49 protein-coding genes, 3 rRNA genes and 1 pseudogene (1 of these 53 running past the window's edge) are annotated in these 57671 nt (G+C 70.2%); 22 read left to right on the top strand and 31 right to left on the bottom strand.

Annotation, left to right across the window (positions count from 1 at the left end):
- Positions 1-405 precede the first annotated feature (405 nt).
- The 3 genes from OG897_RS11775 to OG897_RS11765 all read right to left on the bottom strand — a co-directional run bounded on the left by OG897_RS11775 (position 406) and on the right by OG897_RS11765 (position 2474).
- Positions 406-1311, bottom strand: a complete 906-nt coding sequence (locus tag OG897_RS11775; RefSeq protein WP_266656764.1) for an NAD kinase — start codon at positions 1309-1311, stop codon at positions 406-408.
- A 104-nt stretch (positions 1312-1415) separates the two neighbouring features.
- Positions 1416-2231: a TlyA family RNA methyltransferase gene (locus OG897_RS11770; protein ID WP_266655511.1), complete on the bottom strand. Its 816-nt coding sequence runs from the start codon at positions 2229-2231 to the stop codon at positions 1416-1418.
- Between the two features lie 6 nt (positions 2232-2237).
- Positions 2238-2474, bottom strand: a complete 237-nt coding sequence (locus OG897_RS11765) for a hypothetical protein (RefSeq protein WP_266656762.1) — start codon at positions 2472-2474, stop codon at positions 2238-2240.
- Between the two features lie 100 nt (positions 2475-2574).
- Here OG897_RS11765 and OG897_RS11760 point away from each other — a divergent pair, with 100 nt between their 5' ends.
- Entirely contained in the window at positions 2575-2925 is a 351-nt protein-coding gene (locus tag OG897_RS11760) for an SCP2 sterol-binding domain-containing protein (RefSeq protein WP_266655509.1), read from the top strand.
- Here OG897_RS11760 and OG897_RS11755 read toward each other — a convergent pair.
- From OG897_RS11755 to OG897_RS11740, 4 genes are all read right to left on the bottom strand, one after another.
- The gene (locus OG897_RS11755; RefSeq protein ID WP_266656760.1) at positions 2909-3715 is read right to left on the bottom strand and encodes an ABC transporter ATP-binding protein; all 807 of its coding nucleotides are present in this window, start codon (positions 3713-3715) and stop codon (positions 2909-2911) included. The two genes, OG897_RS11760 and OG897_RS11755, sit on opposite strands and share 17 nt — an antisense overlap.
- A 76-nt stretch (positions 3716-3791) precedes the next feature.
- Entirely contained in the window at positions 3792-4850 is a 1059-nt protein-coding gene (locus OG897_RS11750) for an iron chelate uptake ABC transporter family permease subunit (RefSeq protein WP_266655507.1), read from the bottom strand.
- Positions 4851-4870: 20 nt separating this feature from the next.
- Positions 4871-5803: an iron ABC transporter permease gene (locus tag OG897_RS11745; RefSeq protein WP_266656758.1), complete on the bottom strand. Its 933-nt coding sequence runs from the start codon at positions 5801-5803 to the stop codon at positions 4871-4873.
- Positions 5804-5993: 190 nt separating this feature from the next.
- The gene (locus OG897_RS11740) at positions 5994-7034 is read right to left on the bottom strand and encodes an HAD-IIA family hydrolase (protein ID WP_266655505.1); all 1041 of its coding nucleotides are present in this window, start codon (positions 7032-7034) and stop codon (positions 5994-5996) included.
- Positions 7035-7107: 73 nt separating this feature from the next.
- On the opposite strand from OG897_RS11740, the gene OG897_RS11735 reads away from it, so the two are divergent.
- Positions 7108-8391 (top strand): DUF1015 domain-containing protein, encoded by a 1284-nt coding sequence (locus OG897_RS11735; protein WP_266655502.1) that lies wholly within the window; start codon positions 7108-7110, stop codon positions 8389-8391.
- 75 nt (positions 8392-8466) lie between these two features.
- On the opposite strand, the gene OG897_RS11730 is transcribed toward OG897_RS11735, so the two are convergent.
- The 5 genes and pseudogenes from OG897_RS11730 to OG897_RS11710 form a co-directional block, all read right to left on the bottom strand.
- Positions 8467-9267 (bottom strand): tetratricopeptide repeat protein, encoded by an 801-nt coding sequence (locus OG897_RS11730; protein WP_266656756.1) that lies wholly within the window; start codon positions 9265-9267, stop codon positions 8467-8469.
- A 693-nt stretch (positions 9268-9960) separates the two neighbouring features.
- Positions 9961-10623 (bottom strand): annotated as a pseudogene (locus OG897_RS11725) (hypothetical protein); the annotation flags it as partial.
- 240 nt (positions 10624-10863) lie between these two features.
- A 5S ribosomal RNA gene (gene rrf, locus OG897_RS11720) occupies positions 10864-10980 on the bottom strand.
- A gap of 107 nt (positions 10981-11087) precedes the next feature.
- Positions 11088-14212 (bottom strand): 23S ribosomal RNA (locus tag OG897_RS11715).
- A 293-nt stretch (positions 14213-14505) separates the two neighbouring features.
- Positions 14506-16031 (bottom strand): 16S ribosomal RNA (locus OG897_RS11710).
- Together the 16S, 23S and 5S rRNA genes form the textbook arrangement of a ribosomal RNA operon.
- A 135-nt stretch (positions 16032-16166) precedes the next feature.
- Here OG897_RS11710 and OG897_RS11705 point away from each other — a divergent pair.
- Complete coding sequence (locus OG897_RS11705; protein WP_266655501.1) at positions 16167-16361, top strand: hypothetical protein; 195 nt, start codon at positions 16167-16169, stop codon at positions 16359-16361.
- 226 nt (positions 16362-16587) lie between these two features.
- Here OG897_RS11705 and OG897_RS11700 read toward each other — a convergent pair whose 3' ends face one another.
- Positions 16588-17232 (bottom strand): DNA-3-methyladenine glycosylase, encoded by a 645-nt coding sequence (locus tag OG897_RS11700; protein ID WP_266655500.1) that lies wholly within the window; start codon positions 17230-17232, stop codon positions 16588-16590.
- A gap of 118 nt (positions 17233-17350) precedes the next feature.
- On the opposite strand from OG897_RS11700, the gene OG897_RS11695 reads away from it, so the two are divergent.
- From OG897_RS11695 to OG897_RS11685, 3 genes are all read left to right on the top strand, one after another.
- Positions 17351-18133: a sporulation protein gene (locus OG897_RS11695; RefSeq protein WP_266655499.1), complete on the top strand. Its 783-nt coding sequence runs from the start codon at positions 17351-17353 to the stop codon at positions 18131-18133.
- Between the two features lie 64 nt (positions 18134-18197).
- Positions 18198-18734 carry a YbhB/YbcL family Raf kinase inhibitor-like protein gene (locus OG897_RS11690; protein WP_266655498.1) on the top strand — a complete coding sequence of 179 codons (537 nt, stop codon included), beginning with the start codon at positions 18198-18200 and terminating at the stop codon, positions 18732-18734.
- A 194-nt stretch (positions 18735-18928) separates the two neighbouring features.
- Positions 18929-19435: an HNH endonuclease gene (locus OG897_RS11685; RefSeq protein WP_266655496.1), complete on the top strand. Its 507-nt coding sequence runs from the start codon at positions 18929-18931 to the stop codon at positions 19433-19435.
- Between the two features lie 72 nt (positions 19436-19507).
- Here the strand turns inward: OG897_RS11685 and OG897_RS11680 are convergent, their stop codons facing one another.
- The 4 genes from OG897_RS11680 to OG897_RS11665 form a co-directional block, all read right to left on the bottom strand.
- Positions 19508-20284: a sulfite exporter TauE/SafE family protein gene (locus OG897_RS11680; protein WP_266655494.1), complete on the bottom strand. Its 777-nt coding sequence runs from the start codon at positions 20282-20284 to the stop codon at positions 19508-19510.
- Positions 20285-20359: 75 nt separating this feature from the next.
- Positions 20360-21298: an SPFH domain-containing protein gene (locus OG897_RS11675; protein WP_266655492.1), complete on the bottom strand. Its 939-nt coding sequence runs from the start codon at positions 21296-21298 to the stop codon at positions 20360-20362.
- A 156-nt stretch (positions 21299-21454) separates the two neighbouring features.
- Complete coding sequence (locus OG897_RS11670; protein WP_266655490.1) at positions 21455-21895, bottom strand: NfeD family protein; 441 nt, start codon at positions 21893-21895, stop codon at positions 21455-21457.
- 77 nt (positions 21896-21972) lie between these two features.
- Positions 21973-22764, bottom strand: a complete 792-nt coding sequence (locus OG897_RS11665) for an ABC transporter ATP-binding protein (protein WP_266655488.1) — start codon at positions 22762-22764, stop codon at positions 21973-21975.
- Between the two features lie 134 nt (positions 22765-22898).
- On the opposite strand from OG897_RS11665, the gene OG897_RS11660 reads away from it, so the two are divergent.
- Positions 22899-23675: a hypothetical protein gene (locus OG897_RS11660; RefSeq protein WP_266655486.1), complete on the top strand. Its 777-nt coding sequence runs from the start codon at positions 22899-22901 to the stop codon at positions 23673-23675.
- An 80-nt stretch (positions 23676-23755) separates the two neighbouring features.
- On the opposite strand, the gene OG897_RS11655 is transcribed toward OG897_RS11660, so the two are convergent.
- From OG897_RS11655 to OG897_RS11640, 4 genes are all read right to left on the bottom strand, one after another.
- On the bottom strand, positions 23756-23995 hold the full coding sequence (locus OG897_RS11655; protein ID WP_266655484.1) for a chaplin family protein: 240 nt from the start codon (positions 23993-23995) through the stop codon (positions 23756-23758).
- A 225-nt stretch (positions 23996-24220) separates the two neighbouring features.
- Positions 24221-24490 (bottom strand): chaplin family protein, encoded by a 270-nt coding sequence (locus tag OG897_RS11650; RefSeq protein WP_266655482.1) that lies wholly within the window; start codon positions 24488-24490, stop codon positions 24221-24223.
- Positions 24491-24638: 148 nt separating this feature from the next.
- A complete protein-coding gene (locus tag OG897_RS11645; RefSeq protein ID WP_266655480.1) occupies positions 24639-25310 on the bottom strand; it encodes a response regulator transcription factor in 672 nt (223 codons plus the stop codon).
- On the bottom strand, positions 25303-26469 hold the full coding sequence (locus OG897_RS11640) for a GAF domain-containing sensor histidine kinase (RefSeq protein WP_266655478.1): 1167 nt from the start codon (positions 26467-26469) through the stop codon (positions 25303-25305). The genes OG897_RS11645 and OG897_RS11640 overlap by 8 nt, the downstream gene beginning before the upstream one ends.
- Positions 26470-26869: 400 nt before the next feature.
- On the opposite strand from OG897_RS11640, the gene OG897_RS11635 reads away from it, so the two are divergent.
- Positions 26870-27568: a transglycosylase SLT domain-containing protein gene (locus OG897_RS11635; RefSeq protein WP_266655476.1), complete on the top strand. Its 699-nt coding sequence runs from the start codon at positions 26870-26872 to the stop codon at positions 27566-27568.
- Between the two features lie 89 nt (positions 27569-27657).
- Here OG897_RS11635 and OG897_RS11630 read toward each other — a convergent pair whose 3' ends face one another.
- The gene (locus OG897_RS11630) at positions 27658-30282 is read right to left on the bottom strand and encodes an FHA domain-containing protein (RefSeq protein ID WP_266655474.1); all 2625 of its coding nucleotides are present in this window, start codon (positions 30280-30282) and stop codon (positions 27658-27660) included.
- Positions 30283-30546: 264 nt separating this feature from the next.
- Between OG897_RS11630 and OG897_RS11625 the strand changes: the two genes are divergently transcribed.
- Both OG897_RS11625 and serB read left to right on the top strand, forming a co-directional pair.
- Positions 30547-32409: a streptophobe family protein gene (locus OG897_RS11625; RefSeq protein ID WP_266655472.1), complete on the top strand. Its 1863-nt coding sequence runs from the start codon at positions 30547-30549 to the stop codon at positions 32407-32409.
- A gap of 309 nt (positions 32410-32718) precedes the next feature.
- Positions 32719-33933: a phosphoserine phosphatase SerB gene (gene serB / locus OG897_RS11620; protein ID WP_266655470.1), complete on the top strand. Its 1215-nt coding sequence runs from the start codon at positions 32719-32721 to the stop codon at positions 33931-33933.
- Between the two features lie 90 nt (positions 33934-34023).
- Here serB and OG897_RS11615 read toward each other — a convergent pair whose 3' ends face one another.
- From OG897_RS11615 to OG897_RS11600, 4 genes are all read right to left on the bottom strand, one after another.
- Positions 34024-34542 (bottom strand): histidine phosphatase family protein, encoded by a 519-nt coding sequence (locus OG897_RS11615; protein ID WP_266655469.1) that lies wholly within the window; start codon positions 34540-34542, stop codon positions 34024-34026.
- Positions 34543-34659: 117 nt separating this feature from the next.
- Positions 34660-34887: a hypothetical protein gene (locus tag OG897_RS11610; protein WP_266655467.1), complete on the bottom strand. Its 228-nt coding sequence runs from the start codon at positions 34885-34887 to the stop codon at positions 34660-34662.
- 144 nt (positions 34888-35031) lie between these two features.
- Entirely contained in the window at positions 35032-35148 is a 117-nt protein-coding gene (locus OG897_RS11605) for an SGM_5486 family transporter-associated protein (RefSeq protein ID WP_266655465.1), read from the bottom strand.
- Between the two features lie 62 nt (positions 35149-35210).
- On the bottom strand, positions 35211-36551 hold the full coding sequence (locus OG897_RS11600; RefSeq protein ID WP_266655463.1) for an MFS transporter: 1341 nt from the start codon (positions 36549-36551) through the stop codon (positions 35211-35213).
- Positions 36552-36645: 94 nt separating this feature from the next.
- Here OG897_RS11600 and OG897_RS11595 point away from each other — a divergent pair, with 94 nt between their 5' ends.
- Positions 36646-37332, top strand: coding sequence for a FadR/GntR family transcriptional regulator (locus tag OG897_RS11595; protein WP_266655461.1), 687 nt, complete (start codon positions 36646-36648; stop codon positions 37330-37332).
- A gap of 37 nt (positions 37333-37369) precedes the next feature.
- Here OG897_RS11595 and OG897_RS11590 read toward each other — a convergent pair whose 3' ends face one another.
- Positions 37370-37789, bottom strand: a complete 420-nt coding sequence (locus OG897_RS11590; protein WP_266655459.1) for a hypothetical protein — start codon at positions 37787-37789, stop codon at positions 37370-37372.
- Between the two features lie 196 nt (positions 37790-37985).
- On the opposite strand from OG897_RS11590, the gene OG897_RS11585 reads away from it, so the two are divergent.
- From OG897_RS11585 to OG897_RS11555, 7 genes are all read left to right on the top strand, one after another.
- Complete coding sequence (locus OG897_RS11585) at positions 37986-39416, top strand: amidohydrolase family protein (protein ID WP_266655457.1); 1431 nt, start codon at positions 37986-37988, stop codon at positions 39414-39416.
- 185 nt (positions 39417-39601) lie between these two features.
- Positions 39602-41056 carry a nucleobase:cation symporter-2 family protein gene (locus tag OG897_RS11580; protein ID WP_266655455.1) on the top strand — a complete coding sequence of 485 codons (1455 nt, stop codon included), beginning with the start codon at positions 39602-39604 and terminating at the stop codon, positions 41054-41056.
- Between the two features lie 55 nt (positions 41057-41111).
- Positions 41112-41870, top strand: a complete 759-nt coding sequence (locus OG897_RS11575) for a GntR family transcriptional regulator (RefSeq protein WP_266655453.1) — start codon at positions 41112-41114, stop codon at positions 41868-41870.
- A gap of 78 nt (positions 41871-41948) precedes the next feature.
- On the top strand, positions 41949-44186 hold the full coding sequence (locus tag OG897_RS11570) for a molybdopterin cofactor-binding domain-containing protein (protein ID WP_266655451.1): 2238 nt from the start codon (positions 41949-41951) through the stop codon (positions 44184-44186).
- A gap of 158 nt (positions 44187-44344) precedes the next feature.
- On the top strand, positions 44345-45295 hold the full coding sequence (locus OG897_RS11565; RefSeq protein WP_266655449.1) for an amidohydrolase family protein: 951 nt from the start codon (positions 44345-44347) through the stop codon (positions 45293-45295).
- Positions 45296-45421: 126 nt separating this feature from the next.
- Entirely contained in the window at positions 45422-46168 is a 747-nt protein-coding gene (locus OG897_RS11560) for a hypothetical protein (protein WP_266655447.1), read from the top strand.
- On the top strand, positions 46155-47528 hold the full coding sequence (locus OG897_RS11555) for a UbiD family decarboxylase (protein ID WP_266655445.1): 1374 nt from the start codon (positions 46155-46157) through the stop codon (positions 47526-47528). The genes OG897_RS11560 and OG897_RS11555 overlap by 14 nt, the downstream gene beginning before the upstream one ends.
- An 11-nt stretch (positions 47529-47539) precedes the next feature.
- Here the strand turns inward: OG897_RS11555 and OG897_RS11550 are convergent, their stop codons facing one another.
- The 3 genes from OG897_RS11550 to OG897_RS11540 all read right to left on the bottom strand — a co-directional run bounded on the left by OG897_RS11550 (position 47540) and on the right by OG897_RS11540 (position 50704).
- Positions 47540-48190: a CoA transferase subunit B gene (locus OG897_RS11550; RefSeq protein WP_266655443.1), complete on the bottom strand. Its 651-nt coding sequence runs from the start codon at positions 48188-48190 to the stop codon at positions 47540-47542.
- A gap of 1 nt (position 48191) precedes the next feature.
- The gene (locus OG897_RS11545; protein ID WP_266655441.1) at positions 48192-48983 is read right to left on the bottom strand and encodes a CoA transferase subunit A; all 792 of its coding nucleotides are present in this window, start codon (positions 48981-48983) and stop codon (positions 48192-48194) included.
- A gap of 98 nt (positions 48984-49081) precedes the next feature.
- A complete protein-coding gene (locus OG897_RS11540) occupies positions 49082-50704 on the bottom strand; it encodes a PHB depolymerase family esterase (protein ID WP_266655439.1) in 1623 nt (540 codons plus the stop codon).
- 620 nt (positions 50705-51324) lie between these two features.
- Between OG897_RS11540 and OG897_RS11535 the strand changes: the two genes are divergently transcribed.
- From OG897_RS11535 to OG897_RS11520, 4 genes are all read left to right on the top strand, one after another.
- Entirely contained in the window at positions 51325-52701 is a 1377-nt protein-coding gene (locus OG897_RS11535; RefSeq protein ID WP_266656754.1) for a tannase/feruloyl esterase family alpha/beta hydrolase, read from the top strand.
- Between the two features lie 100 nt (positions 52702-52801).
- A complete protein-coding gene (locus OG897_RS11530) occupies positions 52802-53587 on the top strand; it encodes a 3-hydroxybutyrate dehydrogenase (RefSeq protein WP_266655437.1) in 786 nt (261 codons plus the stop codon).
- Positions 53588-53649: 62 nt separating this feature from the next.
- Entirely contained in the window at positions 53650-55050 is a 1401-nt protein-coding gene (locus OG897_RS11525) for an MFS transporter (protein WP_266655435.1), read from the top strand.
- A 206-nt stretch (positions 55051-55256) separates the two neighbouring features.
- Entirely contained in the window at positions 55257-57350 is a 2094-nt protein-coding gene (locus OG897_RS11520) for a GAF domain-containing protein (RefSeq protein ID WP_266655433.1), read from the top strand.
- A gap of 316 nt (positions 57351-57666) precedes the next feature.
- On the opposite strand, the gene fabI is transcribed toward OG897_RS11520, so the two are convergent.
- Positions 57667-57671 carry the 3' portion of an enoyl-ACP reductase FabI gene (gene fabI / locus OG897_RS11515; RefSeq protein ID WP_266655431.1) on the bottom strand. 763 nt of this gene lie beyond the right edge of the window, so 5 of the gene's 768 nt are visible here — the last part of the coding sequence; its start codon lies beyond the right edge, outside the window; it ends in the stop codon at positions 57667-57669.

Raw genomic sequence — 57671 nt, 5'->3', positions numbered from 1 at the left:
CCCAAGCTGTACGGAACCCGGGGAAATCCCCACCTTGATCTCTGCGGCTCGTGTCATGGGGCGCGCCTGCCCCGCCCGCACGCCCTGATTCCGCCGCAGTGGGTGACATGGCGGTCGTCCTGTTGATCGGTTCCCTCTCCATGTCGACTTTCGTGGTGGCGTCCACGACGGGCACGGCCGCCGCCCGGCAGCACAGGGAACCCGCACTCGCACTGATGCGCACGGTGGGCGCGCGCCCCCGACGGGTGCGCCGTGCGCCGCCGCGCGACCACCGTGGTCGGCGGGACGGCGCAGGAATCCTCGAAGAAGGTGCACTGCACGGTGCACCGAAGGGTGTCAGGGCGGTGCACCGAAGGGTGTCAGGGCAGCGCACCGAAGGGTGTCAGGGCAGCGCACGGAAGGGTGTCAGTGCGGTGCGCCCCGCCACCCCGACACGGGCAGCGCGAACTTGGCCACCAACCGGTCCGTGAACGACGCCTGGTGCAACCGCGCCAGGCGTACGGGCACGGCCCCCCGGCGCACCTCCACCCGCGCTCCCGACGGAAGTTCCACGGTCCGCCGCCCGTCGCACCACAGCACCCCATTGGGGGTGTGCGGCTGCACCTCGACCGCGAGCACCGAGTCGGGCGAGGTCACCAGCGGCTTCGCGAAGAGCGCGTGCGCACTGATCGGCACCATCAACAGCGCCTCCACCTCCGGCCACACCACAGGGCCTCCGGCCGAGAAGGCGTACGCGGTGGAGCCGGTCGGCGTCGCGCAGACGATGCCGTCGCAGCCGAACCCGGTGACCGGACGCCCGTCGATCTCCAGCACCACTTCGAGCATCCGCTCCGGCGACACCTTCTGGACGGCGGCCTCGTTGAGCGCCCAGTCCTCGTGGATGACGTCACCGTTGTCATGCACCAGGACGTCGAGCGTCATCCGCTCCTCGACCTCGTACGAACGGGTGACGACCCGGTCCACGACCTTGTCCAGGTCGTCCCGCTCGGCCTCCGCGAGGAACCCGACCCGGCCGAGGTTGACGCCCAGCATGGGCACCCCGGACGCACGGGCGATGTCCGCGCCGCGCAGCAGCGTGCCGTCACCGCCCAGCACGATCAGCAGTTCGCACCCGTCGAGGACGTCCGGGGTCGCCTCGACGACCGTCTCCACGGACGAAGGCAGCGGCAGGTCGACCGCCTCGGACTCCAGCAGGCGCACGCCGAGGCCGCTCTTCAGCAGCCCCTCCACGACCAGTTCGGCGCTGCGGATGGCCGCGGGCCGCCCGGTGTGCGCGAGCAGGAACACGGTGCGCTCAGCGGCCGGTTCCAGCACACGCGCCGACTCCGGCGCACCTGCCGTGCCGACCGCACTTGGCGTGCCAGCCGCACCCGACGTGCCGGTCGCACCTGATGTTCCGGTCGTCCCTGTTGTGGTCACCGAGGCCCCTCCGCCACTGCACGGTCAACATCCGCGGGGTCGAGCTCGGGTGCTCCGGCCCTCAGCCACAGAAAGTACTCGACGTTCCCGGACGGGCCGGGCAGCGGACTGGCCGTCACGCCCTGCACTCCGAGCCCGAGCCCCCACGCCTGGCGCGCGACATTCCGTACGGCGTCCGCCCGCAGCTCGGGGCTCCGCACCACTCCCCCGCTGCCCAGGCGCTCCTTGCCGACCTCGAACTGCGGCTTCACCATCAGCACCAGATCGGCGTCCGGAGCCGCGCACCGCGCGAGCGCGGGCAGCACGAGCCCCAGCGGAATGAAGGACAGATCGCCCACCACGACGTCGACGGGCACCCCGTCGATCATCTCCAGGGTCATCTCGCGGACGTTCGTACGGTCCTTGACGGTGACCCGCTCGTCGGACTGCAACGACCACGCCAGCTGCCCGTACCCGACGTCCACCGCGACGACGTGTCCCACGCCCGCCCGCAGCAGTACGTCCGTGAAGCCGCCGGTGGAGGCCCCGGCGTCCAGCGCCCGCCGCCCCTCGACCTTCAGGCCCAGCGGAGTGAACGCGGTCAGCGCCCCGGCCAGCTTGTGACCGCCGCGCGAGACGTAGTCGGGGTCGTCGTCGTCCTGGAGCACCACCACGGCCGCGGCCGTCTCGACCTGGGTGGCGGCCTTCGTCGCCACCGCCCCGCCGACCTTGACCCGGCCCGCGGCGATGAGCTGGCTCGCGTGCTCCCGCGAGCGGGCGAGCTTCCGGCGGACCAGCTCGGCGTCCAGGCGGCGTCGCGCCACTCCTGCCACGTGTGTTCAGCTCCTGTTGTCGTACGGGGTAGCGGGGGGCGCCGGAGGTCCCGGGCGTGCGTCGAGTGCGGTCAGCGTCTCGCGCAGCCCCCGGTGTACATCCTCGTACACCTCGATGTGTCCGTCGGCCGTGAGGTGGTCGACGTCGGCCAGCCGCTCCAGCCGGGCGTCCACCTCGGGGTGGCCGGTCGTGCCGCGCACGACCCCGAGCGGGGCCGGAGCGGCCGGGTCGTACGCCACCATGCCCCCGGCCCCCTCTGTCTCAGCGGCCCCGGAGCCCGCCGCGTCCTCTGCGTCCATGGTCATGACGCTACCGCGAAGCCCTGCGGTACGGTCGGCCCTGATGGCGACCATGCAGGAGTGCCGTGACGCACTCGACAGACTCTCGGAGAACCTCACCCGCTCCGACCACGACGGCGTGCGCGGCGTCGCGGGTTTCGACCGCACGCTCAGCTGCCACATCACCGACCTCGACGCGACCTTCACCGGCCGTCTGACGGACGGCCTGATCACCGTCGAGGACACCAGAGCGGGCCCACCGCACGAGCGCGCGCAGATCCGCCTCGCGATGGCGGGCGACGACCTGGTCTCCCTCGTCGACGGCGAGCTGAACTTCGCGAAGGCGTGGGCGTCCGGCCGGGTCCGCCTGGAGGCGGGCTTCCGCGACCTGCTGCACCTCAGGAAGCTGCTGTAGCCGTACGGACCTTCCTCGCGGCCGGCACCACCAGCGGCGTCCCCGTCTCCGGGTCCGCGATGACCTGGCACTTCAGCCCGAAGACCCGCTCCACCAGCTCCGCCGTGACGATGTCGGACGGCGCCCCCTCCGCGACGACCTCGCCGTCCCGCATGGCGATGAGGTGGGTGGCGTAACGGGCCGCGTGGTTGAGGTCGTGCAGGACGGCGACGAGAGTGCGCCCCTGTGTCTCGTGCAGCTCGGCACACAGGTCGAGTACGTCGATCTGGTGCTGGATGTCGAGGAAGGTGGTCGGCTCGTCCAGGAGCAGCAGAGGCGTCTGCTGCGCGAGCGCCATGGCGATCCACACCCGCTGCCGCTGCCCGCCGGACAGCTCGTCGACGTACCGCTCGGCGAGTTCGCCCACACCGGTCGCGGCCATCGACTCCTCGACGACCCGCTCGTCCTCGGGCGACCACTGCCGCAGCAGCCCCTGGTGCGGGTAGCGGCCACGGGCCACCAGGTCGGCGACGGTGATGCCGTCGGGCGCGATCGACGACTGCGGCAGCAGACCGAGGGTCCTGGCGACCTTCTTCGCGGGCATCGACCCGATGACCTGGCCGTCGAGCAGCACCCGCCCCTGCGAGGGCTTCAGCATCCGCGCCAGGGCACGCAGCAGCGTCGACTTGCCGCAGGCGTTGGGGCCCACGATCACGGTGAAGGAACGGTCCGGAATCGCGACCGAGAGGTTCTCGGCGATGACCCGCTCGTCGTAGCCGAGAGTCACCGATTCCGCGGCGAGGCGCTGCATGGCCGTCGTACTCCTCACATCGTTCTTCGTCATGTCCGGGCCATTCCCGTCAAAGCCGTCACGCCCGCCCAAGCCGTCACAGTCGCCCCGCCCTGCGTTCCGTCACCAGCAGCCACAGCAGATAGCAGCCACCGACCACACCGGTCACCACGCCCACCGGAAGCTGCCGTTCCCCGAACGCCGACTGGGCCACCCAGTCCGCCGCGATCAGAAGCGCCGCACCCATCAGCGCGGAGGCCACCAGGTTCGGCCCCGGGGCCCGGGTCAGCCGCCTTGCGACCTGCGGCGCGCTGAGCGCCACGAAGGTGATGGGCCCGGCGGCGGCCGTGGCTGAACCCATCAGCAGGACGGCCGCCAGGATCAGCACCACCCGAGCCCGCTCCACGGGCACGCCCAGCGCGTACGCCGCGTCGTCGCCCATCTCCATCATCCGGAGCGACCGCCCGTGCCGCAGCACCAGCGGTACGAGCACCGCGCACGCCGCAGCCATCGGCCACACCTGCTCCCAGCCCCGGCCGTCGAGCGTGCCGGTGATCCACAGCATGGCCTCCGTGGCGTCCATGAGGTTGGCCTTGGTCAGCAGGTACTGCATGACGGCGGTCAGCATGGCGGAGGCGCCGATGCCGACCAGCACCAGCCGGTAGCCGTGCACGCCCCGCTTCCAGGCGAGCAGGTAGACCAGCACGCCGGTCACCAGACAGCCGACGAGCGCGCCGGCGGCGATCGCCCAGCTGTCGCCGTGGAAGAGCACGATGACCAGCAGTGCGCCCACCATCGCCCCCTGCCCGAAGCCGAGCATGTCGGGGCTGCCGAGCGGGTTGCGCGAGATCGACTGGAAAACCGCCCCGGACAGCCCGAGCGCCGCACCGACGAGCAGCGCGGTCAGCACCCGGGGCAGCCGCAGATCCAGCACGACGAACTCCTGCGACACCGCCCCGTTCCCGAGCAGCGTCTGCACCACGTCCCCCGGCGACATCGGGAAATCACCGCTGCCCACCAGCACGAGCAGCACCGCGACCGCCAGCGCCACCAGCCCGATCACCAGCGTCAGCACGACCCCACGGGCGTCGAACCGCAGCGAAAGCCCGCCACCGAGACGCACCGCCCGGGTCTTCTTGGGCGGAGGCACCTGCATCTCCGTACGCGTACTCGTCCTCACAGCTGCCCCATCCGTCGCCGCCGTACCAGGTGGATGAAGACCGGACCGCCGATGAGCGCGGTCACGATGCCGACCTGGAGTTCGGAGGGCCGCGAGACGACCCGGCCCAGCACGTCGGAGCCCAGCAGCAGTACGGGCGCGAGAACGGCCGCGTACGGCAGGATCCACCGCATGTCCGGGCCGGTGACGGCCCGCACCAGATGCGGCACCATCAGCCCGACGAAGACGATCGGCCCGCACGCGGCGGTGGCCGCGCCGCAGAGCAGCGTCACCGCGACCATCGACAGCACTCTCGTACGGGTCAGACGCACGCCCAGTGACCGTGCGCTGTCCTCGCCCATCTCCATGGCGTTCAGCGGCCTCGCCAGCACCAGCGCCAGCACCAGCCCCGCCACGATGAACGGCCACACCTTGCCGACGACCGCCATGTCCGCGGACGCGAGGGACCCCACGGTCCAGAAGCGCAGCCGCTCCAGGGCCGCGGAGTCCAGCAGTTGTACGGCGTTCACGTAGCCGAAGAGCGCGGCGGTGGCCGCCGTCCCGGCGAGCGCGAGCCGTACGGGCGTGGCCCCCCGGCTCCCGCCGAGCAGGTACACGACCGCCGAAACGACCCCGGCGCCGAGGAACGCGAACCACACGTACCCGGTCAGGGACGTCACCCCGAAGAAGCTGATCGCGGACACGACGGCCGCCGAGGCCCCCGCGTTCACGCCCAGAACGCCCGGCTCGGCCAACGGATTGCGGGTCAGCCCCTGCATGACCGCACCGGCCATGCCGAGGGCCGCGCCGACCAGGATGCCCAGGATCGTGCGCGGCACGCGCACGTCCCGCACGATGACGTCGTTCCCGGTCCCGGAGTAGTGCCACAGCCCGTGCCACACGTCCCCGACCGGGATCGTCTTGGCACCGACCGCGATGCTCGCCAGCATCAGCAGCACCAGGACACCCAGGGCGGCGAGCAGCCCCAGCACACGGACAGAATTCCGTTTCCGGGACGCGGACGGAGCGGAGCCAGGCTTCACGCTCTGCTCCGGAAGACTCTCAACCAACACCTAGTAAGGCTAGCCTAACTCTCCCCCCGCTCCCTCCCAGGCCCCTCTCCTGCCCGAGGACCGCCTCCTATCCCAACCCCACCTTCTTCACCGCCTCGGCCACCTCCAGCAGGCAGCCCGCATCCCCCGCCTGCCCCCACGCAGCCGCACACATCGCCCGCAGCCCGTCCATCGCATCCCCTTCCCCGTCAACCACCAACGCCTCTCCCTCCACCCGAGCCGTCCAGCCCCCGCACACGAACTCCGACTCCCCTTCCCCCGCCGCCACGTCCGGCTGCCCCACCAGCAACCCCCGCAGATCCGCGTCCACATACGTCGGCCGGTACTTCGCCTCCGCCCTCAGCAGCTGCACCGCATCCGTCACCCCGGTCAGCACCAGCAGCGAATCCACACCCCCCGCGTTCGCACCTTCGATGTCGGTGTCCAGCCGGTCCCCGACCACCAACGCCCGCTCCGCCCCGGTCCGCAGGATCGTCTCCCGGTGCATCGGCGGCAACGGCTTCCCCGCCACCTGCGGCTCCGCCCCCGTGGCGATCCGTACGACCTCCACGGCCGCCCCGTTCCCCGGCGCGATCCCCCGCGCACTCGGAATGGTCAAGTCCGTGTTCGACGCGAACCACGGCACCCCGGCCCTGATCGCGTACGACGCCTCCGCGAACCGGTTCCACGCCATGTCCGGCCCGCCGTACCCCTGCGCCACCGCCGCCGGCGCGTCATCGGCCGAGTCCACGGGCACCAGCCCGCGCTCCCGCAGCGCGACCCGCAGCCCCTCCCCGCCGATCACCAGCACCCGCGACCCCTCGGGCACCTGCTCGGAGATCAGCCGCGCCACCGCCTGCGCGGACGTGATGACGTCCCCCGCATCCGCCGGAACCCCGAGCTCCGTCAAGTGCGCCGCCACGGCCTCCGGCGTCCGCAGGGCGTTGTTCGTCACGTACGCCAGACGCATGCCGCCGTCCCGCGCCACCCCCAGCGCGTCCACCGCGTGCTCGATCGCCTCGCCGCCCGCGTACACCACCCCGTCAAGATCCAGGAGTGCGGTGTCGTACGCCTCCCTGAGCGGCGTCCCACTGCTGCCCGGACGGTTCCTGCCCTGCTGCTGGCTCATTTCGATCCACTCCTCGCTCCACTGCCGTTCCCCCGATCATCACCCATCGCCCCACCCCACTTACGATGCACCAATGACCACACCAGGGCCGGACGGGGACCACGGCCTGCGACTTGTCCCCCTGCGCGGACTTCGCTACGTCCCGGAGGCCGTCGGCAGCCTGTCCGCCGTGACGTCTCCGCCGTACGACGTCGTGGTCCGCCCCGACGGCCTGCTGCATCTGGAGTCCGCGGATCCGCACAACATCGTGCGGCTGATCCTCCCTCAGGCGGACACCGCCGCCGCCCGCCACCGGCAGGCCGCGCGCACGCTCCACGACTGGATCGCCGAGGGCGTCCTCGCCCCCGACCCCGTTCCCGCTCTCTACGTGTACGAGCAGTCCCGGGACGGTCTCCTCCAGCGCGGCATCATCGGCTCCCTCGCGCTGTCCTCCGCCGAGGAGGGGATCGTCCTGCCCCACGAGGACGTCATGCCGCACGTGGTGGAGGACCGCGCCGCCCTGATGCGCGCCACGGCCGCCAACCTGGAGCCCCTCCTCCTCACCTACCGCAGCGCCCCCGGCCCGACCGACCCCGCGACCGTCATCGACCGCACGGTCGCCCGTCCCCCGCTCCTCGCCACCACCACGGAGGACGGCTTCCACCACCGCCTCTGGTCGATCACCGACCCGGCCGAGATCGCCGAGGCCGCCGCGGACCTGTCCGGCCACCAGGCGCTCATCGCCGACGGCCACCACCGCTGGGCGACGTACCTCCGCCTCCAGCAGGAGCACCTCCCGGCCTCCACCCCCTGGGACTTCGGCCTGGTCCTCCTGGTCGACACGGCCCGCCACCCCCTCCAGGTCCGCTCCATACACCGCCTGCTGCACCGTCTCCCGGTCGCCGACGCCCTGGCCGCCGTCGGCGATTCCTTCCGGGTACGCCACCTCCCCGGCCCCCTCTCCGAAGCTCTGGCGGCTCTGGCCGAGGCCGCCTCGCACGGCAACGCGTTCCTCCTCGCGGGCGACGGTACGTACCACCTCCTGGACCGCCCCGATCCGGACCTCCTCGCCCGCACGGTCCGCGCCGACCGCCCGGATGCCTGGCGCACCCTGGACGCCGCCGTCCTGCACGAGACGCTCCTCTCCCACGTCTGGCACGTCCCCGACGCCCCCGAGGACATCGCGTACATCCACGACACGGAAGCCGCCGTGGAACAGGCCGAACGCAACAACGCCACGGCGGTCCTCATGCACCCCGTCCACGAGGAAGTCGTACGCGACCTGGCCCGCCAGGGCGTCACGATGCCCCGCAAGTCCACCTCCTTCGGCCCGAAACCGGCCACCGGCCTGGTCCTGCGCAGCCTCGACGTCAACTGACCTTCCCCCTCCCCCTCCCCAGAACGCAGAAAAGGGCGGCACCCCGGAATCCCGGGGTGCCGCCCTCCTTCACTCTCAGCCCTTGTCGGCCTCACGCTCGACCGGCGCCTCAACCTCGGCCTCGACCTCAACCTCGGCCTCGACGGGAGCCACCACGGGCTCCTCCTCGACCGGCACCTCGACGACGTCGTCCTCGGCCGCCTCCGTCACCTCGACGACGACCGTCTGCTCGTCGCCCTCGTTCTCGTCATCGTCCTCGTCGAGCGCGTCGACGAACTCGACACCGTCCAGCTCGGCGAGCCGGTCCGAAGCGTCCGTCGTACCGTCCTTGTCCGCCTCCACCGCCTTCGCGAACCACTCGCGCGCCTCGTCCTCACGCCCCGCCGTCAGCAGAGCGTCGGCGTACGCGTACCGCAGTCGAGCGGTCCACGGCTGTACGGAGCTGGAACCCAGCTCGGGCCCCTGGAGCGTGACGATGGCGGCGTCGATCTGCCCCATGTCCCGCCGCGCACCGGCCGCGACCAGCCGCATCTCGACCTGTCCGGCCTTGTCCAGCTTCTGCACCTCGGGCTCGCCCGCCATGGCCATCGCCCGCTCGGGGCGGCCGAGGCCACGCTCGCAGTCGGCCATGACCGGCCACAGCTCGACGGTCCCGGTCATCCGACGGGTCGCCCGGAACTCGGCAAGCGCCTCCGTGTACCGCTGCGTGGCGTACGCGGCGAAACCGGCGGCCTCCCGCACGGCCGCCACACGCGATGCCAGCCGCAGGGCGATGCGCGAGTACTCGTACGCCTCTTCGGGCTCGTCGTCGATCAGCTTGGCCACCATCACCAGGTTCCTGGCGACGTCCTCGGCCAGCGTCTTCGGCAGGCTCATCAGCTCCTGACGCACGTCCGGGTCGATCTCGCGGCCCGTGACGTCGTCCGGGATCGGCAGCCGCTTGATCGGCTCACGGTCACGGTCGTCCCGACGGAACCCACCCCGGTCGCCACCCCGGTCGTCCCGCCCACGGAAGCCACCGCCGGACCGGTTGTCGTCCCGACGCGGCCCCCGGTCGTCCCGGCGCTCGAACCCGCCACCGGAACGGTTGTCGTCCCGGCGGAAGCCTCCACGGTCGCCACCACGGTCATCCCGGCGCTCGAAGCCACCACCGGCCGGACGCCCACCACGGTCACCACTGGGCCGGTCATCCCGACGGAACCCACCACGGTCACCGCTGGGACGCTCGTCCCGACGGAACCCACCACGATCGCCACTGGGCCGGTCGTCCCGACGGAAGCCTCCGCGATCGCCGCCACGGTCGTCACGGCGCTCGAAGCCACCACCGGCCGGACGCCCACCACGGTCACCGCCGCCGGAGCGGTTGTCGTCGCGACGGAACCCGCCACGGTCACCCCCACCGGAACGGTCGTCACGGCGGAAGCCTCCACGGTCGCCACCACGGTCATCGCGGCGCTCGAAGCCACCACCGGCCGGACGCCCACCACGGTCACCACTGGGCCGGTCATCCCGACGGAACCCACCACGGTCACCGCTGGGACGCTCGTCCCGGCGGAACCCACCACGGTCACCGCTCGGCCGGTCGTCCCGACGGAAGCCTCCGCGATCGCCGCCACGGTCGTCACGGCGCTCGAAGCCACCACCGGCCGGACGCCCACCACGGTCACCGCCGCCGGAGCGGTTGTCGTCGCGACGGAACCCGCCACGGTCACCCCCACCGGAACGGTCGTCACGGCGGAAGCCACCACGGTCGCCACCACCAGAACGGTTGTCGTCACGACGCTCGAAGCCGCCACCAGCGGGACGTCCACCACGGTTGTCGTCACGGCGGAACCCGCCGCGGTCGCCGCCGCCGGAACGGTTGTCGTCACGGCGGAAGCCACCCCGGTCGCCGCCACCAGAACGGTTGTCGTCACGACGCTCGAAGCCGCCACCGGCCGGACGCCCGCCACGGTCACCGCTGGGCCGGTCGTCCCTGCGGAACCCGCCACGGTCGCCGCCGGAGCGGTTGTCGTCACGACGGAAACCGCCGCGGTCACCGCCACCAGAACGGTTGTCGTCACGGCGGAAACCGCCACCGGTCGAGTTGTTGTCGTCGCGTCGGCCGTAGCCGCCACCGGCCGGACGCCCGCCACGGTCACCGCTCGGCCGGTCGTCGCGGCGGAAACCGCCACGGTCGCCGCCGCCGGAACGGTTGTCGTCGCGACGGAAGCCACCACGGTCGTTGTCACGACGGGGGCCGCGGTCGTTGTCACGACCACCGCGGTATCCGCCCCGGTCACCGCTGTCACGGTGACGCGGCTCGCGCTCCGGACGATCGTCAGGAGAGTTGGTGGACATGGGTGACTCCTAGTCTTCGGCAACGCAGTCATTCTCGCGCAGTCGGCCATCCGACGCGCTTCGGGCAGAAAAACAAAAAAGGACCCTTGGTCCCAGCATGAACGCTGGGACCAAGGGTCCTTTTGAAAGATTGTTCGGCGGCGTCCTACTCTCCCACAGGGTCCCCCCTGCAGTACCATCGGCGCTGAAAGGCTTAGCTTCCGGGTTCGGAATGTAACCGGGCGTTTCCCTAACGCTATGACCACCGAAACCCTATCGGTTTCGAGCGAACAAGCACACTCTTCAATTAAGTGGGTTCTGCTCTTTACCAGCAACTGTTCGTTGCTTCAGAACTAACACAGTGGACGCGAGCAACTGAGGACAAGCCCTCGGCCTATTAGTACCAGTCAGCTCCACCCGTTACCGGGCTTCCACATCTGGCCTATCAACCCAGTCGTCTACTGGGAGCCTTAACCCCTCAAAGGGGGTGGGAATACTCATCTCGAAGCAGGCTTCCCGCTTAGATGCTTTCAGCGGTTATCCTTTCCGAACGTAGCCAACCAGCCATGCCCTTGGCAGGACAACTGGCACACCAGAGGTTCGTCCGTCCCGGTCCTCTCGTACTAGGGACAGCCCTTCTCAATATTCCTACGCGCACAGAGGATAGGGACCGAACTGTCTCACGACGTTCTAAACCCAGCTCGCGTACCGCTTTAATGGGCGAACAGCCCAACCCTTGGGACCGACTCCAGCCCCAGGATGCGACGAGCCGACATCGAGGTGCCAAACCATCCCGTCGATATGGACTCTTGGGGAAGATCAGCCTGTTATCCCCGGGGTACCTTTTATCCGTTGAGCGACAGCGCTTCCACAAGCCACTGCCGGATCACTAGTCCCGACTTTCGTCCCTGCTCGACCCGTCGGTCTCACAGTCAAGCTCCCTTGTGCACTTACACTCAACACCTGATTGCCAACCAGGCTGAGGGAACCTTTGGGCGCCTCCGTTACTCTTTAGGAGGCAACCGCCCCAGTTAAACTACCCATCAGACACTGTCCCTGATCCGGATCACGGACCTAGGTTAGACATCCAGCACGACCAGAGTGGTATTTCAACGGCGACTCCACCATGACTGGCGTCACAGCTTCACAGTCTCCCACCTATCCTACACAAGCCGAACCGAACACCAATATCAAACTGTAGTAAAGGTCCCGGGGTCTTTCCGTCCTTCTGCGCGAAACGAGCATCTTTACTCGTAGTGCAATTTCACCGGGCCTATGGTTGAGACAGTCGAGAAGTCGTTACGCCATTCGTGCAGGTCGGAACTTACCCGACAAGGAATTTCGCTACCTTAGGATGGTTATAGTTACCACCGCCGTTTACTGGCGCTTAAGTTCTCAGCTTCGCAACCCCGAAAGATCACTAACCGGTCCCCTTAACGTTCCAGCACCGGGCAGGCGTCAGTCCGTATACATCGCCTTACGGCTTCGCACGGACCTGTGTTTTTAGTAAACAGTCGCTTCTCGCTGGTCTCTGCGGCCACCCCCAGCTCATGAAGTAAATTCAATCACCGGTGATGGCCCCCCTTCTCCCGAAGTTACGGGGGCATTTTGCCGAGTTCCTTAACCATAGTTCACCCGAACGCCTCGGTATTCTCTACCTGACCACCTGAGTCGGTTTAGGGTACGGGCCGCCATGAAACTCGCTAGAGGCTTTTCTCGACAGCATAGGATCATCCACTTCACCACAATCGGCTCGGCATCAGGTCTCAGCCTTAATGTGTGACGGATTTGCCTATCACACGGCCTACACCCTTACCCCGGGAACTACCACCGCCCGGGTTGGACTACCTTCCTGCGTCACCCCATCGCTTACCTAGTACAGATCCGGGTCACCGGCTCCACCACTTTCCTTTCCCCGAAGGGTCCGGAACGGCTTCACGGGCTTAGCATCGTCTGATTCAGTATTGGGCGTTTCAAAGCGGGTACCGGAATATCAACCGGTTGTCCATCGACTACGCCTGTCGGCCTCGCCTTAGGTCCCGACTTACCCTGGGCAGATCAGCTTGACCCAGGAACCCTTAGTCAATCGGCGCACACGTTTCTCACGTGTGTATCGCTACTCATGCCTGCATTCTCACTCGTGAACCGTCCACAACTCGCTTCCGCGGCTGCTTCACCCGGCACACGACGCTCCCCTACCCATCCCAGCAGGCGTTGGCCCTATTGCTGGAATGACACGACTTCGGCGGTACGCTTGAGCCCCGCTACATTGTCGGCGCGGAATCACTTGACCAGTGAGCTATTACGCACTCTTTCAAGGGTGGCTGCTTCTAAGCCAACCTCCTGGTTGTCTCTGCGACTCCACATCCTTTCCCACTTAGCGTACGCTTAGGGGCCTTAGTCGATGCTCTGGGCTGTTTCCCTCTCGACCATGGAGCTTATCCCCCACAGTCTCACTGCCGTGCTCTCACTTACCGGCATTCGGAGTTTGGCTAAGGTCAGTAACCCGGTAGGGCCCATCGCCTATCCAGTGCTCTACCTCCGGCAAGAAACACACGACGCTGCACCTAAATGCATTTCGGGGAGAACCAGCTATCACGGAGTTTGATTGGCCTTTCACCCCTAACCACAGGTCATCCCCCAGGTTTTCAACCCTGGTGGGTTCGGTCCTCCACGAAGTCTTACCTCCGCTTCAACCTGCCCATGGCTAGATCACTCCGCTTCGGGTCTAGAGCGTGCAACTCAATCGCCCTATTCGGACTCGCTTTCGCTACGGCTTCCCCACACGGGTTAACCTCGCTACACACCGCTAACTCGCAGGCTCATTCTTCAAAAGGCACGCAGTCACGACTGCATGTGCAAGCACATACAGCGACGCTCCCACGGCTTGTAGGCACACGGTTTCAGGTACTATTTCACTCCGCTCCCGCGGTACTTTTCACCATTCCCTCACGGTACTATCCGCTATCGGTCATCAGGGAATATTTAGGCTTAACGGGTGGTCCCGCCAGATTCACACGGGATTTCTCGGGCCCCGTGCTACTTGGGTGTCTCTCAAACGAGCCGTTGATGTTTCAGCTACGGGGGTCTTACCCTCTACGCCGGACCTTTCGCATGTCCTTCGCCTACACCAACGGTTTCTGACTCGTCTCACGTCCGGCAGAACGTGAAAGAGAGATCCCACAACCCCGCATGCGCAACCCCTGCCGGGTATCACACGCATACGGTTTGGCCTCATCCGGTTTCGCTCGCCACTACTCCCGGAATCACGGTTGTTTTCTCTTCCTGCGGGTACTGAGATGTTTCACTTCCCCGCGTTCCCTCCACATACCCTATGTGTTCAGGTATGGGTGACAGCCCATGACGACTGCCGGGTTTCCCCATTCGGACACCCCCGGATCAAAGCTCGGTTGACAGCTCCCCGGGGCCTATCGTGGCCTCCCACGTCCTTCATCGGTTCCTGATGCCAAGGCATCCACCGTGTGCCCTTAAAAACTTGGCCACAGATGCTCGCGTCCACTGTGCAGTTCTCAAACAACGACCAGCCACCCATCACCCCGGACAACATCCGAGTGCACTGGGACCGGCACTGAAGTACAGCCTCACGGCCGTGCCTTCAGACACCCAACAGCGTGCCCAACCCGGATCCCTCTCTTCACGTTCCACGCCGAAGCAGTACTGATGAAGAAAGCCATCCGTGCCGAATAGTCAACGTTCCACCCATGAGCAACCACCGCCGGACATTTGCCGACGAAATGGTCTCTGCGGCACCAAGGGTGCCGAGATGCTCCTTAGAAAGGAGGTGATCCAGCCGCACCTTCCGGTACGGCTACCTTGTTACGACTTCGTCCCAATCGCCAGTCCCACCTTCGACAGCTCCCTCCCACAAGGGGTTGGGCCACCGGCTTCGGGTGTTACCGACTTTCGTGACGTGACGGGCGGTGTGTACAAGGCCCGGGAACGTATTCACCGCAGCAATGCTGATCTGCGATTACTAGCAACTCCGACTTCATGGGGTCGAGTTGCAGACCCCAATCCGAACTGAGACCGGCTTTTTGAGATTCGCTCCGCCTCACGACATCGCAGCTCATTGTACCGGCCATTGTAGCACGTGTGCAGCCCAAGACATAAGGGGCATGATGACTTGACGTCGTCCCCACCTTCCTCCGAGTTGACCCCGGCAGTCTCCTGTGAGTCCCCACCACCCCGAAGGGCGTGCTGGCAACACAGAACAAGGGTTGCGCTCGTTGCGGGACTTAACCCAACATCTCACGACACGAGCTGACGACAGCCATGCACCACCTGTATACCGACCACAAGGGGGGCACCATCTCTGATGCTTTCCGGTATATGTCAAGCCTTGGTAAGGTTCTTCGCGTTGCGTCGAATTAAGCCACATGCTCCGCTGCTTGTGCGGGCCCCCGTCAATTCCTTTGAGTTTTAGCCTTGCGGCCGTACTCCCCAGGCGGGGAACTTAATGCGTTAGCTGCGGCACCGACGACGTGGAATGTCGCCAACACCTAGTTCCCAACGTTTACGGCGTGGACTACCAGGGTATCTAATCCTGTTCGCTCCCCACGCTTTCGCTCCTCAGCGTCAGTAATGGCCCAGAGATCCGCCTTCGCCACCGGTGTTCCTCCTGATATCTGCGCATTTCACCGCTACACCAGGAATTCCGATCTCCCCTACCACACTCTAGCCTGCCCGTATCGAATGCAGACCCGGGGTTAAGCCCCGGGCTTTCACATCCGACGTGACAAGCCGCCTACGAGCTCTTTACGCCCAATAATTCCGGACAACGCTCGCACCCTACGTATTACCGCGGCTGCTGGCACGTAGTTAGCCGGTGCTTCTTCTGCAGGTACCGTCACTTGCGCTTCTTCCCTGCTGAAAGAGGTTTACAACCCGAAGGCCGTCATCCCTCACGCGGCGTCGCTGCATCAGGCTTTCGCCCATTGTGCAATATTCCCCACTGCTGCCTCCCGTAGGAGTCTGGGCCGTGTCTCAGTCCCAGTGTGGCCGGTCGCCCTCTCAGGCCGGCTACCCGTCGTCGCCTTGGTAGGCCATTACCCCACCAACAAGCTGATAGGCCGCGGGCTCATCCTTCACCGCCGGAGCTTTTAACCCCCGCCCATGCAGGCAGGAGTGTTATCCGGTATTAGACCCCGTTTCCAGGGCTTGTCCCAGAGTGAAGGGCAGATTGCCCACGTGTTACTCACCCGTTCGCCACTAATCCACCCCGAAGGGCTTCATCGTTCGACTTGCATGTGTTAAGCACGCCGCCAGCGTTCGTCCTGAGCCAGGATCAAACTCTCCGTGAATGTTTACCCGTGATCGGGTGAACACATCGGAAGAGCGGAACAGCCACCATCGGAATAAGACGGTGTGTTCCTGCGTCCTCGCTAGTGTTTGCCTGCTTGCCGCATGGGCCAGCAGGACTTCAAAGGAACCTCAACTTGCCGAAGCAAGTCGGGGTATCAACATATTTGGCGTTGACTTTTGGCACGCTGTTGAGTTCTCAAGGAACGGACGCTTCCTTTGTACTCACCCTCGCGGGCTTTCCTCCGGACGTTTCGTTCGGTGTGTTTCCAACCTTACCAGATCATTTCCGCGCCGTTTCCGGTTTGGATTTTGTTTCCGGTGGCCGTTGAAGGGCCTTTGCCTTTCGGCGTGTTCACTACTTTAGCGGCATTTCCTTGCGGCTCATAATCGGGCCGTGGGATCGAAATTCGGGCATGCCGAAATTCGAACCCGTTAAGGGAAGTCGTAGTAGTGGTTGGCCGCTCCCGGGCTGCTTGGTCAGGTCCGATGGACCGTTCCGACAGCAGTGCCCGTTTCAAGCGGCTCGGGCTACGTTAGGCGGGCGACGGGGCCGCGTCAAGTTGCTCGGCGGCGTGGCTTGTGCGCCCGGTAGGGGCTGACGGTGGGGTCGCCGAAGATCCAGAAGCGCCAGGGGTGGACCGCGCCTTCTCCGCCCACTCCGGTGCGGGGGCCGTTCTGACGCTGGTCAGGCGGGGGCGGGGTGCCCTGGAGTACGGACAGGGGTGAGTCGGGGGTGGCGCAGAGGTCGGTGCCGTCGAGGGCGCGGGTGATGTCGAGGCCAGTGGCCAGGCGGGCGGGGCCTTTGGCCAGTTCGTTGTCGTTTCGGGCCGAAAGTCGACGTTTGCGGACGAGATCGGCCCCCACGGTGATCTCTCCTGCGCGGAGGAGGACACCGCTCGCGGTGCCCTCGGGGCCGCACACCAGGTTGAGGCTGAACCACATGCCGTAGATGAAGTAGACGTACGCGTGGCCGGGCGGGCCGAACATCGAGGCGTTGCGGGCGGTGCGGCCTCGGTAGGCGTGCGAGCCCGGGTCGCGTTCGCCGTCGTACGCCTCCACTTCGGTGATGCGGAGTTCGATCGGGCCTTCGGCGGTCCGGCGTACCAGGGTGCGGCCCAGCAGATCAGGGGCCACGTCCAGGACGGGGCGGTCGAAGAAGGTGCGGGTGAGCGGCGTACGGTCCGGTTTCGGCGCGATCATGTCTGCCGAGGGTAGTGGAACGCGGGTTGGCCACACTCGTTGTAGGGGTAGGCGCGGAACCGGGTGCCTGTGTCGAGCGTTTGTACTGGTCAAGGCCGGAAGAGTTAAGGGGAGAAGCATGGGTTTCAAGAAGCTGCTGGCGAGTCTGGGTGCGGGTGGGGCATCCGTGGAGACGGAGCTCACCGAGGCGAACGTCGTCCCGGGTGGCGTCGTACAGGGTGAGGTGCGGATTCAGGGTGGGTCCGTGGACCAGCGGATCGAGGGGCTGTCCGTCGGGCTCCAGGCGCGCGTCGAGGTCGAGGGCGGCGACCAGGAGGTCAAGCAGGACATCGAGTTCACCAAGGTGAAGCTCGGCGGGGCCTTCGAGGTGAAGGCGGGGGCGGTGCACGTGGTGCCGTTCGGTCTGGAGATTCCTTGGGAGACGCCGGTGACGAGCATCGCCGGGCAGCAGCTGCGCGGGATGAACATCGGAGTGACGACGGAGCTGGAGATCGCGCGGGCCGTGGACTCCGGTGACCTGGACCCGATCAACGTGCACCCGCTGCCCGCGCAGCAGGCGATTCTGGATGCGTTCGTGCAGCTGGGCTTCCGCTTCAAGAGTGCGGACATGGAGCGGGGGCACATCCGGGGGACCCGGCAGAGGCTGCCGTTCTACCAGGAGATCGAGTTCCTGCCGCCGCAGCAGTACCGGGGGCTCAACCAGGTCGAGCTGACGTTCGTCGCGGACGACCGGGAGATGGACGTGATCCTGGAGATGGACCGCAAGGGCGGCATGTTCAGCGAGAGCAGCGACTCGTACCGGGCGTTCCAGGTGGGGCTGCACGACTTCCAGGGGACGGACTGGGCCGCGTACCTCAACCAGTGGCTGGCGCAGGTCGGTGGGCAGCGCAACTGGCTCTAGGGCCGGACGGGGTGCGAGCGTAGGCGTTGAGTATCGAGGATTGAGGATTGAGGAAGGTGTTGACGTGACCGAGGCCAAGAGGGCGCCGCTGCCGCACGACTTCCACCCGCCGGTGGCGTCGTTCGGTGTGGTGAGCGAGGACGTGGCCGAGGGGGCCGTGCTGCTGGACGCGCAGGTCTACTCGGGTGAGAACACCTCGCCGCAGCTGCGGTGGGAGGGGTTCCCCGCGGAGACGAAGAGCTTCGCCGTGACGTGCTTCGACCCGGACGCGCCGACCGGGAGCGGGTTCTGGCACTGGACGGTCTTCGACATTCCGGCGTCCGTGACCGAGCTGCCCGCGGGTGCGGGAACGGGCAAGTTCGAGGGGCTGCCCGCGGGGGCGGTCCAGGCTCGTAACGACTACGGGACGAAGGACTTCGGCGGGGCCGCTCCCCCGGCGGGCGAGAACCACCGGTACGTCTTCACCGTGTACGCGGTGGACGTGGAGAGCCTGGGGATCGACAGCGACGCCTCGCCTGCCGTCGTGGGGTTCAACCTGCGGTTCCACACGCTCGGGCGGGCGCAGCTCGTGGCCCAGTACGAGGCCCTGGCAGAGGGCTGATCGGCGGTCCGAAAGATTCACGGGGTATTTGCCCGTTCCCGGTCTTGAAAGAGATCGGGAACGGGCAGTTTTTGTTTGGGGGGTCGGTGATCCCTCGCCGGGGGCGCCGTTAATGCGTTGTCCATTGGGGCGCGTCCCGCCAGAGTTGATCCAAGCCCGCCACGGGGTGGGCCGGCACACGGAGGGTGGGCGGGATGCGTGACACGCTGGTTCTGAACGCGAGCTTCGAGCCACTGTCGACGGTGACTTTGAACCGTGCGGTGGTGCTTGTCCTGACGGACAAGGCCGTGGTCGAGAAGTCGCATCCCGGGCTGCGCATGCGCGCCGCCGCCGTCGATCTTCCGGTGCCGATGGTGATCCGGCTGAGCCGGTACGTACGGGTGCCGTTCCGAAGACAAGCTCCGTGGTCGAGGCGGGGTGTGCTGATACGGGACCAACACAGGTGCGCGTACTGCGGGAAGCGGGCGACGACCGTGGACCACGTGGTGCCTCGGTCGCGCGGTGGTGCGGACAGCTGGTTGAACACGGTGGCCTCGTGCGCCGAGGACAATCACCGCAAAGCGGACCGTACGCCGGAGAAGGCGGGGATGCCGTTGCTGTTCGAGCCGTTCGTCCCGACGCCGGCCGACGCGATGTTGCTGTCGCTGAGGGGGGCGGAGTGGGACGCGCTGCCCGACTGGTTGGCGGAGTCCGCCGCGTAGGAGTGCGGTCGCAGGAAGGGGGAGCCCGTCTCGTGGTGGAGGCGGGCTTCTTCGCGTACCGGGTCAGGTTCCTCAGGCCAGCAGGAGCTGGACGATCGCGACGATGCCGACGGCGACGATCACGCCGCGCAGGACGGTGGGCGGGAGGCGGCGGCCGACCTTGGCGCCGATCTGGCCGCCGAGGGCGGAGCCGACGGCGATGAGGAGGACGGCGGTCCAGTCGAATTCGGCGACGAAGAGGAAGAAGGCCGCGGCGACTCCGTTGACGACGGCGCCGAGGATGTTCTTGACGCCGTTGACGCGCTGGAGGCTGTCGTTGAGGAGGAGTCCCATGAGAGAGAGGTAGAGGACTCCTTGGGCGGCGCCGAAGTAGCCGCCGTACGCGCTGGCGAGCAGGAGGCCGGTCAGGAGGGCCGGGCCGCCGTCGGGGTGGGGGCCGGACTCCGGGTCGCCGTTCTGTTCGCGGCGGCGCTTGAGGGCGGCGGAGAGCTTGGGCTGGAGGACGACCAGGATCAGGGCCAGGCCGATCAGGACCGGGACGATCGTGTCGAAGGCAGAGGAGGGGAGGGCGAGGAGGAGGATCGCGCCGATCAGGCCGCCGGCCAGGGCGGTGAGGCCGAGGCGCAGGATGCGGGAACGCTGGCCGCGCAGTTCCTTGCGGTAGCCGATCGCCCCGCTGATGGAGCCGGGGACCAGGCCGAGGGTGTTGGAGACGTTCGCGACGACGGGCGGCAGGCCGGTGGCGAGGAGCACCGGGAAGGTGATCAGGGTGCCGGAGCCGACGATGGTGTTGATGGTGCCCGCGCCGATGCCTGCGGCGAAGACGGCGAGCATCTCCCAGATCGTCATGCGGTTCTCGCCCCTCGTGCTGGTCGGTCATGATCGCTGCTGTATGCAGCGATCATGCCCGAGAGGGGTGCGGGGTCAGTCGATGGGGGGCTGTTCGCGGCGCTCCCTGCTGTTGCCGGAACCGCCGGAATTCCCGCCCATGGGGCCGAAGTTGCCCATCGCTCCGGAGAGGCCCTTCAGCGCGTCGCCGATTTCGCTGGGGACGATCCAGAGCTTGTTGGCGTCACCCTCGGCGATCTTCGGGAGCATCTGGAGGTACTGGTAGGCGAGGAGCTTCTGGTCGGCGTCGCCCGCGTGGATGGACTCGAAGACCGTACGGATGGCCTGGGCCTCGCCCTCCGCGCGCAGGGCCGCGGCCTTCGCCTCACCCTCGGCGCGCAGGATCGCGGACTGCTTCTCGCCCTCCGCGGTGAGGATCTGCGACTGCCGGATGCCCTCGGCGGTGAGGATCGCGGCGCGCTTGTCACGGTCGGCGCGCATCTGCTTCTCCATCGAGTCCTGGATGGAGGTCGGCGGCTCGATCGCCTTGAGCTCGACGCGGTTGACGCGGATGCCCCACTTGCCGGTGGCCTCGTCGAGGACGCCGCGCAGGGCCGCGTTGATCTCCTCGCGGGAGGTCAGGGTCCGCTCCAGGTCCATGCCGCCGATGATGTTGCGGAGCGTGGTGACGGTGAGCTGTTCGATGGCCTGGATGTAGCTGGCGACCTCGTAGGTCGCGGCGCGGGCGTCGGTCACCTGGTAGTAGATGACGGTGTCGATGTTGACCACCAGGTTGTCCTGGGTGATCACCGGCTGGGGCGGGAACGGGACGACCTGTTCACGGAGGTCGATCCGGTTGCGGATCGAGTCGATGAACGGGACGACGATGTTCAGGCCCGCGTTCAGGGTGCGGGTGTAACGGCCGAAGCGCTCGACGATGGCGGCGCTGGCCTGTGGGATGACCTGGATCGTCTTGATCAGGGCGATGAAGACCAGCACCACCAGAATGATCAGGACGATGATGATCGATGACATCGCTTCCCCGTGCCCTTCGTGTTGCTCGACGCTGCGCGGGCGGCCGGGTGGGCCGGTTCCGCGGTGATGATCGAGTTTTCCAGATGGTCGTACGCCGTGCAGGGTGTTCCGTGCAGCTCACCGCAGCTCACCTGGCTGCGGCGCGCACGTCGGGGCTCACATGACCACGGCCGTGGCTCCGTCGATCTCGACGACGTCGACCTGCTGGCCGGGCTCGAAGGTCTGTCCGGCGTCCAGGGCGCGGGCGGACCAGATCTCCCCCGCGAGTTTGATGCGGCCGCCCTCGCCGCTGTCGACGCGTTCCACGACGACGGCCTGGCGGCCCCGCAACGCGTCGACGCCGCTGGCCAGTTGGGGCCGTTGGCTTCGGTGCCGGGCGGCGACGGGGCGTACCACCGCGATCAGGACGACCGACACGGCCGCGAAGACCAGGACCTGGGTGACGAGTCCGCCGCCCAGGTACGAGGTGAGTGCGCCCGCGAGTGCGCCGACGGCCAGCATTCCCAGTTCGGGCATCGTCGTGACGACGAGTGCGATGCCGAGCACCGCCGCGCCGATCAGCCACCAGAGCCATGCGTCCATGTTCACAACGGTCATGGTAGGGGCGGGCGGTCGGCGCGGACAGGGCGCGCGGTATGCACATACCGGCTCAAGTGCCGTACGTACGGCAGGACTTAGCCCATCGGGAGGCCCTGGGCGGTGTAGCGGTCGCCGCGGTGCTCGACGACGAGCGGCAGGCCGAAGCAGAGCGAGAGGTTGCGCGAGGTCAGCTCGGTCTCGACCGGGCCCGCGGCGAGGACCTTGCCCTGGCGGATCATGAGGACGTGGGTGAAGCCCGGCGGGATCTCCTCGACGTGGTGCGTGACCATGATCATCGAGGGGGCGTACGGGTCCCGGGCCAGGCGGCCGAGGCGGCGGACCAGGTCCTCGCGGCCGCCGAGGTCGAGGCCGGCGGCGGGCTCGTCGAGGAGGAGGAGCTCGGGGTCGGTCATCATGGCGCGGGCGATCAGGGTGCGCTTGCGCTCGCCCTCGGAGAGGGTGCCGAACTTGCGGTCCAGGAACTCGCTCATGCCGAGGCGGTCGAGGAAGGCGCGGGCGCGCTGCTCGTCGACCTCGTCGTAGTCCTCGTGCCAGGTGGCGGTCATGCCGTACGCGGCGGTGAGGACGGTCTCCAGGACGGTCTGGCGCTTGGGCATCTTCTCGGCCATCGCGATGCCGGCCATGCCGATGCGGGGGCGGAGGTCGAAGACGTCCACCTTGCCGAGGGTCTCGCCGAGGATGGTGGCGGAACCGGAGGAGGGGAAGAGGTAGCTGGAGGCGATGTTCAGCAGCGTGGTCTTGCCGGCGCCGTTCGGGCCGAGGATGACCCAGCGTTCGCCTTCCTTCACCGACCAGGAGACGTCGTCCACCAGAGCCCGTCCGTCGCGGACCACGGCTACGTCCACCAGCTCCAGTACATCGCTCATGAGCGCGTTGTCTCCCCATGCAGTATCGAAATGTCGCGTGTGCCTGTGGGCACAGCGCCCAGGGAAAACCTACGCCACCGGTCGGACAGTCCGGCCCTTGGGATGGGTGCGGCCCTGAATCTAGGCTGGGGTCCATGCTCACGGAACCACGTTCAGGAATGCTGGCGGCTTGGGGAAATGCCCTGTTGGGGGGTTTTGTCTCGCCTGATGATGCGGCGACGGCGATTGTGGGGGCCGATGCGGTGCACCGGGTGACCGGGGTGCCGGGCGAGGAGGGGGCTGTCGGGCTCACGCTGGCGCTCGGACGGTTGCGGGCGCTCGGGGCGACGGGCTTCAGGGTCGCGCTGCCCGCGCCGGGGCATCCGCTGGGGCTGAGCGGGCCGCCGGAGTTCAACGCGCGGGCGCTGGAGGCCGAGGAGGCGGTGGTCTGTACGGGGGCCGCGCTCGGGCTCGTACCGGAAGTGGAGGAGATCGGGCCGGAGGGGGACGTGCGGACCGAGGTGACGTGGGTGTGTTCGGCGGTGCGGGACGCGCCGCCGGCCGATGTGCCGTCGCTCGGGGAGGCGGAGCGGGAGCTGGCGGAGGCGTTGCGGGATGCGACGGCGGTGCTGGCCCGGTTGGACGTGGCGGGGTCGGGGCCGGTGGCGGAGGCGGCCCTCGACGCGTACCGCGCGCGGGCGGAGGCGGCCTCGGACCTCTTGGCGCCCGGGTATCCGGCGCGGGCCGTGCGGGTGCTGGAGATGGCGCGGCGGGTGGGGCTGATCGTGTCGCTGGCGTACGGGAACGGGCACGGGGGTGCGGTGAGCGCCTCGGAGATGTGGGCGCGGGGGGAGGCGCTGCGGCCGGTGGAGCGGGTGGCGCGGCGGGCCATGGTGGCGGCGTACGGGGCGGCGGTGGAGCGCACCGCCTGAGCCCCCCGGATCTGCGGCCGGGCCGGGAACGGCGAGAGCCCCGCAGTCAGGACTGCGGGGCTCTCGGGGAAGGGCTGGCGTCAGGAGTTTTCGCCTTCGTTGCCGAACGCGGGGTTCAGCAGGCCGACGACGTTGACCGTGTTGCCCACGACGTTCACCGGGACGTGCACCGGGACCTGGACCTGGTTGCCGGAGACGACGCCCGGGGAGCGCTCGGCCTTGCCGTCGGCGTCGGCGTCGGCGAAAGCGGCACCGGCGGAGGCGCCCGCGGCGATACCGGCGACGGCGAGGACTACGGCGGCCTTCTTGGCAGTGTTCATGAAAGGTGATCCTTCTACTGTTTACGGGGCGACCCCGACCCCGGGATCGCAGGATGGAGAACGTGTCAGGCGGCGGAACGACACGGCTGTCGGCGCGGATGCGCACTTTCGGAGCAAAGGGGCCCCTCGGGCTGACTCCGCGGGGCGGGACGCGGAACGGCCCCCGGGCGTGTGCCGGGAGCCGCTTTCCGCTGTGCGACGGGCCTCTGTCGAGAACCCGGTCGGTCAGTGGTTGACGCCGAAGTTCCCGAATGCCGGGTTGAGAACGCCGATGACGTTGACGGTGTTGCCGACCACGTTCACGGGAACGTCGACGGGAACCTGGACCAGGTTGCCCGAGCCGACGCCCGGGGACTGGACGGCCTTGCCCTCGGCAACGGCCCCGGGGTGACCGTGGCCGTGGCCCGGACCGGTCGCGGAGGCAGCACCCGCACCGGCGGCGACGAGCCCACCGGCGACCAGGGTGACGGCGGCAGCCTTCTTCAGGTTCTTCACTTCAGGTTCCTCCTCGCGGTGGCTGCGGCCGTCCGCCGCAGCACGCCATGGAGAACGCCCGTGCGCCGATCAGGTTGCGCCGTACGGGTTACTTACACACGACGGTATGAATCTCAGACCGCAGGGCGACGGTCCGGATGACGGGGGTTCAGTCGGTCAGACCGTGTCTGACCGCGTAGAGCGCGGCCTGGGTGCGGTCGGCGAGGTCCAGTTTCATCAGGATGTTCGAAACGTGGGTCTTGACGGTCTTCTCGGAGAGGACGAGGGCGCGGGCGATCTCGCGGTTGGAGCGGCCGTCGGCGATCAGGGCGAGGACCTCGCGCTCCCGCTCGGTGAGGGAGGTGCCTCGGCCCTGACCGTGGTGCGGGTCGTCCTGGGCGAGGAGGGCTCCGGCGACCTCGGGCTGGAGGAGTACGTGTCCGGCGTGGACGGAGCGGATGGCTCCGGCGAGGGCGTCGGGATCGACGTCCTTGTAGACGTAGCCGGAGGCTCCCGCGCGCAGGGCGGGGACGACGGTGCGCTGCTCGGTAAAGCTGGTGACGATCAGGACCTTGGCGGGGTTGGCGAGTTCGCGCAGGCGGCGCAGGGCCTCGATGCCGTCGGTGCCGGGCATCTTGACGTCCATCAGGACGACGTCGGGGCGCAGGGACTCCGCCTGGGCGACGCCCTCGGATCCGTCGGCGGCCTCCCCGACGACCTCTATGTCGTCCTGGATCTCCAGGAAGGTGCGCAGGCCGCGGCGTACGACCTGGTGGTCGTCGACGAGCAGGACGCGGATCTTGGGCTTCGCCGAAGGGGCGCTGTGGCCGGGTTCAGACACCGGGGACCTCCATGGTGATCGTGGTGCCCTGGCCGGGCTCCGAGTGCACGGTCAGGGTGCCGCCGACGCCGCTCGCGCGGTCGCGCATCGAGACGAGGCCGAGGTGGCGGCCCGCCCGGCGGACCGTGGCGGGGTCGAAGCCGCAGCCGTCGTCGGTGACGCTGAGGCGGGCGCGGTCGTCCTTGCGTCTTTCGAGTACGACGTCGACGCGGGCGGCGTCGGAGTGGCGCAGGGCGTTGTGCAGGGCCTCCTGGGCGACGCGGAGCATCGCCTCTTCCTGCGCGGCGGGCAGGGCGCGCACGCCGCAGCTGTCGAAGACGACGTGGGCGCTGTGGGCGCGGTCCATGACCTGGATCTGGTTGCGGAGGGTGGCGACCAGGCCGTCCTCGTCGAGTCCTGCGGGGCGCAGCTCGACGACGGCGGCGCGCAGCTCGTCGGCGGCTTCGGCGGCGAGGGCGGCGACCTGGTGGAGTTCGTCCTTGGCGCGGGCCGGGTCGCGGTCGACGAGGGCGGCGGCGGCCTGCGCGGTGAGGCGGAGCGAGAAGAGCTTCTGGCTCACCGCGTCGTGGAGCTCGTGGGCGAGGCGGGAGCGTTCCTCGGCGATGGTGAGCTCGCGGCTGCGCTCGTACAGACGGGCGTTGGTGAGGGCGATGGCGGCGTGCTGGGCCAGGATCGTGAGGAGTTCCTCGTCGGCGGGGGTGAAACCGCAGCCGCCGCCGATGGGCTTGGGGCAGCGCTTGTTCGCGAGGAAGAGCGCGCCGATGACCTCGTCGCCGTCGCGGATGGGGAGGCCCAGGAAGTCGGACATGTCGGGGTGGGCGTCCGGCCAGCCCTCGAAGCGGGGGTCCTCGCGGACGTCGGCGAGGCGCTCGGTGGCGTTGCCGTGCAGCATCGCGGCGAGGATGCCGTGCTGGCGGGGCAGGGGGCCGATGGCCTTCCACTGCTCGTCGCTGACGCCGTCGACGACGAACTGGGAGAAGCCGCCGTGGTCGTCGGGCACGCCGAGGGCGGCGTACTCGGCGTCCAGGAGGTCGCGGGCGGAGGCCACGATCGTTCCCAGGACGTCGCGGACTTCGAGGTGGCGGCTCATGGCGAGGAGGGCGGAGCTGATGGCGGCGAGGCCGCTGGGGGTGGGAGTCGGGGCGGGACCGGGCGTCATGCCGGTCACCGTACCGGTGGGGTGGTGGGGGCGTATCGGGCGTGGGGCGGGTGGGTGGAGGGCTTGCGGACTAGGTCTCCGGGGGTGGGGTGCGGGGGTGGGCGGGCGAGGGAGGGCGCAGTGACTACGGGGGGATTTGCTTTGGTTACGGATGGTGAGGTTGTTACGTAGTCGATGTGAGGCCGGGCATAGGACGCAGGTCACTTACGAAGGTGCGTAGTGGAGAGGTAAAGGCAGTGTGAGCGGGGACGGCGGGGGTCTGGGACGACCCTGCGGGGGTGCCGGTCCACTATCGGGCTTCGTACATGAGGTCTTTGCGTGGAGATTTTGCGGACGCTAACAATGGCTGCCGTCGCGGAGTCCGCGGCGCTTCCTTGTCCCCTTCGAGAGGTACGTCTGCATGTCCTCCGCCCCTGGCCACAGTCGCCGCCTGACCAAGACCCACCGGGTCTCGATCGCCGGTGTCGCCGCTCTCGGCGCCGCCTCCCTCGCCCTGACCCTCCTGCCCGGCAGCGGTTCTGCCGAGGCCGAGGCCGGGACGCAGGACATGGCCTCGGTCGCGATGGTCGCCCCCGAGGGCACCGGCTCCCTGCAGGCGAAGGTCGTCGAGCAGCACGCTGCCGCCGACAAGCGGGTGAAGGACCAGGCCGCCAAGGAGAAGGCCGCCGCCGATGCGAAGGCGAAGGCGGACGCGAAGGCCAAGGCCGACGCGCAGGCGAAGAAGCGCGCCGAGGAGAAGGAAGCCGCGAGCCGTGCCGCCGCGCGCAAGCCGGTGTACGCGAACAACCTCGACGGGTGGATCAAGGAAGCGCTGGCCGTCATGAAGGCGAAGGGCATCCCGGGTTCGTACGACGGGCTGCACCGCAACATCATGCGCGAGTCCACCGGCAACCCCCGCGCCATGAACGGCTGGGACATCAACGCGCAGAACGGCACCCCGTCGGTCGGCCTGCTCCAGGTCATCCAGCCGACGTTCAACGCGTACCACGTGCCGGGCACGCCGCACGACATCTACAACCCGGTCTCCAACATCACCGCCGCGGCCAACTACGCCGCCGCGCGGTACGGCTCCATCGACAACGTCAACGGCGCTTACTGAGACGCGGTGGCGAGCAGGGCATGACGAAGGGCGGCCCCCGGATTTCTCCGGGGGCCGCCCTTCGTCGTACCGCTGTGCCGCTCAGTGCGTCACTTGCGCATGACCTCGGGCTCGTGGCGGCGCAGGAAGCGCGCCACCAGGACGCCGCAGAGGGCGCCGATCAGCAGCAGTGCGCCCATGTTGACGAACCACTGCATGACCTCGTGGTCCCAGAGCGGGTCCGGGTTGCCGGGGTCGTCGAGGTTGGGGCTGACCTTGTTGAAGTCGAGCGTGGTGCCCGCCGCGGCGACCGCCCAGCGGGACGGCATCACGTACGACAGGTAGTTGGCGAAGCCGCCGTTCAGGATGAACAGGCAGCCGGTGAAGACGACCTGGACGATCGCGAACATCACCAGCAGCGGCATCGTCTTCTCGGAGGTCTTCACCAGCGAGGAGATGATCAGGCCGAACATCATCGAGGTGAAGCCCAGCGCCATGATCGGCAGGCACAGCTCCAGCAGCGGGAGGCCCTTGAGGATCAGGCCCTCCTTGGGGATCTCGCGCTGGGTGAAGCCGATGAGGCCGACGATCACGCCCTGGAAGGCGGTGATCAGACCGAGCACGATGACCTTGGACATCAGGTACGCGGAGCGGGAGAGGCCGGTGGCCCGCTCGCGCTCGTAGATGACCCGTTCCTTGATCAGCTCTCGTACGGAGTTGGCTGCTCCGGCGAAGCAGGCGCCGACCGCGAGGATCAGGAGGACGGTGGTCGCGGTGCCGTTGGGCGAGATGGATCCGTTGGCACGCGGCTTGTTGGGCAGCATGTCCTCGCCGGGCTGGATGAGGAGGCTGACCACACCCAGGACGGCGGGCAGGATCAGCATCAGCGCCATGAAGCCCTTGTCGGAGGCGATGACGGAGGCGTATCGCCTGACCAGGGTGGAGAGCTGCGAGAACCAGCCCTGCGGCTTCGGCGGGCGCATCTGCTGCGGGGGCGGCATGTGCACGGGCTGCGCGGCCACGGCGTCGATGTCCGCGGCGTACATCTGGTAGTGCTGCGAACCGCGCCAGCGGCCCGCCCAGTCGTAGTCGCGGTAGTTCTCGAAGGCGGAGAACACGTCGGCCCAGGTGCTGTAGCCGAAGAAGTTCAGGGCCTCCTCGGGCGGGCCGAAGTAGGCGACGGAGCCGCCGGGGGCCATCACGAGGAGCTTGTCGCAGATGGCGAGCTCGGCGACCGAGTGGGTCACGACCAGGACCGTGCGGCCGTCGTCGGCGAGGCCGCGCAGCAGCTGCATGACGTCGCGGTCCATGCCCGGGTCGAGGCCCGAGGTCGGCTCGTCGAGGAAGATCAGGGAGGGCTTGGTCAGCAGCTCCAGGGCGACCGAGACGCGCTTGCGCTGGCCGCCGGAGAGGGAGGTGACCTTCTTCTCCTTGTGGATGTCCAGCTTGAGCTCGCCGAGGACCTCGTTGATCCGCTGCTGGCGCTCCGCCTCGGAGGTGTCCGCGGGGAAGCGCAGCTTGGCGGCGTACTTGAGGGCCTTCTTGACGGTCAGTTCCTTGTGCAGGATGTCGTCCTGCGGGACCAGACCGATGCGCTGGCGCAGCTCGGCGAACTGCTTGTAGAGGTTCCGGTTGTCGTAGAGGACGTCGCCCTTGTTGGCGGGCCGGTAACCGGTGAGCGCCTTGAGGAGAGTCGACTTTCCGGAGCCTGAGGGGCCGATGACCGCGATGAGGGACTTCTCGGGGACGCCGAAGGAGACGTCCTTGAGGATGTCCTTGCCGCCGTCGACCGTCACCGTGAGGTGGCGGGCGGAGAAGGAGACCTCACCGGTGTCGACGAACTCTTCGAGCCGGTCGCCGACGACGCGGAAGGTGGAGTGGCCGACGCCGACGATGTCGTTGGGGCCCAGGAGGGCCGTGCCCGACTTCTGCATCGGCTGGCCGTTGATGTACGTGCCGTTGTGCGAGCCGAGGTCGCGGATCTCCATGCGGCCGTCGGGGGTCGCGTGGAACTCGGCGTGCAGCCGCGAGACCTGGAGGTCGGAGACCACCAGCTCGTTCTCCAGGGCGCGGCCGATGCGCATGACGCGGCCGAGTGCCATCTGGTGGAACGTCGTCGGGCTGCGGTCGCCGTAGACCGGCGGGGCCCCCGCGACACCGCCGGACGGGCCGCCCTGCGCGGACGCCTGGGGCTGGTTCTGCTGGTACGGCGGCTGCTGGCCCTGCGGGGGGCGCGGGGCGCCCTGGTGCTGGGGCTGCTGCTGCCAGCTCGGCGGCTGCTGCTGCGCGGGCGGCTGGTGGCCCTGCGGCGGCTGCTGCTGCCAGCTGGGCTGACGCTGCTGTCCCTGCGGGCCGCCGGACTGCTGGTGCGGCGGCGGCTGGTGGCCCTGCGGTGCCTGCGGGGACTGCTGCGGTGCGGCGCCTCCGCCGCCTCCGCCGCCGCCCGAGCCGGACAGGACCAGCTGCGGGCCGTCGGTGGCGTTGCCCAGGTGTACGGCGGAGCCGGGGCCGATCTCCATCTGGTGGATGCGCTGGCCCTGCACGTACGTGCCGTTGGTGCTGCCGTGGTCTTCGATCACCCAGCTACGGCCGCCCCAGCTGATCGTGGCGTGCCGCCACGAGACCCTGGCGTCGTCTATGACCACGTCACCCTGCGGGTCGCGACCAAGGGTGTACGACCTGGACGAATCGAGAGCCCAGGTCCTTCCATTCAATTCCAGTACGAGTTCCGGCACTCCATGCCCCACTAGTTGTCCCCCGTAGTTACGCCCGTCACCGGGAGTCTAGGGATGGTGAACATCGGGGGGAACTATTTCAGGCCCGGGCTCGAATACGAAAGTCGGGCCATGTGAAAAGGGGGTGCGCGTGGTCGTCGCGCGCCCGTTGACTCGGCAGAAACACCACCGGAGAGTGGTAAGCGGCCATGAGTGCGTACGAGTGAGTACGGATCATGCGGGGACTGGGCAAGAAGGACTTACCGGTACGGATCGGGTGGTCTGATGGGTCGGAACGGTCGGGCTGGGGTGCGCTGGGGCGATGTGCTGCTCGCCTCAATTGCCGCTGTGAGCTGGGCTCTTGTCGGAATGGCGGGCACTGCGGCGCTCGGGCTGCACCTGCTCGGGGCGGATGCGGCGGGGTCCCTCAGGTCGATGACCGCCGCCGTCGTCGTTCTCGCGGTGGGCGGCTCCGTCACACCGACCGGGAACGTCTCGGCCTTCGGGATCGAGGGCGCCGAAGCCCGAACTGCCGTCGACATTGCGCCACTTGGGGTGGGTCTGGTCGGTGCCCTGCTGCTCGGGTTCTTCTTCCTGCGCTCGCTGAAGAGCGCGGGACGGTCGATCCCGGGAAGCGAACTCGCGGTGCGGGCGGGGGCCGTGGTGACGCTGTTCCTCGTCACGCTCGGTGGTCTCGCGTGGGCGGGTCACGACGTCATCACAATTGACGGCGAGAAGCTCGGACTGGAGAAAATCCCCGGAAATGATCTTCCCGGCGGCATCGCGGACCAGCTCCCCGGCGATCTCGGCGGGCTGCTTCCGGACCGGATCTCCGACCTCGTGGACGCGAAGGCCACGGTCGGTTTCTCCGTGAATACGGGGACTTCGCTGGGGAGCGGTGCGGTGTGGGTGGCGGGCGTGCTGATCATCGCGCTGCTCGCGTCGCGCAGGACGCCGTTGCCTCGGGGATGGGACGCGGTGCACCGGGTGCTGCGGCCCGCGACGTCGGCGCTGGCGCTGGTGCTCGTGGTGGCTGTGCTGGCCGGGCTCGCGGCTGCGCTGTACGCCGCGGTCGGGGACGACCGGCCGGGGCGGGTGGTGGGCGCCGCCCTGCTGGGGGCGCCGAACGGGGTGTGGCTGGCGGTACCGCTGGGGCTCTTCGTGCCGTGGGAGGGGCGGGCCACGGGGTCGTTGGTGGGTGTGCTGCCGTCGCCGGTGGACGACGTGCTGTCGGGGTCCGACGAGCGGCCGTTGACGGTGGGGCGGCTGGCGGAGCTGGACGGGCGGGTGTGGCTGCTGGTCGTCGCGGTGGTGCTGATGATGTTGTACGCGGGGGTGCTCGCGGCTTCCCGGACGCCGAGGGAGGAGCTGTCGCGCGTGGGGTACGCGGGGCAGTGCGCGGTGGCTCTGGGGACGGTGACCGGGGCGGCGCTGCCGTTGCTGGTGCGGCTGACGGGGGTGTCGGCGGATGCTTCGTTGTCGGTGCTGGGGTTCGACGCGGTCGGGGCGGGGGTCGCGTTGAGCGGGAGTGTGCCGATGGCGTTGCTGCTGGGTGTGGTGTGGGGGGCGGCGGCGGGAGCCGTGGGGGCGTTGCTGGCGTGCGCGGCGGGGGCGGACGGGCGGCGGGCGGCTCCGCTGGCGTTGCCGCCGGGTTCTTCGGGGGTGGGGCGAGGGGATCGGACGTATCCGGATCTGGCGTATGTGCCGGGGCCGTATCGGCCGTCGCCGTCGTATGGGGCTTCTGGGACTGGTGGGGCTTCCGGGGCTGAGGACGACAATCCGTATATGCGTCCGGTACGGGAGTCCGAGGGCGGTGGTGTTCGGCCGAGGCCCGGGGAGCCGGGGCGGGGGGCGGGGCCGGGGGCTGAGGGTGGGGCTCGGCCCGGGGCCGGGCCGAGGCCCGGGGCGTACGGAGTGCCGCCTCCTGCGGGCAGGGGTGAGCGGGTGGAGCCGCCGCCGGCGGGGTCGATGGGGTCCGTGCCGCATCGGAAGACGAAGGACGGGAGGCATGCGGCGCCGACGATCACGGGGATTCCGGGGCCGCCTCGGGCGCCGGGGGCGCCGGGGAAGGGGCGTGGGGGTGGGCAGACGCCGCCTGAGGAGGAGGGGCCTCCGCCGCCGGGGGCTCCGGGGCGGGGGCGGAGGTAGGGCTCCGGGCCCGGGGTGGAGGTGGGCCCCCGCCGGACTCCGGCCCGCAGTGGAGGCGGGCCCCCGCCGGGCCCGGGGTGGCTGGGGTCACTGCCGGGGCTTCGCCCCGGAGCCCCGGCCCGCCTTCGGCGGGATGAGTCCCCTGCCCCGCCCCTTCACCTGAAGCGCTCGCCGCGCGGCTGTCTCGCGTACGTGCGGGTGCGTCGTGGCTGGGCGCGCAGTTCCCCGCGCCCCTGACGGGGCGCTTCGTGTCCGGCAGACAAGACGGGGTCGGACTGTTGCGCGAGGGGCGGATACGGTGGGCACACCATGAGCGCACTGCCGAATACCGACGTCCCCACCCTTCTCGTCAAGATCTTCGGGAAGGACCGTCCCGGGATCACCGCCGGGCTCTTCGACACCCTCGCCGCCTACTCCGTCGACGTCGTCGACATCGAGCAGGTCGTCACCCGTGGCCGCATCGTTCTGTGCGTGCTCGTGACCGAGCCCACCGTCGCCGCCGCCGGCGAGCTGCGGGCGACCGTGCACAGCTGGGCCGATTCGCTCAAGCTTCAGGCCGAGATCATTTCGGGTGTCGGTGACAACCGGCCGCGTGGCAGCGGCCGTTCGCACGTCACCGTGCTCGGGCATCCGTTGACGGCCGAGTCGACGGCGGCCATAGCGGCCAGGATCACCGCTACCGGTGGCAACATCGACCGTATCTTCCGGCTGGCCAAGTATCCGGTGACGGCTGTCGAGTTCGCCGTTTCAGGGGTGGAGACGGAACCGCTGCGGACCGCTCTCGCCGTCGAGGCGGCGGGCATCGGGGTCGATGTCGCGGTCGTGTCCGCGGGGCTGCACCGGCGGGCGCAGCGGCTGGTCGTGATGGATGTGGACTCGACGCTCATTCAGGATGAGGTCATCGAGTTGTTCGCGGCGCATGCCGGGTGTGAGGCGGAGGTCGCCGCCGTCACCGAGCAGGCGATGCGGGGGGAGCTCGACTTCGAGCAGTCGTTGCATGCGCGGGTGGCGTTGCTGAAGGGGCTCGACGCCGGGGTCGTGGAGAAGGTCCGGGCCGAGGTGCGGATGACGCGCGGGGCGCGGACTCTGGTACGGACGCTGAAGCGGCTCGGGTATCAAGTGGGGGTTGTTTCCGGGGGGTTCACGCAGGTCACGGATGCGTTGAAGGACGAGCTGTCGCTGGATTTCGCGCAGGCGAACACGTTGGAGATCGTCGACGGGAAGCTGACCGGGCGGGTCGTCGGGGAGGTCGTGGACCGGGCCGGGAAGGCGCGGCTGCTGCGGCGGTTCGCCGCCGAGGCCGGGGTTCCGCTGGATCAGACCGTGGCGATCGGGGACGGGGCGAACGACCTCGACATGCTCAACGCGGCGGGGTTGGGAGTGGCGTTCAATGCCAAGCCCGTGGTGCGGCAGGCAGCCGACACGGCGGTGAACGTGCCGTTCCTGGACACCGTCCTGTATTTGCTGGGGATCACCCGCGAAGAGGTCGAGGCTGCGGACGGCGACGTCGTACACGCTCACTGACGTACCGAGGAAGACGCGACGGGAGGGCCCCGGGAGCCGGCAGTGGCTTCCGGGGCCCTCCGTATGCGGGGGGGGGATCCTCGACCTCGGTCAGTCGTGCGGCGCCCAGTAGTCGGTCAGCTTGCCCACGCCGTGTTCCACGGACTTCCACGTGCCGGTGAATTCGAGCACCGCGTACGTCGCGGTCGGGAAGCCGCCCTTGGTCATCCGGGCCAGCGCGTCCGGGTCCGCCGTGCCCGCGAGGGCGTCCGCGACGGCGTGCATGCCCGGGTTGTGGCCGATGACCAGCAGGTTCGCGACGTCGTCCGGGGTCTCGTTGAGGAGGGCGATGATCTCGCCGGGCGAGGCTTCGTACAGCCGGTCCTCGTAGACGGTCTTCGGCCGGTGGCCCATCTCCTGCACGGCCAGCTTCCAGGTCTCACGGGTCCTGGTGGCGGTGGAGCACAGGGCCAGGTCGAAGGTGAGACCCGTGTCGGCCAGCTTGCGGCCTGCGGTGGCGGCGTCCCGGCGGCCCCGGTCGGCGAGCGGCCGGTCGTGGTCGGACACCTGCGGCCAGTCGGCTTTGGCGTGCCGGAGAAGGACGATCCTGCGGGGTGTATCGACGCTCATGCACCCCAGCTTCGCACGAAATGCGCGTCGGGGCCCGGGGTGTTGGCGGGGTCCCCGGCACGGGCGGCGCCCGGGACGGCGTCGGCGGGACAGCGGCGGCGGGGCGGCGGCGGGCGGTCAGCCGGGCAGGACGTCGAGGACCAGGCCCACCAGGTACGCGAGGCCGGGAGCGTCCCGCCCGGAGGGCGCGGCGTGCGCCTGCCCGGGGCCGGTCATCAGTACGAGGAGCACGACGAAGGAGAGCACCGGCAGGATGACGGACCACCACGGGAGGCGCTTGCCGGTGACGGCGCGACGCGCGGTCCGGGAGGTGGTGCGGGCGGGGGTGAGCGTGGGGGCCGACATGGCCGCCTCCGTGAGGTGAGCGGGTGGTACCCGGTGAGGTACCTAGAACCTACGGAGTGCGGGCCGCCCGGCCCATCCGGTGAACTACCCACTTCACCCTGAGCCCAGCCCCCTAGGGGATGGTGGGGACCCCCCCCCGAAGGGTCAGGGGGAGGCGATCGTGGCGATGACCGCGATGACCACCGTGACGAGGAGCATCGCGCCGAGCACGATCAGCAGCTTCTTCTGACCGTTCTGGGGATTCGGGTCGAGTACAGGCATAGCGCCCAGTCTCGCACCCTTTGCCCCCTCCCCCACCGCCGGGCCGGGGCCCCGCCACCGGGTCAGGCGGCCAGTTCCTTCTCGATCGTACGGTTGCGGCCCGCGAGGGCGCCGACGAACATCTGCGGCACCATCAGCGCGGCCATCAGTGCGATCGGCAGGCCCCAGCCGCCGCTGGCGTCGTGCAGCACGCCGATGAGCAGCGGGCCGGGGATGGAGATCAGGTAGCCGATGCTCTGTGCGAACGCGGACAGCTTGACGACGCCCTGGTGGCTCTTGGCGCGCAGCCCGATCATGGTGAGCGCGAGGGGGAAGGCGCAGTTGGAGACGCCGAGCAGGAGGGCCCAGGCCCAGGCGCCGCCCGCGGGGGCCAGGTAGAGGCCCGCGTAGCCGGACAGTCCGCACAGGCCGAGGACCACCACGACCGGGCCCTGGTTGGTCAGGCGGGTCGCGACGCGCGGGATGACGAAGGCGAGCGGGATGCCCATCGCCATGGTGAGGGCCAGGAGGATGCCGGACGTCCCGGCGGAGATGCCCGCGTCGCGGAAGATCTGCGGCATCCAGCCCATCGTGATGTACGCGGCCGTGGCCTGGAGCCCGAAGAAGCAGGCCAGCGCCCAGGCGGTACGGGACTTCACCATGCGCAGCTGAGAAGTGGGGACCGAGGCGGCCGACTCCAGGGCCTCGACGTCCGGGCTCTCGGCCCGAGCACGGGCGGTGGCGGCCCTGCGGTCGCGGCCGTGCCTGAGGGCCAGCGGCAGCCAGACGCAGAGGGCCAGTGCGGCGAGGATGCCCCAGACGGCGAGGCCGGTCTGCCAGCTGCCGCCGAGCGCCTTGGTGAGCGGGACGGTGGACAGGGCGGCCAGCGAGGTGCCGATCGCGAGGGCCATCGAGTACAGGCCGGTCATGGTGGAGACCCGGTCGGGGAACCACTGCTTGACGATGGCCGGGAGCAGGATGTTGCTGACGGCAATGCCGACGAGGGCGAACGCGCTCGCGACGAGGAAGCCCGGGGTGCCGCCCAGGAAGGGCCGCAGGAACAGACCGGCGGCTATCGCGGTCATGCCCGCGCAGACGATGGACGCCGGGCCGAAGCGGCGGGCCAGGCGCGGGGCCATGATGCCGAACACCGCGAAACAGACGGACGGCACGGACGTGAGCAGACCGGCGACGGCGCCGCTCATCCCGAGCCCCTTGCGGACCTCTTCGAGGAGGGGGCCGAGGCTGGTGATGGCGGGGCGGAGGTTGAGCGCGGCGAGCACCAGGCCGACGACCATGAGGCGGACGAGCCAGACGGAGTACGCGGGCGTCTTCGGCGGGGCGGTCGGCGGCCGCGAGGCGGTGCGGGGCTGCTGTGCGGTGCTGGGCTCGGGGCTCAGGGTCCGGGTTTCATCGACGGGCATAGGTCCATCATAGAATCATGGGATGATTGGTTGTCCAATCGTGGCCGAGGGTCGCAACCCGTCCCGGCCCAGCCCGCCCCGAACGAGGAGCACCATGACGCTGACCTCTCCCCGGCGTTCCGCACTCTCCGACCAGGTGATCACCGCCCTGCGCAACCAGATCACCTCCGGCGAGTGGCCCGTGGGGTCACGCATTCCGACCGAACCCGAGCTGGTCGAGCAGCTCGGGGTGGCGCGCAACACCGTCCGCGAGGCGGTGCGCGCGCTCGCCCACAACGGCCTGCTCGACATCCGGCAGGGCTCGGGCACGTACGTCCTGGCGACGAGCGAGCTGGCGGGGGTGATGCACCGCAGGTTCGCGGACGCCGATCCGCTGCACATCGCGGAGCTGCGCTCCACGCTGGAGTCCTCGGCGGGGCGGCTCGCCGCGCAGCGCCGCACGGACAAGGACGTACGGCAGCTGGACGCGCTGCTCGCGCGGCGCGAGGAGGCGTGGGCCTCGGGCGACGCCGAGCAGTTCGTCACGGCGGACGCCTCGCTGCACCTGGCGGTGGTGGCCGCCTCGCACAACGACGTGCTGATCGGGCTGTACGCCGACCTCGGGGATCTGATGCGGCACTGGCTGCGGGACGACATCGGGCACGAGCTGCGGCCCGAGGACCACATGGACCACGCGCGGCTGATCGAGGCGATCCGGGCCGGTGACGCGGAGACGGCGGCGGCCGAGGCGGCGAGCTACTCGCTGAAGTGCCTGGCCGAGCGCGGCTGCCTCACGGAGTGAACGGACGCGTGAGCCGGGACCGACCAGAACCGCGGGCTCACGGGGTGCGCCCGCGCCTGACGGGCGGCGACGGGTGGTCGGGGGCGCGTTCGTGGGTGACCCAGGCACCGCCCACCTCCTTCCAGCACCGGCCGGTCAGCCGTACGGTCTCGGCCGGACCCACCTCCACCGGGGTGGCGTCGCCGTCGAGGTCCCACCAGCGCGCGCACTCGGTGTGCAGCTGGACGAGGTCCGCCTCGGGATAGGGGTTGTGGCAGTACGAGACCACCTTCGAGCGCTCGATCACGGTGCGGCAGGTGGCCCCGAAGCGGGCGGGCTCGGCGGGAGCGGAGTGCGCGGCGACGGCGGGTGCGGGTTCGTCGGGAAGTGCGGCGTGGACGGCCGCCGTGCCCGCCGATCCGGCCAGGACTATGGAGGACAGGACGAGCGCAGCCGCTCTTCTGCTGTGCGCCGACACCCCTCCACCTCCCCGCAGACTGCTCGAACCGGGCCGTTTTTGTTCTGGTTCGATCAGTCTGCGGTGAGTTCGTGTGGTTTTCGACTTGAGGGGCCTCTGACGAGCACGTTCCGTCGGGGAGGGTTGACAGGCCGTTCGGCCTGAATACGTTACATGCAACATTGAGTATGTCCGTAACCCTTCCGGGAGGACCTCCATGCAGCCCAGGCACACCCCTGACGTCTCCCGCCCCCTGCCGTGCGACCTCCTGCTGTCGGGCGGGCGGGTGGTGACCGTCGACGGGCGGCGGGCCGTGTACGAACCGGGCTCGGTGGCGATCTCGGGCAACCGGGTCGTGGCGATCGGCCCGGTCGCCGAGATCGACGACCAGTGGGAGGCGGCACGGACCGTCGACTGCCGGGGCAAGGCGGTGCTGCCTGGCTTCGTCGACGGGCACTCGCACCTCTTCCAGGCGCTGGCCAGGGGCATGGGCGAGGGCTTGTCGATCTGGCCGTGGCTGTGCGAGTTCATGTGGCCGTACTCGATAGCCGTCGACCCCGAGGACGCCCGGGTGGCGGCCACGCTGGGCGCGGTCGAGGCGCTCCGCTCGGGCATCACCACCGTGATCGACAACCACTACGCACCGACCGACCCGGACACCGTGCTGGCCGTGGCACGGGCCGTCGAGGCGGCCGGGCTGCGGGGCGCGATCGCGCGCGGGATGCTCGGGCACAAGACGGAGGTGGCTCGGCGACGGGGGCTGCCGGACGCGCTGTACCGCTACTCCACGCAGGAGGAGCTGGACATCACCCGGGATTGCATGCAGCGCCGCCCGCCGCGCACCTCGATGGTCGAGATCTGGCCCGCGCCGCTCAATCTGAGCTACGTCGACCAGGACCTGGTCCGGGGTGCGGTGGAGTTGGCCGCCGAGTTCGGGACGCGCTGGCACACGCACTGCTCGGAGGGGGCCAAGGACCCGGCGAGCTATCTGGAGGCGTACGGCGTACGACCGGTGGAGTGGCTGGCCAGGGAGGGACTGCTCGACGAGCGGGCCACCCTGGCGCACGCGATCTGGCTGGACGACGCCGAGGTCAAGCACGTCGGAGAGCGCCGGGCCGGGGTCTCCCACAACCCGGCCTCCAACGCGTATCTGGCCTCCGGCGTGATGCGGCTGCGCGAGCTGCGGGACGCGGGCGCGGTGGTGTCGCTGGGCACCGACGGGCCGAGCGCCGGGCACCGGCAGGACATGTTCGAGGTGATGAAGCAGACCCTCTTCGGCCAGCGGCAGCACCACCTCGACCCGGCGTCGGCGCGCTGCGAGGAGGCGCTGGAACTGGCCACCCGCGAGGGCGGCAGGTACGCGGGCACCGGTACCGGCACGCTCTCGGTGGGCGCCGCCGCGGACGTCGTGGTCGTGGACCTGGACCGGCCGCACCTGCGTCCCGTGCACCGCACGGTCGCCACCCTCGTCTACTCCGCGCGCGGCAGCGACGTCGCGATGACGATCGTCGACGGCCGGGTGGTGTTCGAGGACGGGCGCTGCGTCCTCGTGGACGAGGCGTCGCTGCTGGCCGAGGCGCAGGAGCGGGCGGAACGGCTGGTGTCCCGGGCCGGTTTCGACGCGTTGCGCAGCCCTTGGCGGCACTGAGTCCTCGCGCACTCCCCCGGCCCCACACCCACAGACCGCCCACCAGCCTCCCGAACCCCACAGACCTCCCGAGCACCACAGCCTCCCGAGATTCGCAGGACCCACGGCTGCCCGTCCGCGGCCACCGTACGTGCGCATACAAGGACCCCTGCCGTCACGGGCGGCGGGTGGAGGGAGAACGCACCATGTCCCGCACCACAGATCACGGCTGTACGGACGACGAGAAGGGCCAGGGGGTCGCGCCACCGGAGGTGCGGGACCCCGTGGAGGCGGTGCCGTCGTTCTGGCGGCTCGCGGTGTACGGATTCCAGCACGTGCTCGCCTTCTACGCCGGGGCGGTAGTGATGCCGCTGCTGGTCGCGCAGGGCATCGGGCTGCCGGACGAGGACATCGGGCTGCTGGTCAACGCCTCGCTGCTGACCTGCGGCATCGCGACGCTGATGCAGGCGGTCGGCTTCAAGGGGGTCGGCATCAAACTGCCGATCGTGCAGGGCACGTCGACCACGGCGGTGCCCTCGCTCGTCTCGGTGGGGCTGGCGGCCGGTGGCGCGAAGGCCGGGATGCCGACCGTGCTGGGGGCGGTGATCGCGGCGGGGCTCGCCCTGTTCGTGATCGCGCCCGTCTTCAGCAAGCTGGTGAAGTACTTCCCGCCGCTGGTCACGGGCACCATCGTGACGATCGTCGGGATCACCCTGCTCGCGGTGGCCGCCCGTCAGGTGGGCGGCGGCGACCCGAGTGCGAAGACCTTCGGGTCGCCCGCGCAGTTGGGGCTCGCCGCCGTGACGTTCGTGGTCATCCTGCTGCTGTACAAGTTCTCGCGGGGCTTCCTGGCGACGATCGCGGTGCTGGCGGGGCTGTTCATCGGCACGGTCGTGGCGGCCCTCGCGGGCAAGACGGACTTCTCGAAGATCGGCGACGCGTCGTGGATCGGGATGGCGGCTCCGCTGCACTACGGGATCCGGTTCGACAGCCTCGCGATCCTGGCCATCTTCATGGTCATGATCATCGTGGCGGTGGAGTCGATCGGGCAGTTCTTCGCGGTCGGCGAGATCGTCGGCCGTGCGGTGGACGGCAAGGGCGTCACCCGGGCGCTGCGGGCGGACGGGCTGGCCACGGCGGTCGCCGGTGCCCTCAACTCGTTCCCCAGCACGGTGTACTCGCAGAACATCGGGCTGATCCGGCTCACCCGGGTCAAGAGCCGGTGGATCATCGCGTCGGCGGGCGTGATCATGATCCTGTTCGGTCTGGTGCCGAAGATCGGGGCGGTCGTCGCCGCGATGCCCGCCTCCGTGCTCGGCGGCGCGACCATCGTGCTGTTCGCGACGATCGGCGTGGTCGGCATCCAGATCCTGCTCCAGGCGGATCTGACCGACCAGCGGAACACCATCCTGGTCGCCGCCAGCCTGGGCATCGGATTCCTGCCGACCGCGTTCCCGCAGTTCGCCGAACAGATGCCGACACGGCAACTGCATGCACTGTTCGAGAGCGGAATCATCCTCGGCACGATCACAGCCGTCCTTTTGAACCTGTTCTTCCACCATTTGCGGCTGCCGGGCGGTCACAGGAAGGAGGTCGAAGCCGTTGACCCGCCGGAACATTACATGCAACATGAAGTGCACACGGAGAAGGACCCCGTCTAGCGAGGCCCCCGTGTAACACCGACAACGCGTCACGCAGGGGGATGGGGAGGCGAGGATGGCGACCGACAAGGCACAGCAGGCGGTGAGCACGCAGGCCGTGCAGCACGCTGTGAATCCGGTCGCGGCCGGGAGTCTGCTGGCGGACCGGGCGTACGACGAGCTGAAGGCCGCCGTGCTGGCGAACCGCCTGCGGCCGGGCGACGCCCTGTCCGTACCGGCGCTCGCCACGCAGATGGGCATCAGCCGCAGCCCCGTCAGGGAAGCCGTGCAGCGGCTGATCCACGACGGACTCGCCTCCCACGTCCCGCACCGGGGCGCCGTTGTCTCCACCGTCGACCTGGCGGACGTACGTCAGCTGTACGTGGTCCGCGAGGTCATGGAGGGGCTGGCGGCGCGCCTGGCCACCGAGCGGCTCGACGCCACCAAGGTCGGCGAGCTGCGCGACCTCCTGGAGCGGCACGAGCGCGTGGTCACCTCGGACTACGACGAGACCGCGCACATCGAGATGGACATGGCGTACCACAGCCTGATCCGCGAGGTCGCCGGGAACACCCACCTGACCTCGGCCCTGGACACCATCCAGGGCAAGGCCCACCTGGCGCTGCACTCCCTGTGGCGCAGCCCGGAGGCCCCTCGGCTCGCGGTGGCCGAACACCGCCGGATCTTCGAGGCGATGACGGCCGGTGACCCGGACGCGGCGGAGCTCGCCGCCCGGGAGCACATCAGGCGGCTGCGCATCCGGCTCTCCCAGGCGGTGGCCGCGGGTCCTGACCAGGACGACGCGCGGGGCCCCGGGATCCACCCGGTGGCGTGACTCCCGTACAGCACAAGGCAGTTCAGGCACCACATCGCACCACCCAACCCCATTGCTGCGGAAGGGAAGTGATCGATCGTGAGCACCGCTACCGGAATCCGGAATGGGGTGGGCGAAAGCGTCCGGCGGCCCGACGGCCGGCTGAAGGTCAAGGGGGACTTCGCGTACTCCTCGGACCTGCACGCGGACAACATGGTGTGGGGCGCGACGCTCCGCAGCCCGCACCCCTCCGCCCGCATCACACGCTTCGACGCGAGCCGGGCGCTGAAGCTCCCGGGCGTCGTCGCGGTGCTCACGCACGAGGACGTTCCCGGGCATCCGCTGTACGGCATGAAGGTCGCCGACCAGCCCGTACTGGCCAAGGACGTGGTCCGCTACCAGGGCGAGCCGGTGGCCCTCGTCGCCGCCGAGCACCCGGAGACCGCGCGCCGGGCGCTCCGGCTCATCGAGGTGGAGTACGAGATACGGACCCCGCTGACCGATTCCGAGCAGGCGGTCAGCGGCGAGGGGCCCCGCGTCCATGACCGACGGGTCGACGGCAAGGACGAGCTGGGGAACGTCGTACGCCATGTCCGCATCCGGCACGGCGACATGGCGGAGGCCGAGCGGCTCGCCGAGGTGGTCGTCTCGGGGACGTACGACGTGGGCATGCAGGACCAGGCGTTCCTGGGTCCGGAGTCGGGGCTCGCGATACCCGCCGAGGACGGCGGCGTCGACGTCTACGTGTCGACCCAGTGGCTGTACGACGACCAGCACCAGATGTGCTCGGCGCTCGGGCTCCCCCCTTCGATGGTCCGGCTGACCATGTCCGGCGTCGGCGGGGCCTTCGGGGGCCGCGAGGACGTGTCCGTACAGATCCACTCCGCGCTGCTCGCCCTGCACACCGGGCGGCCGGTGAAGATGAGCTACAACCGCGAGGAGTCCTTCTTCGGGCACGTGCACCGGCACCCGGCGAAGATGTGGTTCGAGCACGGGGCGACGCGCGACGGCAGGATCGTCTACGTGAAGGCGCGGCTGGTCTTCGACGGCGGCGCGTACACCTCCACCTCGCAGGTCGTCATCGCCAACGGCTCGTACTTCGCGGCCGGGGCGTACGAGGTCCCGCACGTGGAGATCGACGGCTACTCGGTCTACACGAACAACCCGCCCTGCGGGGCGATGCGCGGCTTCGGCGCCGTCCAGAGCTGTTACGGGGTGGAGTCGAACCTCGACAAACTGGCCCGCGCCCTGGGCATCGAGCCGGTCGAGCTGCGGATACGCAACGCCATGACGACCGGCACCATGCTGCCGACCGGGCAGCGGGTCGACGGCCCCGCACCCGCGGCGGAGCTGCTGGAGCGGCTGCGCGACCGGCCGCTCCCACCGCCCGGCGACGGCGTCTTCGGGCTCCCCGGCGGCCTCAACAACACCACCCGTGGCGAGGGCATCAGGCGCGGCGTCGGGTACGCGATCGGCGTCAAGGCGATCGGCTTCTCCGGCGGCGTCGACGACCGCTCGGTGGCCCGGGTCCGGCTGTCCCTGGCGGACGGCGAGCCGGTGGCACAGGTGCACACCTCGGCGGCCGAGTGCGGCCAGGGCATCGTCACCGTCCAGGCCCAGATCGTACGGACGGAGCTCGGCGTCCAGCAGGTGACGGTCCTCCCTGCGGACACGCAGGTCGGCGACGCGGGCTCCTCGTCGGCGTCGCGGATCAGCTGGATGAGCGGGGGCGCGGTGCAGGGGGCGTGCAAGGCGCTGCGTCGGCGCCTCACCGAGCTCGGTGACGGCGACCTCGGTCAACTCCTCGCCGTGCACGGGCCGTTGGAGGAGGAGTACGAGTACTCCCACCGCCGGACGTATCCCGTGGACCCGGAGCGCGGGCAGGGGCAGGCGCACATCGCCTTCGCGTTCGCCGCGCACCGCGCCGTGGTGGAGGTCGACACCGAACTCGGCCTGGTGAAGGTCGTCGAGCTGGCGACCGCCCAGGACGTCGGCAGAGCGATGAATCCGCTCGCCGTGGAGGGGCAGATCGAGGGCGGCAGCGCGCAGGGCCTGGGGCTCGCCCTGATGGAGGAGCTGCACGTGAAGGACGGCAAGGTGCGCAACCCCTCCTTCACCGACTACCTCATCCCCACCATCGCGGACATGCCGTCCGTGCCCATCGACCTTCTCGAACTGCCGCACCCCGACTCGCCGTACGGCCTGAACGGGGTGGGCGAGCCGCCCACCCTCTCCTCCACACCGGCCATCGCGAACGCCCTGCGCGACGCGACCGGGCTTGAGCTGGGCAGGGTGCCGGTGCGACCGGACAACTTCACCGATCCGGCCCGGCCCTGACGGCCATCACGACCACCGGCACGACCACCGACACGACCACCGGAAGGAGGTGAGGCGGGCCCTGCCCTGGGTCCCCGAACGGTTCACCACGGTCCACACAGAGCGACGTACGCCACAGAGCTACGTACGACCAGAACCAGCAGGGAAGGAACAGCACCTTGATCATCGACACCCATATGCACCCGACGAACATCGTCGACCAGGCGTGGAGGCACGACGGCGAGCCGTTCACCGGTGAGCGGACCCTCGCGATGATGGACGGCCCGTTCATGATCAACGGGAAGCCGCGCCGGATCGACTACGGCTGCATCATGCCCCCGCCCGGCAACTCGGTGTGGCAGGACGGGATGCGCGGGGGTCGCGAGGGCATTCGCGATTACATGGCGTACATCACGAAGCTGGTCACGGAGTACCCGGACCGCTTCATCGGGAACTTCATGTACAACCCGCGCTTCGGGCCGGAGAACGGCGCGAAGGAGCTGAGGTTCCACGTCGAGGAATACGGCTACAAGATGCTCAAGCTGCATGCCAACATGCACGCTTACCGCCCGGACCGGGCCCTGGACTGGCTGCGTCCGGTACTGAAGGTCTGCGACGAGCTGGGCATCCTGGTGCTCATCCACACCGGTGACGGGCCGTACTCGATCCCGACGCAGTTCTACCCGATCATCCGGGAGTTCCCGAACGTCAACTTCATCCTCGGCCACTTCGGTGTGCAGACGGGTGGCGTGTACTGCTTCGAGGCGCTCTACATGATCCTCGACTCGCCGAACGTGTACGGCGAGTCCGGCTGGCTCCTCCAGTCGCGCATCGTGGAGTTCGCGCAGCAGATGGAGAAGCACCAGCTGGTCTTCGGCACCGACTCGCCGCCGAACGAACCAGGCATGTGGGCACGGGAGCTGGAAGTCCTCATGGGCCCGCCGCCGCAGGGGATGAACCTCAGCGAGGAGCACCTGGAGGGGTACCTCGGCAACAACGTGGCGAAGCTGCTCGGGCTCGACCCGACGCCCGCGCCCCGGGACCAGGAGGAGGCGCAGCTGCGGCTGAAGAGCTCGTACGCGACGCTGGAGAACCCGTCGGCGAAGTCCGCAGCGGAGATGCGCGGGTAGTTCCCCGGACCGGGGGTGGCTCCGATGCTCGGGAGGCTCGGGGCCACCCCCTTCTCCGTACGACCTTCTTTGTCGATTCACAGTCGATTCGTGGCTCGTTCTTCGTGTGAGAAAAGTGGTGTCGCCATGCAGCAGCGCATCGGTCATCTCGTCCCCTCCACCAGCGTCGGTGTCGAACGCTGGGTGTCCCAGATCTGCAAGCCGTTCGCCATCGAAGTGGCGCACCCGATCGCCCGTGCCTCGCTCCCCGAGGTGATGAGCGGCCCGGCCATCGCTCCGTCCCAGTCCGGCGAACTCACCCGTGCCGCCTCGCAGTTGGCGGACGCCGGGGTGGGCGCCGTGGTGTGGAGCGGCAGTTCCGCCGACCTGCACGGGGCGGCGCACGGGCGGGCGATGGCGCGCTGGGTGGAGGAGGTGACGGGCGTGCGGGCCTCGACGGTCACCCTCGGCCAGATCGATCTGCTGTCACGGCGGGACATCGTGTCGATGGCGCTGGTGTCGGCGGGCAACGAGCAGACGGCGGGCCGGCTGGCGGACACCTACCTCGCCGCTGGCTTCAAGATCTCGTCGGTGACGGCGCTCGGCCTGACGACCGCGCGGGAGGCGGCCGAGCTGCCGGTCTCGCGGGTGCGCCGACTGCTCCTGGACGCGGACTCGCTGGACGCGCAGTGCATCGTGGTCGCGGGGACGGAGCTGCCGGTGGCACCGGTGGCGGCGCTGGTGGAACGGGAGTTGGGCAAACCGGTGTACGACGGGGCGCGGGTGGCGATCCGTACCGGACTTGAGCTGCTGGGGTTGTCGGTGACGGCGCCGGAGTGGGGCGAGATGTTCGGGGTCCCGCATGCGGCGGGGGTGTGCTGTGACACGCACTGAGGTGTCGCAGGACCTCAGGGACTTCCTTCGCTCGTACGCGGACGAGCACCCGGACGACGTCCTGACGGTCGGGGAGAAGCTGGACGGCGAGGACGTGGCGGCGCTGGCCATGGAGCTGGCGGCGCGGGGCCGGGACGAGATGCTGGTCTGCCGCGACGTGGCGGGCGTGGACACCTCGGTCGTCACGAACGTCTTCGCGTCGCGGCGGCGGGTGGCCCGGCTGCTGGGGACCGATCCGGCGGGACTGCACGCGGCGTACCAGGCGGCTTCCGCGCGCACGTGCACGCCTCGGGTGGTGGCGGAGGGGCCGGTGCTTGAGGTGGTGGAGTCGGGCGAGGACGTCGACCTGGCCTCGCTGCCGCTGATCCGGCACTTCGCCTCCGACCGGGGCCCGTACATCACGAGCGGGATCATCGCGGTGGAGGCCCCGGCGAACGCTCCGGGGCGGGCGGGCAATCTGAGCTACCACCGCTCGATGGTGCACAGCCGCAACGAGCTGGCGACGAGCCTGCACTCGCGCGGCCACCTGTGGCAGTTGCTGCGGCTCGCGGAGGAGCGCGGCGAACGGCTGCCGGTGGCACTGGTGCTGGGCGGGCACCCGCTGTTCATGCTGGCGGCTTCGGCGCGGCTGGGGGCGGACGTGGACGAGCGGGACGTGGCGGGTGGTCTGTTCGGCGCGCCTCTGGAGGTCGTACGGACTCCGCAGCACGGGATACGGGTGCCGGCGAGCGCGGAGATCGTGCTGGAGGGGTACCTCGATCCGGCGCGGCACGCGGAGGAGGGGCCCTTCGGGGAGTTTTCGGGCTACTCCTCCGACCGGTCGACGAACGACGTGCTGACGGTGGAGACGGTGCTGCGGCGGCGCGACGCCCTGCTGCTGGACGTGGTCGGGGGGAACACCGACGAGCATCTGAATCTGGCGCGGATACCCCGCGAGTCGGAGATGGCGCAGAAGCTGAAGGAACGGTTCCCGGAGGTGAGCGCGCTGTACTACCCGACGTCGGGCACGCACTTCCACGCGTACGTGGCGATGCGGGCGTCCCGGCCGGGGCAGGCGCGGCAGATCATGCTCGGTCTGCTGGGCTGGGACCCGTATCTGAAGACGGTCGTCGCGGTGGACGCGGACGTGGACGTGACGGACGACGCGCAGGTGCTGTGGGCCATGGCCACGCATCTCCAGCCCCACCGGGACGTGTTCGTGGTGGACGGGCTGCCGGGGAGCCCCCTGGACCCCTCCTCCACGGCGAACGGCACGACGTCGCGGATGGCGCTGGACGCCACGCGGGGGGCGGATTTCCACGGGGTGCGGATCCGGGTGGACCCGGAGCGGGTGGCGACGGCGCGGCGGGTTCTGGGCTGAGCGGGGGGGGCTCATACAGTGCCGGGCGCGGGCGTCTCGACGTCCGCGCCCGTCGCCCGTCGCACCTCCTCCTCGCTCACGCCCGGGGCCAGTTCGCGCAGGACGAAGCCCCGGCCGGGGACGACGTCCAGGACCGCGAGGTCCGTGATGACGCGATGGACCACCGCGCGGCCGGTGAGCGGCAGGGTGCACGCCTCCACCAGTTTCGGCGAGCCGTCCTTGGCGCGGTGCTCGGTGAGCACGATCACCCGCCGCGCCCCGTGCACCAGGTCCATCGCGCCGCCCATGCCCTTCACCATGGCTCCCGGGATCATCCAGTTGGCGAGGTCGCCGGTCGCGGAGACCTGCATCGCGCCGAGGACGGCGGTGTCGATGTGGCCGCCGCGGATCATGCCGAAGGACTCCGCCGAATCGAAGAAGGACGCGCCGGGGCGCACGGTGACGGTCTCCTTGCCCGCGTTGATGAGGTCCGGGTCGAGGGCGGCTTCGTCCGGGTAGGGGCCGACGCCGAGGATGCCGTTCTCGGAGTGCAGGACGACCTCGACGTCGGGCGGGAGGTGGCCGGGGATCAGGGTGGGCAGGCCGATGCCGAGGTTGACGTAGGTGGCGTCGGTGAGTTCGCGGGCGGCCCGGGCGGCCATCTGGGGGCGGCTGAGGGGCATGTCAGCGGGTTCCTTCGGGGGGTCGGGTTCCGGTGGCCAGGGTGCGGCGCTCCACGCGGCGCTCCCTGGCGGGGTCGTCGGGGGCGATGGCGACGACCCGCTGGACGTACACACCGGGGACGTGGATGTGCGCGGGGTCGAGCGTCCCCGGCTCCACCACCTCCTCCGCCTCGGCGATCGTCACGCGTCCGGCCGAGGCGGCGGGCGGGTTGAAGTTGCGCGCGGAGGCGTGCAGGACGAGGTTGCCGTGCCGGTCGGCGACGGCCGCGCGGAGCAGGGCGAAGTCGGTGGTGATCCCGTGCTCCAGGAGGTACGTCCGACCGCCGAACTCGCGGGTCTCCTTGGGCGGTGAGGCCACGGCGACGGTGCCGTCGGCCGCGTACCGCCGGGGCAGCCCGCCCTCGGCGACCTGGGTGCCGACGCCGGCCGGGGTGTAGAAGGCGGGGATGCCCGCGCCGCCCGCGCGCAGCCGTTCGGCGAGGGTGCCCTGGGGGACGAGCTCGACCTCCAGCTCCCCGCTGAGGTACTGGCGGGCGAACTCCTTGTTCTCGCCGACGTACGAGCTGGTGGTGCGGGCGATGCGGCCCGCGCCGAGGAGCAGGCCGAGGCCCCAGTCGTCCACGCCGCAGTTGTTGGAGACGATCTCCAGGTCGCGGGTGCCCCGGGCGAGGAGGGCGTGGATGAGGGCGCTGGGTATCCCGCAGAGCCCGAAGCCGCCCACGGCGAGCGAGGCTCCGTCGGGGATGTCCGCCACCGCTTCGGCCGCGCTCGCGACCGTCTTGTCGAGTCCCATCCGGGTACCTGCCTCCGTGCGCTTGTGGGTGGGGTGCGGGGCGAGCGTAAGGAGCGGGGCGGGGCCGGGACCATGTGGTCCCGGCCCACTTCCCGGCCTCAGCGGATGGGCGCCTCGCACCCTCCGCCCGGCCCGTCGGCGAGGACGAACCAGCCGGGCGACGCCTCGTGGAGGGTGCGGGTGACGGCGGTGTTCCACAGCCCCATGGGCTGGCCCGAGCCGACGGCGTACGTCTGCCCGCCGCTGTGCCGGGCCCGGCCCGCGACGGTGTGCGCGTAGTTGCTCGCGGTGAAGCAGGTGCCGCCGGGCGGGGTGCCGGTGGTGGTCGCGCGGACCGCGGAGGAGAGGGCTCCGGTCCGTCCCTCGGGGCCGACTGCGGCGATCCGGTAGTCGTAGGCGGTGCCGGGGGTCAGTGCGGTGTCGGTGTACGAGGTCCCGGTGAGCGTGCCGCCGGTCGGGGTGCCGTCGCGCAGGACGGTGTACGACGCGGCGCCGGGCACGGCGTCCCAGGCGAGGGAGGCGGTGGTGTCGGTGGTGCCGGTGAGGCGCGTCCCGGTGGGTGCGGGGAGTCCGGTCGGGTCGTCATCTCCGGTCAGCCCCCAGAAGCGGGCGGTGTGCAGGCCGGAGCAGAGAGTGTCGAGGTAGTAGGTTCCGGCGGTTCCGCAGCTTTCGTCGCCCGTCCCGGGGTCGACGGCGAGTCCGTGCCCCATTCCGGCCACGGAGTAGACCCGTACGGCGGGCCGTCCTGCGGGGTCGTCGTACTCGGTGACGGTGGTACGGGCGGGCAGTTCAGCGGTGCGTGAGGGCGTCTGGCCGATGCCCCACACGTCGGTCCACTGGTCGCGGAGCTCGGTGGCGTTGGCGGGCCTGACGGTGGTGTCGGCGGTGCCCTGCCAGACGGCCACCCGGGGCCAGGAGGTGGTGCCGCGCGGGGCCGCTGCCCGCACCAGTGCGCCCCACTGGGCCGGGGTGCGGTCCGGCGGGGTGTACATGCAGGTGTACGCGGCGGTGGAGGTGGTCGCGCAGGACGCGGGCAGGCCGGAGGCGATCGAGCCGCCCGCGAAGACGTCGGGGTAGGCGGCGAGGAGGTTGGCGGTCATGGCGCCGCCCGCGGAGAGGCCGGTGACGTACACGCGGCGCGGGTCGCCGCCGTACCGGGCGAGCACGGCGTCGACGGCCTGTCGGACGGAGGCGGCCTCGCCCCGGTCGCGCGAACTGTCGCCGGGCTCGAACCAGTTGAAGCACGACTGGGGGTTGTTCGCGCCGCTGGTCTGCGGGAGGGCGAGCGCGAAGCGGTACCGGTCGGCGAGGCGGTCCCAGCCGGAGTGGGAGAAGTAGTCGGCGGCGCTCTGCCCGCAGCCGTGCAGGGCGACGACGAGGGGGGCGTTCGGGGGGAGGTCGGTGGGGGCGTAGGCGTAGAGGGAGAGGTTTCCGGGGTTGGAGCCGAAGGCGGGGACGGGGGTAAGGGCGGGGGCGGGGGCGGCTTCTGCTGCGGTTTCTGCTGCGGTTTCTGCTGCGGCTTCTGCTGCGGCTTCTGCTGCGGCTTCTGCTGCGGCTTCTGCTGCCGCACGGTCGGGGGCGGCCGTGGGATCGGACGCGGGCCGGACCGCCGCTTCCGCGACGGGTGTCGGGTGGGCGACGGCGGGCCGGGCGGTGCCCAGCAGTCCGGCTGCGAGCGCAACGGCCGCCAAGGCCGTGGCGAACGGGCGGAGACGGTTCATGGTGTGCGGCTCCTGCGGGTGGGGGGCGGCGGCTTTCGGGCCGCCTGCGGTGCGGTGCAGGATGCGGGCGCGGGCGGGAGGGCTGATACGGGTGCGGGAGCCAGGAGGTACGGGGGTGTTGTGTGGGCGGGACCCCTTTCTCCCACGGCTTTCTCGCACAGCTTTCTCGCACGGCTTTCTCGCACGGCTTTCTCGCACGGCCGGGCCGGGACGGCGCGGCGCGGGTCGTACGAGGTTGCGGAAGGAACTCGCGGCGGGGACGGCAGTCGGTCGGGCCGAGGGTGGCTCCGGACGGCCCCGCCGGACCCGGATCCGCTCCCGGACCACTCCCCCGAAACGCGGCCCCGGACCGGGACGGCCCCACCGACCGGCGGCCCCGGAGCGGGCCGCTGCCCCCTTTCCGGGTGGCTTCCGGTGCGTGCGCTGTGGGACGGCACCACCGGCCGGGCGCCCCTTGTGGCTCCCGCACCCGTGCCGCTCTCCGGGCCCGCCGCCTAGCCTCCGCCCTGCCGATACCCCCTGCCCGAAGCCCCCTTGGAGGCCCCGTGCATCTCCCGCCCCGCGCCCTGTTCCGTACGGGATTCCGTACAGGCACGGCCCTGCTGCTCCTCCTCGCCCCGGTGGCCGCGCTTCCGGCTGCCGCCGGGGCGGCCCCCGCGCCCGACCCGGCCGACGGCACGCGTGGCGCCGGGCACTGCGGCCGGTCGGCCCAGCTCCGTATCCCTGGCGCGGAGCGTCATGTGACGTCCTGCCTGAGCGAGTTGACGACGGCCGGAACCGTCGCCTCCGGGCACACCGATCCGGCCGACTGGGCGGGCCTCACGCCCAAGGACCTGGCCACTCCCTCCGGCGTTCCGGGCATCCAGCTCGACGGATACTTCCCGGACACCTCCACCACCAACACCAACCACGGCTGGAACCACGACGCCCAGTTCGTGATCCGGCTCCCCGACAAGTGGAACGGCGGCCTCGTCGTCACCGGCACCCCCGCCAACCGCGAGCAGTACGCCAACGACCGCGCCATCGCCGACTGGGTGCTCGCCCGCGGCTACGCGTACGCGGCCACCGACAAGGGGAACACCGGCCTGGCCTTCTTCCGCGACGGCCGCCGCCCGGGCGACGCGATCGCCGAGTGGAACACCCGCCTCACCCAGCTCACCCGCGCCGCCCGCACCGTCGTCGCCCAGCGCTACCTGCGGCCCCCGGACCGCACCCTCGTCACCGGCATGTCCAACGGCGGCTACCTGGTCCGCTGGCAGTTGGAGAACCACCCCGAGCTGTACGACGGGGGCGTCGACTGGGAGGGGACCCTCTGGCGGCCCGAGGGCCCCCACCTCCTCACCTTCCTGCCGCCCGCCCTGCGCGCGTACCCGGTGTACGCGGCCGGAGGCGCGGGCGCGGCCGACGCGCGCAAGGCCCTGCACCGCGCCGGATACCCGGCCGGTTCGGAGTTCCTGTGGCCCTACCACCACAAGGTCTACTGGGACCTGACCCAGCGGATCTACCGGGAGGAGCTCGATCCCGGCTACGACGGGGCCGCGACCGAGGCCGGGACGCCGTACTGCGCGCCGGGCAGCGGGCCCGGCTGCGACACCGACTACGTGTACGAGCAGCGGCCGCGCCGGGTGCGGGACGCGGTGCGGCGGATCGGGCTGACCGGCCGGATCGGCAGGCCACTGCTGACGCTCCACGGCGACCTGGACGTACTGCTGCCCGCGAGCCGGAGCTCGGACGTGTACGCGCGGATGGTGCGCGACGCCGGGCGGGGCGCGTTGTTCCGGTACTACCGGATCGCGGACGGCACCCACGTGGACTCGCTCGTGGACGCCTTCCCGGACCGGCTGCGACCGCTGGCGCCCTGCCACCGGGCGGCGTTCGGGGCGCTGGAGGAGTGGCTGGACAGGGGCGTACGGCCGCCTGCGAGCGGCACGGTCGCCCGGCCCGCCGGACACGACGCGACCGCACTGCGCGAACGCTGCGACCTCGGTCGGCGCTGACCCGACGCTCCGGCATGGGTGTCACCCCCATGGGACGGACCCTCATTGTGGGTGTCCGCCCCATGGGAGCCGGACGGGCCTCTCCCTACTGTTTCCGGCCATGACGACCCACATCTCCGCTCCGCCGCCGGGCCCGGTTCCCGCCCCCCTGCACGGCCGCACCGCCCTGGTGACCGGCGGTGGCAGCGGCATCGGCCGGGCCTGCGTCCTGGCCCTCGCCTCAGCCGGAGCCACCGTGCACGTGGTGGACCGCGACGGCGGGGCCGCCAAGGCAGTGGCCGGGGAGGCGGGCGGGCAGGCCCACGTGGCTGACCTGGCCGACCCCGACGCCATCGGCCTGCTCCCCCGCGACGTCGACGTCCTCGTCAACAACGCGGGACTCCAGCACGTCGCCCCGCTCACCGCGTTCCCCCCGGAACGCTTCGAGCTGATCCAGCGGGTGATGGTGACGGCCCCGTTCCTGCTGCTGCGCCACACCCTTCCGCACATGTACGGGCAGGGGTGGGGCCGGGTGGTCAACGTCTCCAGCGTGCACGGGCTGCGCGCCAGCCCGTACAAGAGCGCGTACGTCGCGGCCAAGCACGCGCTGGAGGGGCTGAGCAAGGTCGCCGCGCTGGAGGGCGCCCCGCACGGCGTGACCAGCAACTGCGTCAACCCCGGCTACGTACGCACCCCGTTGGTGGAGGGCCAGATCCGCGACCAGGCCGCCGCCCACGGCATCGCCCCCGGCCAGGTCCTCGCCGACGTCCTGCTGGCCCGCTCCCCCGTGAAGCGGCTGCTGGAGGGCGAGGAGGTGGCGGCGGCCGTGCTGTGGCTGTGCGGCCCGCACTCCGCGTCCGTCACGGGCGTCTCCCTCCCCCTGGACGGCGGCTGGACCGCGGGCTGACACTCCCGCCACGTCCGCACTGCTCCCGCACCTCCCCTCTCTCCCGGAACCGGTGACCCACCATGACCGACACCGCGACACCCGCCTCTCCCCCACGCACCGGCATCGCCCGCGTCGTCGGCGCGAGCCTGATCGGCACCACCGTCGAGTGGTACGACTTCTTCCTCTACGGATCGGCCGCCGCCCTCGTCTTCAACACCCTCTTCTTCCCCACCGGTGACCCCCTGGTCGGCACCCTGATCGCCTTCGTGACGTACGCGATCGGCTTCGTCGCCCGGCCGCTGGGCGGGGTCGTCTTCGGGCACTTCGGCGACCGGATCGGCCGCAAGAAGCTCCTGGTGCTGAGCCTGCTGATGATGGGCGGCGCGACCTTCGCGATGGGCCTGCTGCCCACGTACGGGACGATCGGCGTCGGCGCGCCGATCCTGCTGACCGTGCTGCGGCTGGTCCAGGGCTTCGCGCTGGGCGGCGAGTGGGGCGGGGCGGTGCTGATCGTCTCCGAGCACGGCGGCGACAAGCACCGTGGTTTCTGGGCGAGTTGGCCGCAGGCGGGCGCGCCCGGCGGCAACCTCCTGGCCACCGGCGTGCTGGCACTGCTGGCCGCCGTGCAGTCGGAGGAGGCGTTCCTGTCGTGGGGCTGGCGGATTCCGTTCCTGCTGTCAGGCGTTCTGGTGGTCATCGGGCTGTGGATACGGGTCTCGGTCTCGGAGTCCCCGGTCTTCCTGGCCGCGCAGGCCGCGGCGCGGGCAGACGCGGAGCGCGGGGTCAGCGGGACCCTAGGCGTCAAGGACCAGGCCCCGGTCGTGGAGGTGTTCCGGCGCAGCTGGCGCGAGGTGCTCACCGCGATCGGCACCCGGTTCGGCGAGAACATCTCGTACTACCTCCTCACCTCCTTCCTCCTCGTGTACGTCACCGTCCACCTCGGTCTCCCCAAGTCCACCGCCCTGAACGCGGTGCTGATCGGCTCGGCCGTGCACTTCGTGACGATCCCGCTGTGGGGCGCGCTGTCGGACCGGATCGGACGGCGCCCTGTGACGCTGATCGGGTCTGTCGGCATGGCCGTGTGGGCCTTCGTCTTCTTCGCCCTGCTGGACGGGAAGTCGTTCGCGGTGATCACGCTGTCGGTGACGGTGGGGCTGCTGCTGCACGGGGCGATGTACGGGCCGCAGGCGGCCTTCATCTCGGAGATGTTCGACACGAAGGTCCGCTACTCGGGGGCCTCGATGGGCTCGCAGCTCGCGTCGATCGTGGCGGGCGCGCTGGCCCCGATCATCGCCGTGCAACTGCTGAAGGACTTCGACACCTCGCTGCCGCTGAGCCTGTACCTGGGCGGGGCGGCGCTGGTCACGACGGTGACGGTGTACTTCGCGAGGGAGACGCGGGGCCGGGACCTGAACCGGAACGAAGTGGCCGCGGCACCGGAGACGGCCGCTGCCGGATCGGGGGCGTCCGGGTCCGGGTGAGCGGGACAGCCGTCTCGGGGGCCAGAGCCGCCCCGACGCCGCAGGCCGTCTGAGAACCGGGACACTCGGCCCCCAGAGTGTCCTGCTTCCCGCGCCGCACGTGCCTGCCCCGCCCGCACCCCGGTCTGCCGTTCCCTTCCCAGGCGCGGCAGGCTGGGGTGCCTCCCGTTGTTCCTCTCTCCCGTACGGACGGACCGACCACCGCCATGACCGACGTTCCCTCCCCCGGCACGCCCGCCTCCCTGCCCGCGACGGCGATCGCCCTGCGCGAGCTCCTCGACCTGCTCGCCGCCGGAGCCTCCGCCGAACAGCTCGCGGGCCCCGCCGCGCGCGCACGGACGACCGGCGCGTCGGGAGTCGCCTGGCTGGCCGAGGCCACGGAGGCGGCCCTCTCCGTACGGCGCACCCTCGACCAGCACCGCCGCAGGGAAGCCGAGTTGGCCGCACTGTTCGACACGGCGAGCGACCTGGCGGCGCTGCGCGGCCTGGACGCCGTACTGCGTGCCATCGTCCGGCGGGCCCGTACCCTGCTGGGCACCGACGTCGCGTACCTGACCCTCAACGACCCGGCGGCGCACGACACGTACATGCGGGTGACGGACGGGTCCGTGTCCGCGACCTTCCAGCAGTTGCGGCTGCGGATGGGCGACGGGCTCGGTGGCCTGGTAGCGCAGACCGCGCGCCCCTACGCCAGCCAGGACTACCGCACCGACCACCGGTTCCGGCACACCGGGGCGATCGACAGGGGTGTGGGCGAGGAGGGTCTGCGCGGCATCCTCGGGGTGCCGCTGCGGCTCGGGGACCGGGTGATCGGGGTGCTGTTCGCCGCCGACCGGGCACCGCGCGACTTCACGCCGGACGCCATCGCGCTGCTCGCCTCGCTCGCCGACCACGCGGCGGTCGCCATCGACGGGGCCCGGCTGATGGAGGAGACCCGGTCCGCCCTGGTCGGCCTGAAGGCGGCGAACGCTACCGCCCGCGCGCACAGCGAGGCCCTGCGCCGCGCGTCCGACGCCCATGACCGGCTCACCGAACTGGTGCTGCGCGGCGGCGAGGTGGGGGAGGTGGCGGCGGCCATCGCGGCTCTCCTCGACGGCAGCCTCAGCATCCACGACACCGACGGCACCGAGCTGGCCCGCGTCGGCGCGGGCCCGGCCGCCCCGCCCGCCCTGGGCCTCGCCGAATCCCGCACCAGCGGCCGGGCGGCCTACCACGACGGCGCCTGGACCTGCGCGGTCCTCGCCGGATCGGAACTCCTCGGCACCCTCGTGCTGACCGGCCGGGCCGGACCCGCCGGGCCGCACGAAGCCCCCGTGGAGGCGGACGCGGAGGCGGCGCGCGGCGGCCCTCTCTCCGACGCGGACCTCCGCCTGTTCGAGCGGGCCGCTCTGGTCACCGCCCTGCTGCTGCTCCTGCACCGCTCGGTCGCGGAGACCGAGGACCGGGTGCGCGGCGAACTCCTGGACGACCTGCTGACCGCCGCGCCGCCCGGCCGCCGGGGCACCGGCAGCCTCGCGCTGCGCGCCAAGCGGCTGGGGGTCGACCTGGCCGCCTCCCACGCCGTGGTCGTACTGGACTGCGATCCGCCGGTACGTTCCCAGCTGGTGGCGGACGTCGCACGGCGGGCCCGCACGCTGGGCGGTCTCGCCGGTACGCGGGAGGGTCTGGTCGTGCTGATCGCGCCCGCCCGCCCCGGGGAGCTGGCCCGCGACCTCGCCCAGCACCTGACCAGGACTCTGGCCTCCCCCGTCACCGTCGGGGCAGCCGGGCCCGCGACCGGTGCGGAGGAGTTCCCGCACGCCCACTCCGAGGCCCGCCGCTGCCTGAACGCGCTGCACGCCCTCGGCCGTACGGGCGACGGCGCGGACCTCACCGAACTGGGCTTCCTGGGGGTGCTGTTGGGCGACCGGTCGGACGTGGCGGCGTACACGGGCCGTGTCCTGGGACCCGTCCAGAACTACGACGAGGAACGCGGCACCGAACTGATCCGCACCCTGGAGGCGTACTTCGCGCACGGCGGCAGCCTGTCGCGGGCCAAGGACGCGCTGCACGTGCACGTGAACACGGTGACGCAACGGCTGGAGCGGGTGGGGCGGCTGCTCGGCCCGGACTGGAACAGCCCCGCTCGCGCCCTGGAACTCCAGCTGGCACTACGGCTGAACCGCCTGGCGGGGGGCCGGGCGGGCGCAGGTGAAAACTCCGCACCCACCCTGCCCCTTCAGGGGCGCGGGGAACTGCGCGACCAGCCCCCACGCACCCGCACGTCTCCGGGACAGCCGCGCGGCGAGCGCTTGAGGTGAAGGGGTGGGGAGGGGCAGCCCGCCGCAGGCGCACCGGGGTGCGGCGCACCTGATGGCGGAGGTAACGGCGGGCGGCACCGGGGCGGGCCCGGAGCGGAGGGGGCCGCCCCCTTGCCCGCCCGTTCCGCCCCCGGGGGGCGGCCCCGCCGCCCAAGGGGGCTGGGGAGGCGGAGGGCGAAGCCCAAGGAGGCTAGGCGGAAGCGGAGGGCGGAGCCCAAGGGGGCGAAGTGGGGCGGAGGCCAAGGGGGTGTGGGAAGTGGAAGGGGCGGGGTGGGCCCCGTGGGTCCGCCCCGCCCCTGCCACCTCCTCGGAGGAGCTACG

The sequence above is a fragment of the Streptomyces sp. NBC_00237 genome, assembly GCF_026342435.1.
Classification (GTDB): Bacteria; Actinomycetota; Actinomycetes; order Streptomycetales; family Streptomycetaceae; genus Streptomyces.
This window is presented reverse-complemented; position numbering and strand designations above follow the sequence as displayed.

What these genes read in the sequence shown, in the direction of transcription:
- OG897_RS11765 (WP_266656762.1), bottom strand. Translation starts at nt 2,474, where the DNA reads ATGGTGGCGTACGACCCGGCCGCTCCGGCCCCGCTCGGGGTCGTGCGC.
- OG897_RS11760 (WP_266655509.1), top strand. Translation starts at nt 2,575, where the DNA reads ATGGCGACCATGCAGGAGTGCCGTGACGCACTCGACAGACTCTCGGAG.
- OG897_RS11755 (WP_266656760.1), bottom strand. Translation starts at nt 3,715, where the DNA reads ATGCAGCGCCTCGCCGCGGAATCGGTGACTCTCGGCTACGACGAGCGG.
- OG897_RS11750 (WP_266655507.1), bottom strand. Translation starts at nt 4,850, where the DNA reads ATGCAGGTGCCTCCGCCCAAGAAGACCCGGGCGGTGCGTCTCGGTGGC.
- OG897_RS11745 (WP_266656758.1), bottom strand. Translation starts at nt 5,803, where the DNA reads ATGCTGGCGAGCATCGCGGTCGGTGCCAAGACGATCCCGGTCGGGGAC.
- OG897_RS11740 (WP_266655505.1), bottom strand. Translation starts at nt 7,034, where the DNA reads ATGAGCCAGCAGCAGGGCAGGAACCGTCCGGGCAGCAGTGGGACGCCG.
- OG897_RS11735 (WP_266655502.1), top strand. Translation starts at nt 7,108, where the DNA reads ATGACCACACCAGGGCCGGACGGGGACCACGGCCTGCGACTTGTCCCC.
- OG897_RS11730 (WP_266656756.1), bottom strand. Translation starts at nt 9,267, where the DNA reads ATGAGCCTGCCGAAGACGCTGGCCGAGGACGTCGCCAGGAACCTGGTG.
- OG897_RS11700 (WP_266655500.1), bottom strand. Translation starts at nt 17,232, where the DNA reads ATGATCGCGCCGAAACCGGACCGTACGCCGCTCACCCGCACCTTCTTC.
- OG897_RS11695 (WP_266655499.1), top strand. Translation starts at nt 17,351, where the DNA reads ATGGGTTTCAAGAAGCTGCTGGCGAGTCTGGGTGCGGGTGGGGCATCC.
- OG897_RS11685 (WP_266655496.1), top strand. Translation starts at nt 18,929, where the DNA reads ATGCGTGACACGCTGGTTCTGAACGCGAGCTTCGAGCCACTGTCGACG.
- OG897_RS11680 (WP_266655494.1), bottom strand. Translation starts at nt 20,284, where the DNA reads ATGACGATCTGGGAGATGCTCGCCGTCTTCGCCGCAGGCATCGGCGCG.
- OG897_RS11675 (WP_266655492.1), bottom strand. Translation starts at nt 21,298, where the DNA reads ATGTCATCGATCATCATCGTCCTGATCATTCTGGTGGTGCTGGTCTTC.
- OG897_RS11670 (WP_266655490.1), bottom strand. Translation starts at nt 21,895, where the DNA reads ATGACCGTTGTGAACATGGACGCATGGCTCTGGTGGCTGATCGGCGCG.
- OG897_RS11665 (WP_266655488.1), bottom strand. Translation starts at nt 22,764, where the DNA reads ATGAGCGATGTACTGGAGCTGGTGGACGTAGCCGTGGTCCGCGACGGA.
- OG897_RS11660 (WP_266655486.1), top strand. Translation starts at nt 22,899, where the DNA reads ATGCTCACGGAACCACGTTCAGGAATGCTGGCGGCTTGGGGAAATGCC.
- OG897_RS11655 (WP_266655484.1), bottom strand. Translation starts at nt 23,995, where the DNA reads ATGAACACTGCCAAGAAGGCCGCCGTAGTCCTCGCCGTCGCCGGTATC.
- OG897_RS11640 (WP_266655478.1), bottom strand. Translation starts at nt 26,469, where the DNA reads ATGACGCCCGGTCCCGCCCCGACTCCCACCCCCAGCGGCCTCGCCGCC.
- OG897_RS11635 (WP_266655476.1), top strand. Translation starts at nt 26,870, where the DNA reads ATGTCCTCCGCCCCTGGCCACAGTCGCCGCCTGACCAAGACCCACCGG.
- OG897_RS11625 (WP_266655472.1), top strand. Translation starts at nt 30,547, where the DNA reads ATGGGTCGGAACGGTCGGGCTGGGGTGCGCTGGGGCGATGTGCTGCTC.
- serB (WP_266655470.1), top strand. Translation starts at nt 32,719, where the DNA reads ATGAGCGCACTGCCGAATACCGACGTCCCCACCCTTCTCGTCAAGATC.
- OG897_RS11615 (WP_266655469.1), bottom strand. Translation starts at nt 34,542, where the DNA reads ATGAGCGTCGATACACCCCGCAGGATCGTCCTTCTCCGGCACGCCAAA.
- OG897_RS11610 (WP_266655467.1), bottom strand. Translation starts at nt 34,887, where the DNA reads ATGTCGGCCCCCACGCTCACCCCCGCCCGCACCACCTCCCGGACCGCG.
- OG897_RS11605 (WP_266655465.1), bottom strand. Translation starts at nt 35,148, where the DNA reads ATGCCTGTACTCGACCCGAATCCCCAGAACGGTCAGAAGAAGCTGCTG.
- OG897_RS11600 (WP_266655463.1), bottom strand. Translation starts at nt 36,551, where the DNA reads ATGCCCGTCGATGAAACCCGGACCCTGAGCCCCGAGCCCAGCACCGCA.
- OG897_RS11595 (WP_266655461.1), top strand. Translation starts at nt 36,646, where the DNA reads ATGACGCTGACCTCTCCCCGGCGTTCCGCACTCTCCGACCAGGTGATC.
- OG897_RS11585 (WP_266655457.1), top strand. Translation starts at nt 37,986, where the DNA reads ATGCAGCCCAGGCACACCCCTGACGTCTCCCGCCCCCTGCCGTGCGAC.
- OG897_RS11580 (WP_266655455.1), top strand. Translation starts at nt 39,602, where the DNA reads ATGTCCCGCACCACAGATCACGGCTGTACGGACGACGAGAAGGGCCAG.
- OG897_RS11575 (WP_266655453.1), top strand. Translation starts at nt 41,112, where the DNA reads ATGGCGACCGACAAGGCACAGCAGGCGGTGAGCACGCAGGCCGTGCAG.
- OG897_RS11560 (WP_266655447.1), top strand. Translation starts at nt 45,422, where the DNA reads ATGCAGCAGCGCATCGGTCATCTCGTCCCCTCCACCAGCGTCGGTGTC.
- OG897_RS11550 (WP_266655443.1), bottom strand. Translation starts at nt 48,190, where the DNA reads ATGCCCCTCAGCCGCCCCCAGATGGCCGCCCGGGCCGCCCGCGAACTC.
- OG897_RS11545 (WP_266655441.1), bottom strand. Translation starts at nt 48,983, where the DNA reads ATGGGACTCGACAAGACGGTCGCGAGCGCGGCCGAAGCGGTGGCGGAC.
- OG897_RS11540 (WP_266655439.1), bottom strand. Translation starts at nt 50,704, where the DNA reads ATGAACCGTCTCCGCCCGTTCGCCACGGCCTTGGCGGCCGTTGCGCTC.
- OG897_RS11530 (WP_266655437.1), top strand. Translation starts at nt 52,802, where the DNA reads ATGACGACCCACATCTCCGCTCCGCCGCCGGGCCCGGTTCCCGCCCCC.
- OG897_RS11525 (WP_266655435.1), top strand. Translation starts at nt 53,650, where the DNA reads ATGACCGACACCGCGACACCCGCCTCTCCCCCACGCACCGGCATCGCC.
- OG897_RS11520 (WP_266655433.1), top strand. Translation starts at nt 55,257, where the DNA reads ATGACCGACGTTCCCTCCCCCGGCACGCCCGCCTCCCTGCCCGCGACG.